We start from the raw sequence: 57671 nt of genomic DNA on the forward strand, positions 1-57671 counted from the left end.
AATCACGCCGTTTGGCTCAATCGGCTGGACTGCGAGGATCCCGAGCGTTCCCCGTGAGCTCTGGAGAGGGATGTACCGGAGTTTTGACCCGTGCAGGGTGTCCGTGTCGTACCCCGCAATGGTGCCGTGCTGGAATGCCCAGGTGGCAACGGCGATGTCATCCCCGTCCACGGTAAGCCCCGGGCTCCTGGCATGAGCTGCAAGATGACCGTTTTCCTGGAGGAAAAAGACGCTCTCCCACTGGAAGATCTCTTTGATGTGCTGGCCCACGGCTTTCATGATTGCGTCGGCATCCATGGCTACCGCGAGGTCCTGCGAGAGTGCATAGAGCGTGCCCGTTTCCTTCTCCCGGCTCTGCGCGGCATCGGCATGCCGGCGGGCACGGGTCACGAGCATACTGATGACGGTTCCCACGGTGATCATGCCAAGGAAGGTAACCAGGTACTGGGTATCGGAGATACGGAACGTCAGGTACGGGGGCACAAAGAAGAAGTCAAACGCGATGACACCGACCACAGAGGTAAAGATGGCCGGGCGCAGGCCCCACTTGAATGCGATCACCACGACAGCAAGAAGGTAGAACATCAGCTGGTTGACCGGGGAAATGAGGGGATGGAACAGCCAGCCGATGATAGTGACCGCTACCACGAGCGTCAGGCTGTCCACGTAGGCACGCGGGGGCGACGCCGGCAACAGGGGCTCTGCGTCCACCGGCTTTTCCGGCAGGCCCTTACCGCTGCTGATCACGTACACATCGATCGGCCCGCTGTTATGGATGAGCTGGTCTACCACCGAACCAAAGACAAACTCCTGCCACCGCGGGCGCAGGGTCTTTCCTATAATGATCCGGGTCACGTTGTGCTGGCGTGCGTACTCGATAACTGTATTTGCGACATTGAGCCCGAAGAGGCTTGCCGTGGTTGCCCCCAGTTTCTCCGCGAGCTGGAGTGACCGGTCAACCTGCTCTTTTGCTTCCCGCGAGAGCCGGTGGTGGGCCGGCGTCTCGACATAGACCGCACACCAGTGGGCATTGATCCGGTCAGCCTGGCGGCGGGTAGTCCGGATCAGCCGTTCCGCAAGGGGGCCAGGCCCGATGCAGACCAGCAGGAATTCACCCACCGGCCAGGGGCCGGGGATCGAGCGGGTCTGCATGTACGCAAGCATCTGGGTATCAACACGCTCTGCGGCCCGGCGCAGCACCAGTTCGCGAAGGGCATAGAGGTTTCCCTCGTTGAAGAACTGCTCGATTGCCCGGGCTGCCATCTCGGGAACATACACCTTTCCCTCGCGAAGGCGCTGGAGGAGCTCGGGCGGGGCAAGATCAACAACCTCGATCTCGGAGGCTTCGTCAATCACCCGGTCGGGGATCTTCTCCTTGATGATAACGCCGGTGATCCGCGCCACCACATCATTCAGGCTCTCGATGTGCTGGACGTTGAGCGTGGAATAGACATCGATCCCGGCCGCGAGCAGCTCCTCGACATCCTGGTAGCGTTTCAGGTGCCGGGAACCGGGGACATTGGTGTGAGCCAGTTCGTCCACGAGGACCAGCCTGGGGTGGGCTGCGAGGATGGCATCAAGGTCCATCTCGGGGAGTCTGACCCCATGGTACTCGATCGTGCGGACCGGGATAACGGGCAACCCCTCCATGAGTATCTCGGTTTCCTTCCGCCCGTGTGGTTCGATGTACCCGATCCTGACATCGATGCCCTCGTCCTTGCGCAGGTGGGCGGCCTTGAGCATCTCGTAGGTCTTTCCCACACCGGCAATATACCCAAGGAAGATCTTGAGTTTTCCCCGCTTCTTCTGCATCTCTTCTCTCTGGACGCAGGCAAGCAGGGCATCGGGGTCCGGCCGCTGGCCGGGGATGGTATCGGCAGAAACAGGCATCTGCATCTCACGCTCCTAAAAAGATAAGCAGCATATCGATGAGCTTTATCCCGATAAAGGGAGCGATGATCCCGCCGACACCGTAGATCAGGATATTGTTACGCAGGGCCTCTTCTGCCGACATTGCGTGGTACTTCACCCCGCGCAGTGCGAGCGGGATGAGGATAACGATGATAATGGCATTGAAGATCACCGCGGACAGGATACCGTCATGAAGGCCGAGGATGTTGAGCGCGGAGAGGGATGGGTAGGTGGAGGCAAACGCGACCGGGATGATGGCGAAATATTTGGCGATATCGTTTGCAATGGAAAACGTCGTGAGTGCTCCCCTGGTCATCAGAAGTTGTTTTCCGATCTCCACGATCTCGATGAGCTTGGTCGGGTTGGAATCGAGATCGATCATGTTTGCCGCCTCGCGGGCCGGCTGGGTGCCGGTGTTCATGGCCACTGCGACATCGGCTTGGGCCAGCGCCGGCGCATCATTGGTCCCGTCACCGGTCATGGCAACCATCCGCCCGCCGGCCTGATACTCACGGATCAGCTTCAGCTTGCTCTCGGGCGTTGCTTCGGCGAGGAAATCGTCCACCCCGGCCTCTGCCGCAATCGTGGCGGCTGTCAGCCGGTTGTCACCGGTGATCATAACGGTCTTGATGCCCATTTTCCGGAGCTGGACAAAACGCTCTTTGATCCCGCCTTTTACGATGTCCTTTAAGTGGATGACTCCCATGGCCTTCCCGTTCTGCGCCACGACAAGAGGGGTACCGCCGGCCCGGGAGATAGTATCGATAACCTCCCTGAGCTGGTCCGAGACCGCATTCCCGCTGGACTGGATGTACCGGAACATGGCATCGGCTGCCCCTTTCCGGATATGGAGGTCGCCCTGGTCAACCCCGCTCATCCGGGTCTGGCTGGAGAAGGGCACAAACTGCATGCCGGCATCCGGCCCCGATCCCCCCACTGTCCTGCCCCGCAGGCCGTATTTTTCCTTGGCAAGGACCACAATGCTCCGGCCCTCGGGGGTTTCGTCGGCAAGTGAGGCGAGCTGGGATACCCCGGCGAGGTCTTCGATGGTGGTGCCATCTACCGGGAGAAACTCCACCGCCTGACGGTTCCCGAGCGTGATGGTCCCGGTCTTGTCGAGCAGGAGGACATCCACGTCCCCTGCGGCCTCGATGGCCCGGCCCGAGGTCGTGATCACGTTTCTCTGGATCAGACGGTCCATACCCGCGATACCAATGGCCGACAGGAGACCACCGATCGTGGTGGGCGCAAGGCAGACAAAGAGTGCCACGAGTACGGTGACCGTTATGGTGGTCCCGGCCCCGGCGGCCTGGACGCTGTATGCCGAAAAGGCGTAGAGGGTTGCGGCGACGACGATAAAGACCGTGGTCAGGCCTAACAGCAGGATGTTAAGCGCGATCTCATTGGGTGTTTTCTGGCGCTTGGCCCCTTCGATGAGGCTGATCATGTGGTCAAGGAAACCCTCGCCGGGGTTTGCGCTCACCCTGACAATCAGCCAGTCGGAGAGGATGACCGTCCCGCCGGTGACCGCGCTCCTGTCGCCACCGGCCTCACGGATGACGGGGGCGCTCTCCCCGGTAATAGCGCTCTCGTTAATGGAGGCAATGCCTTCGAGGATCTCGCCATCCACCGGGATCGTGTCCCCGGCCTTTACATAGAAGAGGTCGGATTTCCTGAGTACTGAGGAGGAGACCTCGGTCACATCAGATTCCTGCGGCTCGCAGCCTTTTCTGATCGGGTATTTTTCCTTCAGCCGCTTTGCCGTGGTGTCCTGCCGCATCTTCCGCAGCGACTCGGCCTGTGCCTTTCCCCGCCCCTCGGCGAGCGCTTCGGCAAAGTTTGCAAAGAGTACCGTGAACCAGAGCCACGCGGAAATGGCGCCGATAAAGCCGGCCGGTGCCTCCCCGGCCCCCGTGAGTGCCTGGAAGTACAGGATGGTGGTGATCGCGCTGCCGACCTCGACCGTAAACATTACAGGGTTATTGATGAGTGTCCGGGGATCCAGCTTGAGGACGGCGTCCACAACCGCACGCTGGTACAGGCCCGGGACAGCCGACGGGCTCTTGGGTTTCCTGGTATCAGACATGGACCAGCCCTCCTGCAACCATTTTCATGTACTCTGCAACCGGGCCAAGCGAGAGTGCAGGCAGGAAACTGAGCGCACCGACAATCAGGATCACAAAGACCAGCCACAGGATAAAGAGCGGCCGGTGGTCCCGCAGCGTCCCTTCGCTGGGAGGCACGATCTTTTTCGCGACAAGTGATCCTGCGAGCGCGAGGGTCAGGATAATGATCACGTACCGCCCGATAAACATCGCAAAGCCAAGGGTTAGGTTATAGAAGAGACTGTTTGCATTCAGCCCGGCAAAGGCACTGCCGTTATTCTGGGATGCCGAGGTATAGGCGTACAGGATCTCGGTAAATCCATGGGGGCCGGGGTTTGCCACACCGGCCTGACCGGCAGTTGTGAGGACGGCAAGGGAGGTAAACGCGAGGATCATGACGATCGGGATGAGGATGATGATGGTAGCCATCTTCATCTCGTACTGCTCGATCTTCTTCCCGTAGAGTTCGGGGGTTCTCCCGACCATCAGCCCGGCAATAAACATCGCAATGATCACAAAGATGAGCATCCCATACAGGCCGGACCCGACACCGCCAAAGACCACCTCGCCCAGGTGCATATCAAAGAGCAATACACCGCCGGCGACCGGCATGAACGAGTCGTGCATCGAATTAACGGCGCCACAGGAAGTACTCGTGGTGATTACCGCAAAGAGGGCTGAGGAAACCACCCCGAACCGTACCTCCTTTCCTTCCATGTTCCCGCCGGGCTGGAGCACCGAGGGAGTCTGGTCAACGCCAAGAGGAGCAAGTGCCGGGTTTCCCCCCTGCTCTGACCAGATGACAAGACCCAGGAGCGGCAGGAAGATCAGGGTCATGGCAAGGATGAGGGCCACCCCTTTGCGCCGCGAGCCGATCATGGATCCGAAGGTGATGCAGAGCGAGACCGGGATGATGATCATGGCAAACATCTCGACAAAGTTGGAGAAGGGCGTGGGATTCTCCAGTGGATGGGCCGAGTTGGCATTGTAATAGCCGCCCCCGTTTGTCCCGAGCATCTTGATGGCGACCTGCGAGGCAACGGGTCCCAGCGGGATGGTCTGGGTGGTAACAAGTGCCCCCGCACTATCATTGACCGTATCGAGCAGCGGGACGGTAACCGGCCCGGCAAAAGTCTGGGGTGTGCCCTGCGAGACGAGTACCAGGGCGATGATAAAGGCAATGGGGACGAGGATCATCACGCTGCGGATAAGGAGCACCCAGAAGTTGCCGATGGTCGAGACCGATTTACGCGAGAATGCATAGATGAGTGCAATCAGGACCGCGAGCCCGACGGCTGCCGAGATAAAGTTCTGGACCACCAGGCCGGCCATCTGGGTAAAGTAGCTGACTGTTACCTCGGGGACATATGCCTGCCAGTTGGTGTTGGTGGCAAAGCTGATAGCGGTGTTGAGCGAGAGGTCCCAGGGCACAGCGCCAACTCCTGCCGGGTTGAGGGGGAGGAACTGCTGGATCTGCTGGAGGATGAAGACAGCGGCAATGCAGGGGACGGCAAAGACCATGACGGCCACGGCAAATTCTTTCCAGTCCATCTCCTCGCCTGGTGCTACCCCGCAGGCAGTAAGGGCTTTTGTCTCAACCCACGAGAGGACCGGGGAGAGGAAGTTTGGCTTGCCGGTAAAGATCTTTGCCATCCACCCGCCAAGGGGAATGGAGATCAGGGCAACGATAAGGATGAAGAGGAGCACCTGGATCCAGTCTGCGATCCGCATGCCAAGGACAAGATCCGGGGGATGACCTGCAGGGAGGAGGGGAGATGATGCCGGGGAAACGGAGATCCTGTTCCGGGAGAGATCGTCAAGGGCAAGGTTGAGGGAGAGGACGTTGACCCGGGGCTCACCGAAGATTCCGAATTCTCTGGGTTCGACCTGCGAGGTAACAAGTCCTGCTACCTCGCCCTGGGTGAGGTTGCGTTCGCGTGCAATCCGGGGCACCTGGTAGTATGCGGCTGCTACCGAGATGTCCGGGTCGAGACCGCTCCCCGAAGCGGTGACCAGATCGACAGGGATAGGATTGGTATTGCCGGGGTCGACCTGGTGCAGGGCATCGATGCGGGCCTGGACCTGTTGTTCCAGTGCGGGGTTGTTGGGGCCCAGGTTGGAGCCGGTGGATGACCCGGCGTTGTATGGCACCGGTGTTGTCGCCGAGAGGCGTCCCCAGAAATACAGGGGAGACGAGAACGGCTGGCCAATCTGCGCCGAGCCGGCGAGTTTTCCCTCATGGGTGATAAGGTCCCCGTTTGCCTGCACCGGGAAGATTACCTGTGCAATACCGGTGACTAAAAACGGATAGCAGATACCCACAACAAGGGTAAGTGCGAGAAATATCAGGAGTGCCGGTTTTGCCTGTTTTTTGATCAGTGCCACCAGAGGCATGGATGTCATGGGATGATCCCTCCTTTATGTCTCCCAGGACGCCGGGCGTACCGGCAGTCGTGCAATCAGTTGTTTTTTCCCTGATATAATATGCCATCGCTCCTGGTTTTTACCGGAATTGTCTGAGGCCCATGGATTCTCCGGCGTGAACAGCGCCTGAACAATAAAACCCCTCCAATGAATAAGATACCGGCGATAAAATGCGGGCGCGGAACAGGCAAAAAAGTTTTTTTTTATCAGGCAGATCTCATCACGATCTGGAGTGCGGTGCTCCGGTCCCAGGACACAGTCCCCAGGTTCAGGTCCAGGGAAACCGTACTGCCATCAGGCCGTGTCAGCCGGACGTTCTCCATGGTTATCCGGGCACCATGGATCGCCTGGCTGGTCCTCTCCCTGAAGAGATCCCGGTCTTTTGGATCGATCATGCCGGTGATATCCGCCTTTTCTGTGGCATCCCCTTCAGCAAGGCCCATCAACCGGCGCCCGGCAGGGTTGAGGTACAGGACCCGGTCTTCCCTGCACACCGCAATCCCCACCGTCAGCCATTCCACGAGGGATCGGTACCGCTCCTCGCTTGCGGCGATCTCCTCGACACTGGCGACGTAGTCCCTGATGAAGAATGAAGCGATAATGAGGATCAGTGCAAAGAACACCCGGTCGATGAGCGCATAGCCAAGGGGAAGATCACGGGGAGAGAGGAGGAGGCTTGCAGCCATCAGCAGGATAAACACTCCGGTCATCAGGAGGGGCGCATATTTCCAGCTGAGGTACATGGTCAGGAAGAGGGGTATGAGGTACAGGACCCAGATCACCACACCCAGCGGTGTGATAACGTCGATCACAAAGATGAGGGCCGTGGCAAGGACAATATAAGAAACGATACGGAAGAAATCGCCTCTTCTCCGGACCGGCCAGGTCAGCCTTTCCGTGTCTGTCATACAGGATCGTGCTGGATCCTATTATAAATATCTAACCAGTGAACCGGCCCGCGTCACGCGGGAGCCTGACGGTGAGTGCAGAATGGAAATAATGGTTCCTCCTTCATTATCCCGTGTTCAGGAGCTACCTGCAGTGGCAGACGGTGCAGATCTCCGGCATTTCGCCGGGGATACCTTCCCATTCCATCTTCCCGTTGCAGATCACGCAGGTACGGTCACCTATCTCCTCGCCGTCGGCCAGCCGGTGGGTCACGAGGATACAGGGGATCTGCATATCCCGTACGAACTGGAGCGTGAGGTCTTTTACCGTCCGGACACTGTCCGTGTCAAGGGCGGTAAAAGGTTCGTCCAGCATGAGGAGGCTGGGATCGATGGCCAGCGCCCGTGCAAGGGCCACCCTCTGTTTCTGTCCTCCCGAGAGACGCCCGGCCCTTACGCTGGCGAGATCCGAGATATGCATACGCCTGAGCCAGTCCGCAGTACGGGAGGCAATATCCGCCCGGGAGAAGTGGCGTGCACGGAGGCCGAATGCCACGTTATCGTACACTGTCATGTGGGGAAATACGGCCGGGTTCTGGAGGACGTACCCGATCCGGCGGTCTTCGGCCGGCACATCAGTGCCATCCTCTGTCCTGCAGAGGCATTCACCGTTCAGGGTGACGGTCGCCGCATCCGGCTCCAGGAGACCGGCGATGATATTGAGGGTAGTCGATTTCCCTGAGCCGTTGGTGCCCATAAGGACCGTGATCTTACCGGGCGCTGCCCGGATAGAGAGATCAAGCGTATAGTCCCGCAGCTTCTTTACCAGCACTGCCTCAAGCACGATCTGCCTCCCTCTTCTGGATCAGGCGTACTATGATCATAATGGTAAACGAGATGATTACGAGCAGGATCGAAATGGTCAGACCGATCCATAAATCACTTTCCATTCCCACGTACACCGCAAGGGGCATGGTCTGGGTCACCCCGGGCAGGTTCCCGGCAAACATGATGGTTGCCCCAAACTCCCCCAGTGCCCGGCCAAAGGTCATTACAGCCCCCGAAACCAGGCCTCCGGCGGTCATGGGGAGAGTCACCTGGGTCATTGTTCTCAGGGACGATGCCCCAAGGGTCCTAGCCGTTTGCTCGTAGGCCGGGTCCAGCTGTTCGAAGAGCGATTTTGCCTGCCGGAGGAAGAACGGAGATGCCACGAAGATCTGGGCCATGATCACCGCAAGCGTGGTAAAGGCAATCGAGATCCCGAACATGTCTGCGTATCTTCCCAGAAGACCGGCGCGGCCATAGAGCATGAGCAGCGCGACCCCTGCCACTGCCGGGGGAAGGACCAGGGGGAGGTCGATGAGGGTGTCCACGATCACCTTCCCCGGGTACGAAAACCGGGAGTGGAAATAGGCGAACGGGGTGCCGACCGCAATAACGATGATCAGGGTGATAATCGTGGTAACAAGACTCAGCCAGAGCGCGCTGGTAACGTCAGGATCCTGGAGTGCAGAGAAGAACTTCTCCGGGGTGATCCGGAGAAAGAGGGCGAGGATGGGCAGGGCAAGATAGAGGGTGACCGCTGCGATCAGGATCCCTGCGATAAGGTACGTCAGGCTTTGCCGGAAATTTTTTGGCCGGAAGCGTCGGGGGATCATGGATCGCGATGTGCTGCCGGCAGGGTACCGGCCGGCCCGGCTCACAGAAAAAAATGGTTGTGATCGTTGTTCTCATTTACGGGGCGGTAAACCCGTACTGTGCAAGGATATTCTGTCCTGCAGAGGAGAGCATGTACTGCTCAAACCATCCGGCCTGTGCCTGGTTTTTGCTCTCTTTTAGGATACCGATGGTATAGGTCTGCAGGTAGTTGTCCTTCCTGGGGATGGTAATGGACTGGTAGGTGCCGCTTGGCGCTGCGGTGGCCGTGGACTGGTACACGAACCCTGCATCCACTTCACCAAGGGAGACTTTGGTGGCAACGGCAGGTTCAGAGGTCTCGTAGGTGACCACGTTTGCGAGCGTCTGGTTCATCCAGCTCTGGCTGTAGGTGTCGTTTGCAAGGTTATTAAGGACCGCGAGCGTTGCGGTGCCGGCGGGGACATTCTTTGCCTCCATTGCAATCTTGACGCCGGGTTTTGCAAGGTCGGCAAGGGACTGGATATTTGCCGGGTTCGAGGCCGGGAGGATGACAATGATGTAGTTTGTCGTCAGGGTCTTTACGGTGCCGGGTACGAAATACCCTTCAGTGTTAAGGGTGTTCGTGTAGGCGTTGCTCGCCGAGATAAAGACATCTGCATAGGCCCCGTTCTCTACCTGTGCCTTGAGGTTCTGCGTGCCATCAAGATCAAAGGAGACCGTGGTACCCGGGTAGGCAGCGGTAAACGATGGCCCGATGGTCTTGGAAGCACCGGTGAGAGAAGCTGCGGTAAACGCAACTACGTTACTCTGGGACGGGGTGAACGTTGGTGCAGGGGTCGCCGTAGTCGCAACCGTGGTCGGGACAGCGGTAGCAGTCGTTGCTGCCGGTGTGGGGGCCGGGGTTGCCTCTGCAGCCGGTGTGGCAATAGCAGACGGGGTGGTGGTTGACGTAGTGCTCTGCGTGCACCCGGCAAAGAGTGCCGCGATCATCAGGAGTCCGATGACCATGCTGATAAGTGCAAGGCGTGCTGGGGTCAGGTTGTCTTTCATAAGCAAATAAACCTCCAAAATAACTCGGTTCAGGTATACTTTTGCAGGATACTAGTTAAAAATATTGATTTATTTTTCCAGAAGAGTAATCAATCATCATTACTTTTCGGACCCTGATATTGCATACATGATCAAGTATCCGGAAGAGATGAGAGTGCTCCGGTCATTGAAGAACCGGTGGTGGCCCAGCCGGATAAACGGGGCATGAACATGTATCGCTAGATGTATACCACCTCGCAGAGGTACCGGGAATTCTTCCGAGGATAACCGGGCACCGGGAGTAATTACTCCCTTTTACCCTGATTTCGCCGGTACGCAGCTCAGATCATGGGGATGATCACGTAATAATTATTACTGGTGGTTTCAAGCTCCCGCCCGGCCCGCGGTGCCAAATCCGGGTCTTGCTATCGGGTATGGCGTTCGTAAAGACAGACATTGGCAGTGATCGGTCGTGGGTAAACGGTTTTTCATTTATATTTTGTTGTAAACAAGTAAAATCCTAACAGATATATGGGACTGTCACAAGAGTATTTCGCGGGATAGTACCTTTCCGCCATCCTTATCACTGGCGGAAAAGAAAGGCGGCCCTCAGCCTGGACCGGAAAAACCGTGTCCTGATTGGCAGCTTTTGCGAAAACAAGGAACAACGGTCATGATTACCCGGCACCATATCGTACTTGCCCTGCTTTGTGCTCTTATTGCCAGCAGTTCCCTCCTTTTCTCTTCGCCCGTTTCTGTTATTATCATCAGCGCCGGTACGGGTATCGGGTCCTTTTTGCCGGATATCCACATGTCCCGTCCCAGGAGGTCTCTTTTCCTCGTGCCTGCCTGGCTTATTGTTCAGATCCCCCGCCAGTTCTGTATCTCCATCCTCTGCCGGATCTACGCTGCGCTCGGGTACCCTGTCGAAGACCCGGCAGACAAGCGCCTTACCCATTCCCTTCCCGGTATCCTTTTTATCGGACTCTGCGCAGCCATGGTTCTCTCACCCCTCGTTCTCCTTGCACCACCTGCCGCTGCCGGCGGGACCGTGCTTTTTCTTTGCGGTCTCTTCCTTGGCATGGGCCTGCACCTGTCCGAGGACCTCTGTACACGAAAAGGGATTTTTCCCCTGTTTCCTTTCAGCCCGGCGAAGGTCGCGGGCTCCATTCGTCCCTGTGATACAGCTGATCCCCGGATTACCTGGTACCATCTCCTGCATGTCCTGGTCCTTATCTTCGTCCTTGTGATGGATACAAGCAGTATCCTCCCCCCATTCCTTCTCGTCCCAGTAAGTATTGCCGGTGTCGTTCTCTGCGCAGGTACCATGATTGTGTCCTCTGATGTCACGTTCCGGGAGGACCCCGGCATGGCCGGCAGGGTTGTGCCCTCTCTTTCACAGAGCCCGGACCGACTCTAAGAAAATGTGTGTGACCGTGTCCGGGAGTCCGGAACGCAGAGGAGGACCGGTGCTGTCAGAAAAGTGATCCTTTCCGCAAAAGGAGGATCTATTGTTTCTCTAAAAAAGTGCTGACAGGATGTCCCGGGCAGTTTATTCCTGGGAACGGTACCCTTTGGCATGGGCAAGCAGCATCAGTTCGGCCAGCTGCGCTTCCTGCCTCCCGGTCAGTTTCCTGCCTTTCTGGATCAGCCGGCCAAGTTTTACAATCCGCAGGCGCTCCTCGTGACTGAGCGTCCCTGCATTGTGTGCCCATTTCACCAGGTCGAACCACTGCTGCCGGCTGAACGCCGGGATACCGGCTTCCTGCGGGATACTGCCTGCGGTCTCACCGGAAGGAATGTCGCTCTCCTCCTCACCGGCATCCTCCTCCGCGGGTGTCTCATCCCCTGCAGTATCCTGAATATCTCCTTCACCGCGAACCGGGGAGAAATCCTCTTCGTCATCCGGCACGTCATGTTTTTTGGCGGCGTCGGTTATGCTCCGGGCTGCATCCGCAAGTTCCTCGGCTCCGATCTCCCTGGGCTCTTCAAAAAGGTCCTCTACCGTCCGTATCCTTGCATGGGGGCTATCCTCTTCGGGGGTACCCCCGTGAACCGGGACCGGAAGATCGCTTCCTTTCCTGGCAAGTGCATGCGGGCCTTCCCAGATCGTGGCAGGAAGGTCCGGTGCCCTTGCTACGATTGCGTGTTCCCCTATGGGGACCTCTTCAATAGCGGATGAGGGAATCTGAGGTTTTTTCCGAAGAGCAACCAGGGCGTCCTTGGCTTCAGACCAGGCCTCTTCTGCCGCCCGGCGCCCCTCTTTTTCGGCGTCCAGGGCAGCCACCGCGCGTTCAACCTCCCGGGAAAGGGCCTGCATTGCTGCATCTTTTTCTGCACCTTCCCGTTCGGTTTCCCGGAGCTGCTCTTCGAGCGATCGCTGGCGGTCGAGTGCAGTCTTTACCAGTTCTTCAAGGTGAGCAAACCGGCCGTCACGCTGTTTGTCCTCTGCCGGGCGCTCTCCAGCCGCAGCCCGCGCTCCTGCTGCGGCTTTGATCTGCTTCTCCAGAACCTGCTGGCGCTCCAGCGCAGCCCGCAGGTCTGCTTCCAGGGTTGCAATCTGCTCGTTCTTGTGAGTGACTTCTGCGATCCGGTCCTCGGTTGCTGCCTGGAGCCTCTGGTCTGCCACTTCTTTCTGCCGGGCAAGGCCCGCAGCGTGGTCCTCTGCAAGCGCCCTGGCGTCGCGCTCGGCATCCAGGGTATCGGTAAGCCCCAGGATCTTTTCCTGCAGTTCGCGTTCACGCGCTGCGGCCTGCTCCCCGCTGACCCGGGCTGCCGTTTTCTCATCCGCAGCGTCGAGAAGTTTCGACTCAGCCACCGCCTTCTCTTCGGTCAGACGGGAGAGGCTGTTTTCTGTTCGCACCCGAGCATCGCGTTCTGCATCAAGTGCCTCACTCAGCCCCTCTATCCTTGCCTGCAGCTCCCTTTCCCGAACTGCCGCCTGTTCAAGAGAGGCCCCGATTCGTTGTCCGATCTCTTCTTTTTCCCTGCTTATTTCGGCGAGTTTCTCCTCGGCAGCACGGTGCAGGCGACGCTCAGTCTCCAGCTCTTCGCGGATCTGCTCTGTTTCGGATGCTGCAGAGCGGGCCAGCTTGTCGGCCTGTGCACCGGCAAGGGCCGCAGCCGCCAGCTCATCCTTGAGCCCCTTGTGCATGTCCATTGCCGCATCGAGCTGCTGACGGGTCTGGGTATAATCAGACCGGGCCCTCTCCAGTTCGTCACGGAGAGTAGCAATCTCGCTGTTGAGCACCTGGACCTCGCGGTCTTTTGCCGTGGTCGTCTCAGCAGCACTGCTCTCTGCAACCATGCGCTGGTGCCGTTCCTCCTCTCCGGCCGCTACCGCAGTACGAAGCTCATCCTGGAGGGACTGCAGTTTTCCCGCAGTCTCGTCCCGTTCCTCGGTAATACGGGCAAGCTCTGCTTCGAGCGATGCACATTTCTGGCGCTCGGCACCAAACGATTCTGTCAGCGCGTCATACTTCTGCTGGAGCGCCTCGTGGTGTTCCACGAGCGTGCTCTTCTCTGCAGCTGACGCAGCCTCCTTCTTTGCCGCTTCCTGGATGAGTGTACTGCACTGCTGATCAGCGGCTGCCCGCTGTGCCTTCTCTGCCTCAAGGACATCAGCGAGCCTCAGGCACTCCTGGGACTGCTGCTTTGCCCGCTCGGTGATGTCCTCAACCATCGACCTGAGTTCCTGCTCGGAGCGTGCCTTCTCCTGAAGGATGGTCTTGACCTCTACTTCGGCCGATTCTGCCCGGTTCTTCTCGGCAGCAAGTGTGCTTTTAAGCTGCCCGATCTCGATAGAACTGGCATTGAGGGTTTTCTGTGCATCCTGATGGTCATGGGTCAGTTCGGCAAGCTGCCCTTCCAGCGCAGCCCGTTGTGCGGTCTGATCGGAAAGTGCCTTTTTTGCTTCTTCAAGCTCTTTTCTCGTCTGGCCAAGGTCGCGGTTTAAGGACTCAGCATCGCCACGGAGGGCCTGCTCCAGTTCGTCTTTTTCCGTCCCGAGCGTGCGGACGGTGTCCTCTGCCTCCGCAAGCCGGGCACGGGTGGATTCGAGATCCTGGGTCAGCCGGGTATTTTCCTCGCGGTGCGTGGCAATGACCCTCTCGCGGTCGTCCAGCCGGGAGTTCAGGCCCTCGATCTCCTTTTTCAGCGCGGCCTGAGCTTTCGCGGCATCTTCGATCTCATGGATTTTGCCGTTTACGAGCATCTGGAGCCGGGCGGTCTCTGTCCCGAGTTCACTGGTGCGATCCGCAACCCGGCGTTCGAGAGTAGCCTTAAGGCTTTCCAGCGCAGTCTGAGCCTGCCCGAGCTCACCGGCACGGTCTACCGCAATCTCAAACGAGGAGAGCAGGAACTCCAGCAGTTTCCTGCGGTCCGCCATGATCACGTAATCGCGGTCGTCATGATGGATCTTGAACTGTGTCCTGATCTTCTCCGGGTCCGGCTTTTCAACCGGGGAGGACAACAGCATCTCGACAAGGGAGAAAAGGTACTGGGGATCGTACGGCCGGGCGATGAAGTTGTCCGCGTTGCTGTCCAGGACACCCAGGAGATCTCCCAGACCTGAAACGCCGGTGATAAGGAGGATCGGGATCCTCCAGAGATCGCTGTCGGATTTTATCTCGCGGCAGACTTCGTAGCCGTCATGCCCCGGACCGGTGGCATCACAGATGAGGAGATTGGGTTTTCCTGCACGAAGGGTGTCGATCAGCTCCGCGCTGTCGGAAAAAAGGGTGACACGGTATCCCTGCGGCGCGAGTTGCCCGCTGATCTCAAGGGAATCCCGTTCATCTCTGCAGAGAATATAGACATCGATGGCGTTCCCCCCGTCAGGGATGTCGGTATCTGTACCTGATGGTTCAGAATTCATCTCCATTGCTCTCTATCTGAATTTAAAGGCTTTATATTATATGTATGTTTATATCGCCTGCGGTTATGCCAATCCCGCAGCGCTGCTGTTTCCGCCTTCCTTTCCAGAAAGATTTTTGTCCGGGTTATTGCCCGGTCCCTTCTTTTTGTATCCACCGATCGATAAGCGCCCGGGAGATGCTGAGGGGTGCAGGGAGCGCCGGAAGATTATCCCGCCCGAACCAGCCCGCAGAGATGATCTCGTTGTTGTCAATGGTGATCTCGCCGGAATCGTATTCGGCCGTGAACGCGATCATGAGCGAATCAGGAAACGGCCAGGGCTCACTTGCAAAGTAACGGATATTCTTTACCGAGATACCTACCTCTTCTTTTACCTCACGGCAGACCGCGTGTTCGAGCGTCTCGCCCGGCTCCGCAAAGCCGGCGATCACCGAATGCATGCCGGCAGGGAAACGGGGGGAGCGGGCGAGCAGGATCTTCTCTTTTTGCGAGATAAGGACGATAACTGCGGGGGAGATCCGGGGATAGACAACCAGGCCGCAATCCGGGCACCGCCATGCCCGTTCAGCAGGGACCGGCTCCGTGGAATGGCCACACCGGCCACAGAACCGGCTGGCCGCGGCAGAATGGATCATCCGGACCGCATAGGAAGCTATGGCAAGATCCTCATCCGGAACCCTGCCATAGAGCTCGCGCACGGTGGTCTCAACCCGGCTCCCAGGTAATACAGCACTTTTTCCGATCTCCACCGCATATACAGGGACGCGATCCCGGTGACCGAGATATTCTGCAGGGCCAGCAGTACAGGAAGCCGGGAGATCGTCTGCCTGCCAGTAGATCTGCGGGGTATCCCCTGTGTGGACAACAATTCCCTGTCCGGCGGTTACCACAAAGAGAGCACCTTCAGGGATGTCTCCTGGCACCGGGAACCGTGAAGTGAGGGTAGAGATGGCAAAGACCGCGTGGTGTAATGTTCCCAGAGGAGGGCTGGACTGCTTCATGGTGGACTGTCCTGCTTTTCGTACCTTTCCTTTGTCCTTTGTCCACGATAAACACACGGGACAGGACTGAGACGATCCGGGCGATATTACCGCAAGTAAAAAAGAGGCTGATTTTTCAGCGGTCTCCAGTATTTGCCGTCACTGAATGCCCGCTGAAGATAATTATCTTCATGGATTAACGGGCCGGCGGGGACCAGCTCTCGCAGCGCCCTTCAATGGCCGCAACAAGAGTCCTGACATTACCGATAAAAGCTGAATCGCTTCCAAGGAGCGCAGTAACAGAGGGTTCGGTCCGGTGTACCTCGGGATCGAAAGGAAGGACGATGGTCTGCGAAAACTCCGCAACGCCTCCATCACTGCCACAGACATTATGGGCGGTGTTTGTACCCTCTGCCCGGTTGATGACAAGGATCACATTCCCAATCCCCAGCTGGTGCGCGAGTGCTGCGGATTTTCTGGCTACGGAGACCGCATTATAGGTATGATCCGTTACCACCACGGCACAGGTAAAGCCTTCTGCCACGGCCCGCCCGAAGTGTTCGAGGCCGGCGGCTGTATCAAGGATAATCACTTCATCGTCAAGGAGCCGCATATGCCGGAGGATGGCGGCAAGCAGGGTATATTCCGGGCAGAGACATCCCCCCCCGGCCTCTTTTACGCCACCCATGATCAGGACACGGATGTTCTTTCCTGCCGGGACGGAAAAGCGTTCGACTACATCACTGACGTCCGGGTTAAGGGTCAGCAGCCCGCCCGGGGAGAGATCCGGCCCGGCACCGGTCTTTTCGCGGAGATAGGCGGTACTCTCTGATACCGGGACAATCTTTTCTGCCTTCTCCTTGGGGATCCCAATCGTAGCCGCAAGGTTCTGCTGGGGATCCCCGTCAATTGCAAGGACCCGTTTCCCCTCCCCGGCAAAGAGCCGGGAAAGGAGTGCCACAAGGGTGGTCTTTCCCATACCCCCCTTTCCGGTGACAACGACCCGGATCCCCTTCTCCCTGGGCCGGCTGCCGGCAGGCATCTTCAGATCCCCAGGCCGGTGCGTTTCTTCTCGATGTGATCTGAGATGAGACCGGTTGCCTTAACCGGGTCCGGCTCTACGGCAAAGCTTGCGTTCACTGCACCCTTGAGGCCGTCAGTCAGGAGCGAAACCACCGGGGGGCTTCCCGAGATATGTGGCATCACGCCGAGCACGGTGTAAACACCCGAGGCAACGAAATATGCCCCAATCGAGACCGCTTTCTGTGAGTACCATTCCGGTGCAGCCCCGGCGATCGGCAGCTTGTGGATCGGGACATTGAGTGCATTGCCCAGTTCAGCGGCAAGCACAAGGATACGCGAGTTGTCCACGCAGGAGCCCATGTGGAGCACGGGCGGGATCTTCAGGGATTCGCAGACTGCCCGCAGGTCATCACCGGCAAGGGCAGCAGCAGAGGGCATGAGCAGCCCGGCTTTTCCGGATGCAATCGCTGCACAACCGGTCTCGACGCAGAGAATATTCTTTTTGATCAATGCTTTCGTAAGCTCCACGTGGCCGTAATCCTGTTTCACGTGCGGGTTGTTGCAACCGACAATCCCGACAGCACCACGGATCTTGCCGGCCGCGATCAGGTCGATGAGCGGCTTGAACGACCCGCCCAGCGCCTTTTTGATGGCTTCATTGGAAAAACCGGTCATGAGCGGGACCGGGCTGCCCGGGATGTTAACCCGTGCCGGGTTCCTGTTTTTGAAATTCTCGACAGCCATCCGGACAATTGCCTTTGCCGTGACAAACCCTTTGTCCGGGGAGAAATCAAAGAAGTACGACCCGGGAATTTTGGCTTTGGAACTGGTGGATATGATAAGCGTGTGGAAGCAGCTTGCGGTACGGGGCAGTGAGGGGAAGATACACTGGTAATCAACGATCATTGCTTCGAGCGCCCCTGTCATGATGATCAGTTCCTGGTTGAGATGGTTCCCGGAGATCGGGACTCCCTTTCTCATCAGGAGTTCACTGCCTGTACAGCAGAGTCCGACCAGGTTGATGCCCTTGGCACCGTTCTTCTTTGCCAGTGCCACCAGTTCGGGATCTGCTATCGCTTTTACCACCATCTCGGAGAGTACCGGGTTATGGCCATGTACCGCGATGTTGACATGGTCCGGCTTGAGAACTGCAAGGTTTACCTTCGACTCCTTGATGGTTGGTGTCCCAAACAGAACGTCAGAGACATCGGTCCCGAGCATTGATCCTCCCCAGCCGTCCGAGAGGCTGCAGCGCAGGCCCTGCAGGAGGATGTTGACATAATCGGCCCCTACGCCCATCTGGATCCGGTGCATGCAGTCCACCACCTCGCGGTCGATCCCCCGGGGGGAGATACCAGCGGCATCCCAGACATCCTGCGTGGCTTTCGGCGCCCGGTTAAGGCATTGGAGCGTGTTTTTGATCATGCCGTACTCTTCGAGCATGGCGCGGCCGAGTTCGGCAGCAAGTTTTTCATTGCTTTTGCCTTCCAGAGCGATGTTGTACTCTTTTGCGAGTACGCGCAGTTTGTCCGGGTCAGCTATGCCGTAATCCGTTGTCTTTCCCGTCCCGACAAGGTAGAGGGTCTCGACTATGTCGCGCCCATGGTCGGAATGGGCTGCTGAACCGGTCGCGATCATATCCAGCAGGTTCCGGGCAACGATTAGGTCTGCATCGGCCCCGCAGACACCACGGATGCGGTGGGGCGGGATAATCCGGCATGGCCCCATCGTACACCTTGAGCAGGAGATCCCCGCTTCGCAGTACTTGCAGGGTGGCTGCTGCATCTCGTACCGGTCCCAGACCGTTTCGAGGCCTTCCTTCATGGCCATCTCAAGAACAGGTTTGGCATTCTCGTCGATCGTGCGCTCCTGTTTCTTCTGCTCGATGAGCGCAGGGTTCATCAGGGACATCCGGGCCCGATCCAACTCACAGACATCGAGCCGTTCCCGGACCAGTACTGGTTTGGGTTCCTTTTCTGCCATCTCTCTCACTCCATCGCTGTTCGATAACTGGTAATTTTTCAAGGGGGTATATACTCTTTTGGTATGGGACAAGAGGCAGGTTACCGGGTGGATAAAAAACCGAAAAGATCACGGATGTGATCCTGTCATGGCCGGGTTTTCAGGATCGTCTCTTTTGACACTGGCAATGAGGTGTGGCTTTCTGCAGTCAGGTATCCGCCTGCGCTCCGGATATCAAAAGATATGGATTTATAAATAAATCAAATATATTTATTCCCGGTAAACAATGAAATTCGGGCAAATTCTCTCAGGATCCTTGCATTTTACCCGTGAAACACTGATCGGCCGGTGGACACGGTGGTTAATTCTTATCCTCCTCGGTCTGCCGTGGCTGATCCTGTACTATATCATCGACAGCCTTGGTATCATCGACGGTTCGGTCATCCACTGGGATCTGGTTCCCTGGCCTCTTGTCGCGGTGCTGGTGGTCATCGGTATTGTGGGTTCATTTTTTGTTTCCGGTTACGGAGTCAGGCTCCTTCGTGGCGGGAGCGAGCCTCCCGGGTTTGATAACTGGTCCCGGCTTCTCGTGGAGGGCATCAAGCTGGATATCCTCCTTGCGCTCTGGATCATCCCGGTTCTCCTGATCCTTCTTGTCCCTCTCCTCTTCCTGCTGGGCGGGATAACTACTGCTTTTTCTACCGGTGGGATGGGATTTCTTTTCCTGATCCCTGCATTTATGATCGTTGACGTCGGGGTGCTCATTTTTGCGATTGTATACAGTATCATCGGTTCAATACGGTATGCCCGGACCGGAAGCATCGGCGAGGGGTTTGCTTTTACTGAGATTAAGGCAGCCATCCGCAGGATCGGACGGTTTAACTACCTCATTGCCCTCATTATCCTCCTCATTGCCGGTATCGTCTTCTTTGTTATCACCAGTCTCCTGCATTTCATCCCTGCGGTCGGAAAATATATTGCGTTCTGCCTTTCCCCGGCCCTCTCGGTTTTCCAGTACCGTTTCCTGTCCGAGGTCTATGATGCACAGGGACCCGGCCCGGTACCGGAAACACCTGTTCCCTCCATCGGGGAACCCCGGGCGAAACGATCTCCTGCCTGGAATGTCCTCAAATGGATCGGTACGGCAGTAGTGGTCCTCGCCATCCTGTGCGTCCCGATCTACCTGACAACCGGCTTTAATCTGCCGGTAATCCCCGGGGTCCCCGCTCTTACCAATGCGGATCTGCAGCAGGCCCAGAACGATGATATCAGCATCTATGGCAACAACAGTTATTTTGCCGATCCCCAGTTCACCCACGATGGTGCATCCATTATTTTCATTGAGACAATGTTCCCTTCCGCGAAACCTCAGGGTGCTGCGTTCAACAGTTCATCTCTCCAAAGCAATATCTGGATTATGAACCGTAACGGTGACCACCAGACGCAGCTCACCGTGCAGAACGATATATCAGAAGTCTTTGTTGACCCGGCATCGGATAAGATGGCGTATGACCGGTACGCGAATGGGAATATGTCCATTTTCATCAAGAATGATACCGCATCCCACCCGTTGCATATCGCAGGGCCGTTCCCGTATCAGTACTTCTCCTCGTGGAGCCGGGATGGGAACCGTTTCGCCGCGACCGGCCTGAACCTGTCGGACACTCCGATGACCGAAGTCATGCCTGACGGGAAGAGCGCTCCTTCCCCGACAGGGACGGAATGGACATGGCTTTCGGTGATGAACGCAGACGGAAGTTCACCAAAAACCCTTGCAAAAGTCAGCACGGGCCTGCTCTCCCTCCGCACGGAGACCTCATGGAGCCCGGACGGGATCCATCTGGTGGCCCCGATCTATATGCCCAACAATTTCGGGCTTGCCGTGATCGATACCTCTACCGGGTCAATTCAGGCTATCACCTATGCCGTGGGCCAGAAAGGAGACAAGTTTACCCGGCAGGAGGATACCTATCCACGGTGGAGTCCTGCCGGAAACTGGATCGCATTCATCCGCAAGGGAGATGTTTATGTGGTAAAACCGGATAGTACCGGCCTTACCAACCTCACCGCTGACGGGACTATCAATGCTATCGCATGGAGCCCCGATGGTTCCCGATTGGCATTCTCCGCGGATCACTACCTTGGCGTCATCAATCCTGATGGTACCAACCTTATCCGGATCTCAAATATCCAGCCCGGCTTTATGTCATGGAGTCCCGACGGCCAGACGCTTGCCTATGCCCCGGGAATCGGGGTAAGGATCCGGGTCATGACACTCTCGCCCGGTGTCATCAAGATGGGGGAGTTCGAGACAGACCAGATGGAAGCCATGGCAAAATCCATGGCAACCCCGGCCACTTCCACTTCCACTTCCTGATTTTTTTCTGCAGCTAATTTCTGTTCCTTGACAAAATGCGGGCGCGAAAAACCCATTTATTGAATGACACTGATTAGATCCTGTATGGTTTATGCACTTTCTGACCTGCTCGTCCATCCTGCCAGGTTCTTTGGACAAATCAACCAGGACCCCCCGGATTTTCCCGTTCCCTTGTTTATCGTGGGGTCGGGCGGACTGATCTCCCTTTTTACCCCCTATTTTATCTATGCCCTCTTCCCGCAGCAGGGCGTAGTGAATATTATTTTCTCTCCCTACCGCGTGGCATGGGAACTGGCAGCCCCATTTATTGCATGGTTTCTTCTCTCTCTTGGATTATTTCTTCTCTGCCGCATCTTCTCGGGCACCGGGAAGTTTCCGGCCACCCTGCAAACGGCCGGTTATGGTATGCTGCCCCTCACGCTGATTGCTATTATGGCACTGGTCACCAGCCCCCTCTCCCTCACCGGTGTGGCCATGACGCTCTCCCCGGACCTGCAAATGTTTGTTCTGTACACCGAGATCGTGCTTTATCTTCTGCTGGTAGCCTGGAGCATATATCTCTGGACGTGTGCGATGGAAAAGACCCATGCACTTTCCCGGGGAAGATCGCTTGCCGCTTCTGCCATTGTCGGCATCCTGTATGTCTTCTGGGCACTGGCACTCTTTCGGATGGTTATGATCTTTGTCTTCAGTCACCTGCAGTGAATGAGGAGGGCCCATGAGATCGTAAAGAGTGAGAAAAGATCGTGATCCCGTTTTCGTCAGGGTACAGGATCACTGGAATCCTGCATCCCTGTCCACAATCTGTTTTTGCGGGAAAACCGATCAGCCTTTTTTTGCAGCCGTCCGCATCAGGGCAAGGAGGCCCGTAAGGATCTGGAGGGGTGTCGGTGGATTGCCCGGTATTTTTAGATCCACCGGCAGGAGTGCATCAGCTCCGCCCAGAACCGCATAAGTCCCACGGTAGATCCCGCCATCGCACGCATCATCGCCAACGGCTACAACGAACTTGGGTGAGGGCATGGCATCATACGTTTTCTGTGCTGCAATTGCCATGTTGTGGGTAATGGCGCCGGTTACCAGCAGGACATCAGCATGCCGTGGCGAGGCAACAAAGGAGATGCCGAACCGTTCCACGTCATAATACGCGTTGTTTAAGTTGTTTATCTCGATCTCTGCCGCGTTGTCGCTGCCTGCATCCAGCTCCCGAACCGCAAGGCTTCGCCCGAACCGCGCATCGATCTCTGCTTCGATCTCGCGGCCGATCTGCTCGATCTCATCATCCTTTAAGGGAAGATTTCCGGTCACTTTCTTTTTAATCAGGCAGGAAAATGCATTTACCATCGCGTCTCACCCTTAAAGATCCGTCCCCGCATACGAGAGGTTCAGGCTCTTGTTGATAACCGGGAAATCGGCAATGATGTTGCCCGGTGCAGCGTGTTCTATGGCAGGCCAGTTGCAGTACGATGCCGTCCGCACCTTGTATCTCCAGACGGTACCGTTCCGGATCTCCACCCAGCAGAGGTTTTCTCCCCGCGGCCCCTCCACGAGCGCCAGAGCGGCACCGTCACAGACCGGGTCTGTACTTCGAATAGGGCCGTCCGGCATGGTTGCCAGTGATTTCTCGATAAGGGAAATCGAATCAAGGATCTCCGCAGCCTTAACCGTGAACCGGGCGAGGACGTCACCATCATTTAAGGGACGGGGCATGGGCACAAGACGATCGTAGATCCCGTACGGGTGATCCACTCTCACATCCCGGCCGCTGCCGGAGGCTCGTGCGACCGGGCCGGTAATGTTGAGCGGAGAAAGAAGCGGTTTTCTGATGATCCCGGTCCGGGAGAACCGGTCGATTACGGAAGATGTGGAGAGGACAATGGCGAGACCGGTCCGGAATTGTTTTTTAAACCGCTCAAGGTACTCGCGGTACAGGGCGAGCGTAGCGACTGGAATATCCCTGCTGACCCCTCCGGGGCAGATCATGCCACGGAGGAAGCGGGAACCGGTCATCTTCTCGTGCTCACGGAAGATCTCTTCGCGCAGCACGGTAAACTGGCTGGCACCGAGGGCAAAGGCGACATCGGTCAGCATGCCGCCAAGATCGCCGAGATGAGAACAGATCCGTTCCGATTCGCAGAGGATCGTCCGGATATGCCAGGCCTGGTCGGGCACGAATATGCCTGAGAGCCGTTCCACCGCCATACAGTACCCGGTCGCATTTGCAGCAGATTCATCCCCGCTCACCGCTTCTGCAACCCGCACGCATTCTGCAGGGTCTTTTCCTTCTGCCAGCTTCTCGATGCCACGGTGGGTGTAAAAGAGGCGGACTTCGAGATTGAACACCGTTTCCCCGATGACGCTGAAACGGAAGTGGCCGGGCTCAATGATGCCGGCGTGGACGGGCCCGACAGGTACCTGGTACACCCCGTCCCCGTGCATGTTCTGGAATATGTACTCGTCCGCCGGATCGATCGTTTTAAGCGTCGAGACCGGCGCGTTGGCAAATGCCTTTTCCAGCGGGTGGAACCCGGCAGGATACACCTCGTGCAGGACAAGGCGCCGGGTATCGAAGGCTCCCTCAAATTCGATCCCGTACATATCCCGGCACTCCCGCTCCGGCCAAGAGGCCGAGGGATATATCGTAGCAACGGAGGCTGCCCGTTTTCCCGTAATTTCCGCCTGGAAGACAAGGATGCTTTTCCCGTGCGAGAAAACATACCGTAGCATGTATCCTTCCCCTTTGAAAACGGGGGTGGCAAACAGGCCGATCAGGACAAAATTCCATGTCGCAAGCGCGGGAACGAGCCGGAAAATCTCATCATCATCGAGATGAACAATACATTCGCCGCTGAACCCGGGCGTGATCCGGGCGGACACACCGGCAGCGCCAGCAATTTCTCGTACTGCTGCAATGGTGGCATCATCATTGGGCATATCCGTTACACTCATCAGAACCTCAGCTCCGTTACGACCTGCGTAATAAATGCATATCCTCCCGGCGGAAACATCAGGCCAAGGATAAGCACCAGTGCAAGGAGGACCACAATGGGTAACTTCATGGAGAGCGGGGTCCGGTAGGGAACAATATCACAGGTCTCTCCAGGCGGGATGACCTGCCCGAACATACTGATCACGAAATACCCGAGCGCTGTGGCCGCAATAAAGAGCAGTACCAGGACCAGCGCGAGCACCCACAACGAGAACGATCCGAGCGAGAGCAGGATAAAGAACTTGGAGAAGAACGCAAGGAACGGAGGTATACCAATAATTGCCAGTCCTCCCAGAACAAATCCCCACGCGGCAAGCGGTTGGAACCGGAAAACATCGCACATCTCATCGGGTGCATCCGCCGAGATGTGGCTCCGGTACTGCCGGTGCAGTATGCCCGCCGAGAAAAAGAGTGAGGCTTTGGTGAATGCATGAGCAATCACCTGGACAAGCACCCAGAAGATCGCGAGCGGTGTTGCGATTGCAATACCGACCAGCATAATACCCATGTTCTCGATGCTCGAGAACGCGACCAGTTTCTTGAGGTTCTTTTCAGGAAGCATCGAGATCGCCGCGATAGCAATTGACAGGATGCCGAAGAGAAGGATGACCGGTGTGACATCTGTTGCAGCGCCGGTTTCGTGGACAATAGCAAAAACCCGTAAGATCCCGTAGATCCCCACGTTGAGGAGTACTCCCGACAGGACAGCACTCACTGCTGATGGCGCCTTGGCATGGGCCTCGGGGAGCCATGTATGGAACGGGAAGATGCCGGATTTTGCAGCAAACCCGATGAAGATAAAGAGGAATGCCGCGATTGTCATCCCGTGCGGGAAAGCGGCGGCATGGGCCATGAGCGCTGTCCAGTTGAGCGTGCCGGTGCCAAGGACTGACCGTGAGATTTCAAAGAGGAAGATGAGGCCGATAAAGGCAAAGATCATCGCCACCGAGGCAACGAAGATGTATTTGAGCGCCGCGTCAATGTTCTCCCGTGCCGAGAGGATGGCGACAAGCATGGCGGAGATGATGGTTGTCATCTCGGCAAAGATCCAGAAAAGTGCGAGGTTATCCGAGAAGAAGGCAAGGATGATGACCAGTTCAAGCAGGCACCATGCGGCATAGAAGAGCTTCAGGCTCCCTGCTTCGAGTTCGTGGCTTGTCAGCAGGTTGCCCACGTATCCCCGGGCATATACGGCCGCGAGCACGAAGATCACGGTTGCAATAAGGACCTCCAGGAGTCCTAGGTGATCGATGAAGAAGTAGCCGCTGCCTACGATGAATGTATTGACCGGCACCTGCACGAAGAGGAGGACGTACAGGGCGATTGCTGCAAAGACGATGGCCTGGCCGACGGCGGCTGCATTCATCTGCCCATGGGTACGACTGATGGCAACCAGCACGATCCCCACCAGCGCAGTAAGTACAAAAGCCACGAGGATCATGAGGATTCCTCCTGTTCTTCCCAGAGGTAAAACCGGTGGAGCCGGTTATGGTACTCCTCGAGCGTGGAATCGATTCCGACCGTGAGGATGGTGGTAAGGAGGATGAGGATTACCAGATCGATCACAATTAAAAATTCGATGATGAAGGGAAGTTCCGTGGCAAAGAGCCCGAAGAGCAGAACACCGTTTTCCATTGAGAGGTATCCGAGCACCTTGGAGATCGCTTTCTTTCGTGAGAACATCACCATCATGCCCATCATGACCAGCGAGATCCCGATCACGGCCCCGAAGAAAAAGAGGCTGCCCTGCGGTGGTGTTTGGGAAAGGATACGGGAGAGCGTGATGTATACGACAATCATGAGGGCAAGCGAGATTAATAGGGAACTGGTCGGGCTGAGGAAATGGAACTCGATGTCCTGCGTTATCCGGATCTTTTCCTGGACGGTTGCGATGAAATACGGGATAACGATCACTTTGAAAACCAGCGTGAGGAGCGCTATGGCAAGGAGGATCGCAGCATTCTCGTACCAGGCCAGGGAGAGGGCGATGGCAACAAGGGCCAGTGACTGGAGTGCGTAGACCTTAACCAGTGAAATAAGGTTTTTCGTCGTGATGATGTACGCGGACGTGATGATCACGCAGACAAAGAGGATCTTGATGATACCGTCAAAGAATGCGGGTTCACTCATGCGAACACCTCGATAATAATGATGAGGGTCGAGAAGAAGAACGCCATTGCAAAAAGGCTGGGCAGCCGGAAGAACCGCATCTTTGCCATGGAGGACTCAAAGAGGCCAATCACCAGTGCAAGGATAACACCTTTTACCACAAAGAAAGCAAGTGCTGTTCCGATGGCTGCCGGTGTAAGGACGGTTGCTATCCCCCACGGGACGATCAGGTTGATGACCAGCGCCATCAGGACCAGCTGCTTGACCGCTGCTGAGAGCTCCATCATTGCGAGGTTCCTGCCTGATTGCTCGAGGATCATACCCTCGTGAATCATGGTCAGCTCCAGATGGGTCTCCGGGTTATCAACCGGAATGCGTGCAGTCTCTACGATCAGGATGATGAAAAGCGAGATCCCCAGGAGTATGAGCGTCGGGGTCACCGGTGTGCCGGTGGATGCAGCAACACCGACCATATCGATAATGTTGAGGGATTTGAAAACAAAGACAAGTGCGGCAAAGACGATGATGGTCGTAGGCTCGATGACCGCGGCGATGCTCATCTCACGCGAGCTTCCCATGCCGCCAAATGTGCTTCCGGCATCAAGACCGGCAAGTGCCATAAAGAACCTGCCAAGCACGAGCAGATACAGGAAGAGGATAATGTTCCCGATTCCTCCGGACGGGACTGTTACATAGACAAGGGGTACAAAGAGCGAGGCAACAAGGATCGCGGCTATGCAGACCCACGGGGTGAACCGGGTGATCCCTGATGCGTCCGGCGAATAGAGCACCTCCTTTTTGAGCAGCTTGGCAAGGGTGTAATATGTCTGAAAGACTGACGGCCCCTGCCTCCCTTGGGTCCAGGCCTTCACTTTTTTTACCAGGCTCACAAAGAGCGGGGCAATGAGCACCCCACAGAACGTATTGATGATGCCATAGAGAATGAACTCGTAACTCATGCGGTCACTCCCAAAAAGATGATGACTGCGACCACCGCGAGGAAGACATAGAGGAGATACGTGTCAAGGCAGCCGTTCTGCATACGTGCGATCACTCCTGCGACACGGGTTGCATTGCGGGCAACAGGGAGATACAGGTATTCCTCGAAGAACTTCAGGAGCCGGATTTCTGCAGTTCCTTCGGCGAAGATACAGTCATGCTGATCGTAATATTTCTTGGTGGCCGTCTTTTTTGTCCGGTACAGCGAAGCAAAAATCGTGACAATTGGCTCTGAGAAGCCATGGCCGGTGTACTCTGCTGAGGAAGAGAGCGAAAGCGAGCCGCAGCCCCAGGTCTCGCTGATCCTGATCCTGTGTGACGCGGTGAAATACAGGACAATATAAGTCAGTGCACCCATGAGCAGGAGGAGGACGCTCACGACCAGAAGGTCCGGAATGGGGAGTATATAGCCAAAACCGGTGAGGATCTGGTATGAGAAAACACCGAGCACCACACAGGCTGCAGCAAGAAGCGCCGGGCCGGCAAGCATCGTCCATCCGGTTTCGTGCGCCTGTTCACTTGCCTGTGAACGTGGGCGGGCAAGGAAGATAGAGCCGAAGGCCTTGACAAAGCAGGCCGCGGAGAGGGCACTGGTCAGCGCAAAGAGGGCAAGACAGATAAAAAGGAGGATCTTGATAAGCGGGTCGACGAGAGTGACCGATTGAAAAAATGCGGTGTAAAGCAGGAGTTCGCTTGCAAACCCGTTGAGGGGGGGAAGGGCAGCAATCGCGGCCGCTCCTGTAAAAAAAAGAGCAGAGGTTACCGGCATACGGGAGGCAAGGCCTCCCATCTGTTCAATATCCCGGGTTCCGGTGGCATGCACCACAGAACCTGCAGTAAGGAACAGGAGGCTCTTGAAGAGAGCGTGGTTAAGCGAATGAAAGAGGGCCGCTAGCAGGCTGATGGTTGCAAGGAACGTAAGGCCGGAGCAGGAGAAGATTACAAAGAGTCCGATGCCCACAAAGATAATGCCGATGTTCTCGATGCTCGAGTAGGCCAGGAGGCCCTTGATATCATCTTCCTTGATTGCATATATTATGCCGAGAACTGCGGATGCGATACCGGCGCAGAGGATCAGAACACCCCACCAGAGATCCGGGGTGAAGACTGCGATCAGGAACCGGAGGAGACCGTAGACCGCGATCTTGAGCATCACGCCGCTCATCAGTGCCGAGACCGGGGTGGGGCTTGCCGGGTGGGCATGGGGAAGCCACTTGTGGAACGGGATGATTCCTGCCTTGATGGAGAATCCTACAAAGAGTGCAAGGAACGCAGCGGTAACGAGGGGTGTGGCGCTGGCTGCAACATGCGCCGGGGAGATGGCAAAGGAACCGGTGGCGAGGAAGAGCGCAACAAATCCCAGCATTATAAAAAGAGTGGAGAGCTGCGTCATCACAAAGTAGAAAATACCGGCCCGGGTGGTCTCGTGACGGGTATATTCATACGTGACCAGCAGGAAGGAGACCGCGGCCATCAGTTCCCAGAAGAGCAAAAAGGCAATTGTGGTGGCCGAGACGACCACAAGCACCATTGCAAGAACGAAGAGCGCAATGCACGCACAGAAAAAGTTTCGCCGGCTGCCACCCTCCAGGTGCTCAACATAGCCGATCGTGTAAAGGGAGACACAGGTTGCGACGGCACCGATCAGGACAAGGAAAAATGCCGCCAGGCGATCTACGAAAAATGAGACAGATATACCGGGGAACGGCTGCCATGCAGGGAGCAAAAGGGGGATACCTGTGACCAGAATAAACATCGCAAGGGCAACGAGGAATATTGAGGCCATACCAGTACATGCAAGCGAGAGTGTACGTGCGATCCGGTTATCCCGTGCCGCGCCGGCTAGAGCAATAAACGTACTAATAATGAAAAGGAGGATCGCGATCCAGAAGAACAGTTCTACCATCGGCAAGTCTCCCTGTCCAGCCGGCTGCAGGTTCTCGTCCCTTCGGCACCGCTACTCATGCCCGCCTCCAGGAACCCGTGCAGGATCACGCTTCATCGGCACGGTCCCGCTTCCGGGACGAGTGGTCGCAGACCGGATGGAGGCCGGAAGGTCAGGCAGCTGAACTATCACAAACCCCATCTTCCGATAGAAATCTACAAGATCAGGTCTTGCATGCAGATACAGCGTTTCATTACGACCGCATTCTTCGATCAGCTGCTGCATGACCCTCTTTGCAAATCCCCGGTGCCGGTACTCTTCGAGCACGTACACACCATCCACCTCGCACCCGTCGGGATGGCGGGAGCAGCGGGCAACCCCGATCAACTGCGTACCGGAGAATGCTGCAAAGAGCCGGTCGGTGGCCATGTCTGTTTTCTGATGCTGGTCATGGATCCAGAGTTCCTCCTCGGCCCGGCGCATTTCATGCACGGGCAGCTCCCTGACTGCCACATCTCCGAAAGATGGCCGGGCTGCTACAACCTGGCTGATAGCGAGAATGTGCCGGCGGATCCTTGTAAGGATCCGGGGATGGAGCGTGACAAATCGTCCGCATTCCTCTCCGGCAAGTGCATAGAGCGTGAGCAGGGTGGCATCCTCCCCTGCAGATTCCGTTTGTGTTTCTGGTGACAGTACGGACGTATTCGCATTCTCCCCGCGTGATATCCACCGGAGCCGGAGGAACTTCACTCATCTGGCAAGGTGGTAAGAGTTTTCATAAGTTTTCCCTGATCCCGCTTATAGGTTTGCCCGTAAAAGTGATGGATAAGCAGGGTAGTGCTGTATCAGTCTCTGATGCTGGAACTATCTTTACTACTCTTTCAAACGGAAACGAGGCTGCAAAGATTATCCTGTCATGTGACTCATTGAACCCTTACTCGTAGTCTGTTATTTTCCGGGGCACAGAACGGTCTTTCATTGAACCGCATGGTTCAACCATGATACATTCCCCATACAAAAACAAACCCCGGCGATTTTTCCAATATATAATCTCCCCCGCTGATATTTGGATCAGCAGAACCTGCACCTGGAAGAATGAATGCCATGACCCGAATTGATGAAGTGATCCACCAGATTGAAACCGTGATCAATGATGAAGAATGCCCGGCAACACTCGGAGAATTAATGGTGATGAAGAGGATCCTTGCCGATATCACCCGGCAATATACCCGCCGGCAGGACAACGCCACAACCCGGCCTATGCACCTTTCGCACCGGATATTTCCCGGTGGTGTGTATGACTGCCTTCGTGACTACGAACGGCGCCGGTATATTCCGTACACCGCCCGGCCTGCCCATGGTTTTCGCTATGCCTTTCATGTGAATTACGGTACCGCCACCTGATCATATCTCCTGTGGCTCCTGATTTATTACTAAAAGAAGCCAATTTTGGGCTATGACCAGCGAATCGGATGCAGTAAAAACTGTTGCCGGGCTGATGGCTCTCGCCGCCCGGACCGCACCAAAAGCCTGTGGACTCGACTCGATAAAGATCGAGATCCTGATCGGTAAAGAACAGAAGGCGCTCGGAGATAACATTATCGCAGCAGCAAAGGAGACTGGTATGGATTTCCTCCGGATTAACGGGGAACAGGTAAAGGCAAGCGATGCGACAGTCCTTATTGGCGTCGAAGGGACCAAGACACTTGGTATCAATTGCGGCGGGTGTGGTTATGCAAGCTGCGCGGAAATGATACAGGCGCAGAAGGCCGGAAAGGGCAGGGACTCGGCTTATACCGGTCCCAATTGTGTACTCAAGATATCCGATCTCGGAATTGCTGTCGGCTCTGCAGCAAAGACCGCCCAAATTAACAATGTGGACAACAGGATCATGTACACCGCAGGATTCGTTGCCATGAAAGCCGGGCATCTTAAAGGGTGCAGTGTTGCTTACGGTATCCCCCTCAGGGCATCGGGCAAGAGCATTTACTTCGATGTCCAGTTCGGGCATTAATTATCTTTTTTATCGGCCGGGAGTCTGGAATTCATGCCTGTTCCAGCCGGATGAGTGGGTCCCTGAGGGAAAAAGTGAAATATCCGGGTCCATGACGAGGCCGGAATACCGGGTGTCAACCCGGGGTATCTGTTCCTCACGTACTCCCGTCTGTACCTGGATCACTCTCTAATCCGGCAGGCTGCAATGGCGGCAATCGCCAACCCGAGGACGCTGAGTACTGCAGACGGCAGGGATGATTGAGGGGTTGTGGTCGTGGCTGACGGAACCCCCGATACAGGTTCTGCCGGAGAGGCCATTGCTGCCGTGTTCATCCCAACCGGTGGTACAACACGCACGATATAATCGGAGACAGGCTGAACTCCGCCGATAAGTCCGGCGTTTCCGGGACAGGCGTCCGCGAGGGCCTGACCGTTTACAAAGGTCACGTTCACACTCGAGTCATCGTTCCTGCCCTTGAAAAAGAGCGATTCCCCGGGGCGGAGTACCTTCTGTGCAACCGTCATCTGCCCGCTCGAGATCGTTACATTCGAAGAGACCGCAGTGCAGGAGGTCCCGGTGCATGCAGAACAGTCCGGTACGGTGACGGCGCTGACTGTATAGTCACCAATGAGCGGAGTGGGGAGACTGCCTATGTTGCCCACCTCATCGGTAGCGTAATCTGTGGCAGTACCGGTGCTGTAAGTCTTTGCAAGAGCAATCCATGTTCCCCCGGTGCCTCCCAGGCTCACTGCTACAACTGTATCGTTTCTGGCAAAGACCTGAAACGCGGCTGCATCAGGGACTGTTCCGGTAAGTGTGGTTATGTTCATCGGCGTCCACGAACAAACCGGTTCGGAAGTACCGGAACCAAAGTCACAGCCGTACTGCGAGGGACCGGCAATCGTCAGGGTATTATCGGCCGGTGAGAGATCCGCTATTGTTCCCCGGACCGTTACTTCGAGTATTACCGCGCCGGCAGGAATCATGCAGAATGTAAGGATCAGCAGGGCGGAACACACAATAACGAGTGTTTTTGGTTTCATAACATCACCGTTGCGTGAGGATCGATTCCCGGTTTTTGGCTGGATATAAGCAACAGTCATAACCGTCATCGATTCTGGATGCGATCATGTAGGGCGGAGGTCGCTATAACTCTGGCGATAAGTGAAAAAATGGTCGTAGTTATTCAGAAATGATTGCGGCTGTTTATCTGGGAACTGCCGGTATCCCCTCATCCTTCCAGGGACTCTGGCATTACGAACCGCCCCGATGGCTCCTTGTGCCTCCAATCTTTCTGAAATGGCTGCTCGATGAAGGCGTGTATATCTGCCGGATTTTGAAAAAACAGAGGATCCTGTATCATGTACGGAAGAAGCGGGGCTGAGGTGATACCCCGCAATAAAAGACTGGAGATCAGATCCAACACAGAGGATATGTTTTCCGGAACAGTTTCCGCGCAGGGTGGACTGGACCAAAACCCATGAAGCCCAATCGAGAAGGTCCAATCCGCCCAAGGTGGATTTTCCAAAAAACCATCCTAATTACCTCACGTGAGTATGAACACCCCGTGCCCTATAACATTGTGATAACTGAAATTTTTTCTGCGGTTATCGCTGGCTATTTCATTGTCTGTACCGATGTCCTGAAAGCAGGTACAGGTGGAGATCGGTTGTGGATATTGCGGCGTTTTTACAGAGAAACGTAATACCCGTTACCGGGTGTTCCGAGCCGGCTGCCATTGCCTATGCAGCAGCCGTCGCATACCATGCCATATCGGGATGTATTCCCCCGGATTTTTCCGGATCCACCGGCCCGGCATATTCTACGCGTGATATTCTCAGTGTAGAGATCACCCTTGACCGGAATGTCTCTAAAAACAGCGCATGCGCACTCATCCCGGGTATGGAAGGCAGGAAGGGTCCGGCCGCAGCTGCAGCCGCGGGCATCTTTCTCGATCCACGTGATGGTATCGATCTTTTTTCCGGTATGACTCCGGAAAAACGAGCAAAAGCCGTGGTCATTGCACTCAGTGACCGGATCTCCTGCTCTACCGTGTCCGGGACGGGATCGGGAATAACCCCGGATATAACCGTTGGGATTATTGCTGGGACTAAAAATGGCATCAAAAAAGCCCAGGCACACATTACCGGTCAGCACAACCATGTCGCTTCAATCAGCGCTGAGGGAAGGGAGATCTATTCAAACCCGGGTATTCCTCCGGACTCCGCAGATGAACGTGTTCCCGGGGAAGTCATCTGGTTGATCCGGATCGCCGAATCGATGGATGGAGAGGAGATCGATACGGTATTCCGTGGCGTTGAGATGAACATGACCCTGTCCGAGTGTTGCCGGGACCAGGCGTACGGCCTGGGCCTTGGTCATACACTCAAGGCCCTTCTCTCCAGCCAGAAAGGGACCACCAGTCTCATCGACAACGTGCGGATCGCAGCCGCGGTCGCAGCCGACGCCCGCATGGGTGGAGCACCGTATCCCGTAATGAGCACCGCGGGATCTGGAAACCAGGGAATAACTGCCCTTATCCCTGTCGGTGTTGTCGGACGGGAATGCAGGTTCTCAAAAGCGGATATCGCCCGTGCGGCGCTTATCAGCCACATGATGACCAAGCAGGCAGACCGGTACGCGGGGCACCTCTCTGCGCTCTGCGGCTGCTCGATCAAGGCCGGTATCGGTGCCGCTGCCGGAGTTGCCTACCTTATTGGCGGGGGAGAGGAAGAGATTACGACCGCGATCAACCTGATGGTGGCAAATATCACCGGTACGATCTGCGATGGCGCAAAGCCGGCCTGTTCCTTAAAGATTGCCACGGCTGCAGGTCTTGCAACGGAATGTGCCTTTCTCGCCGCCGGGGGCATGAGGATCCCGACAGAGAACGGGATCATCCAGCGGACTGCTGAAGGAACGATCCGTACGCTGGAAAAGATCTCCCGTGCTATGGCACCAGTGGATGCGGCAGTGTTGCAGATCCTTGAGAGAAAAGCGACCTGCTTCCGGTAACCGGCTGCACTTTTCAAAATGTGCCTCTCCGGACAGACAAAGAAATTTGTTAATTGAGCCAAAAGGTATCCAAAGACACCGGTAACTTCCGTGATGATGGTGAAAAGTATCGGAAAAACCGGATTTTTTACTGTTTCCCTTTCATCGCCGTTATCCCGGTCCCTGGTTTTCTTATGGGATGAATCTCTTCACATGGATCGGGATAAGGAAGATAAACCATGTCCCGTTTGTCCTGTCAAAGATAATCTCTCCCTTCAGCTTTTCGGTAAGGATGTGAACACGTTTCAGCCCCGGCGTAAAGAAATTCAGCCAGTTACGACCTGCAGGTATCCCGATACAGCTGTCACATATGGCCATACTCAAAGTCGTACCCTGCCGGTCAACTGAGATTGTACATTTGCCCCGCCTTCCTTCAGGGAACACGTACTTGAGCATGTTGGAGATCGGTTCGTTGAAGATAAGGCAGGATAATCTTCGATTCTCTGTGCCCGGCTGCATGTATGCCTGCCGCCAAAAAACGTTTTGTCTCTCTCAATTATCCGGGTATGGGAGATGACAACCGAAAACATCCTATCCCGGTATGCCGGAATATCAACCATGATGTGTATTATTTACGGGGTCATGGAATGACCTACACCGTCGACCTGATCCCGACAGAGGAAAAGGAACGCCTTACTGCATGCTGCACACCACGGGTACGGTACGAGATAAAATCTGAGATCTTTGGATGCTGTATCAAACTGATCACAGATGAGAAAAGTCTCATTGAAACCTGGCAGGAAAACTTCTCTCCTATGTCCCAGAATATCCGGTCTCATGGCAGGCTCTATGTCTTTAAAGACCCGTCCGTCAGTGAAAACAGTGTCAGATTTGACCCGTACTCCAAGACGGTCTTCCTTACAAATTTTACCTATTATGGATGGATCAAGTCCATCGCACTCGGCCTGTGCGGGGATATTCTCGAAGATGAACACGGGATATCATCGATCCATGGAGCTTGTGTCGATATCGGAGGAAAAGGTATTGGCATCGTGGGAGTCTCTGGTGCAGGAAAAACCACACAAACCTACGGACTCCTTCGCGATCCTCAGGCCCGGATCATCTCCGATGACTGGTTCTTTACCCGCATCTTCGGCCCGGAGATCCTTGCCTATGGATCGGAACGGAATTTTTACATCCGTCAGGATCTCTCTGCAATCTGGAAAGAGTTTGACGGGCTGGTTCCAGCAAACGAATACGATGCCGAAGGTCGTGCGGTTGCTGATATACGGTGGGTGGTGGGAAAAGGCCGCCTTCTCCCTCTGACAACACTGGGGACGCTTATTATCCTGCATCGTGATCCTTCCGATCTCCGGATTGCTTCTCCGCTCGAAAAGGATGAGGCGTATGCCCTTTTTTCCGCCAACGGCTATTTCAACCCGCACCTGCTGGTGAAGGATGCCCGCAAAACTGCGCTGCGTAATGAATATATCAAAAACATCCTCGACCGGACGAATTGTTACCTGATCAACACTACCGGAACGCCAAAGGAAACGCAGGGTCAGATCAGGAAAGTAACCGGGCTGGCGAGAGCAGAATAACTTTTTTAATCTTCCTACATGGGGGCTCTCCCTCATTCCGGTTCGATCCTCCTGAATCTCCTTTAATGGGACCTGCGGATTTCCTGAACCGGAAAGGAAACTTCAAATATCGCTTTGGCAGAATTGACGTATAAAATTTGAGGTATAGTATTATGGCTGAAACAACTGCTTCTCCCCAGTCGTGCTGGTGCTGTAATCCCGGACTCTTTCCCTGGTGGGTCATTCTCCTGTGGGGAATTCTCTCCCTTGTTATCGGGATTATGTTCCTCTCCTCGCCGGGGATTACAACGATCGTTTTTGTGACATTCCTTGGAGCCTACTGGCTGGTCGGCGGAATCTTTTCCCTAGCCGGACTTGCTGTTGACAGGACGGATATGGGATGGAAGATTCTCCTTGCAGTTCTTAACCTGCTCGCCGGTATTATTATTCTTGCCTATCCGCTTTACAGTACCGTCCTTCTTCTCACGTTCCTTGTTATTATTATCGGTGTATGGGCATGCATCACCGGTTGTGTCCACCTGTACCAGGCTTTCTCCACCAAGGATGCAGGGAACGGTGTCCTTGGGGTATTGAGTCTTCTCTTTGGGATCCTGTTGTTGATCTTCCCCCTGATTTCAGCAGCTCTTGTGCCGTTTATTGCCGGGATCTTTGCGGTTGTTATTGGAATCATTGCTATCGTGACATCGTTTGCCGCAAAGAAAGCCGCCCCGAAAGTACCGGTTGCGTAATCTTAGAAATATTTTCTTTTTCTTTCAAACGGTCCGGTAGTAAAATTTTCCCGGACCTACCGGATCCTTGGAATAGGGTGGGCCTGGTCAGTACCCTGTCGCATAATACCAGCCATTCTCTTTGCGTATACGGACCGGGACTGAGAAGAGTTGTCCAATCCGCTCATCTGTCAGCATGGCTGCTTTCTCCCCATCCCCGATGATCCTCCCTTCCTTTATCATAACTACGCGCGTGATCTCGGGGATAATATCATGAAGATTGTGTGTTACCAGGATGATGCCTGTTCCGGACTGGGCAATTGTACGCAGGGTCTGGCGAAATATGTGTAATGCTGAGAGATCGAGACTGCTTGCCGGTTCATCGAGAAGGAGTGTGGCTGGATCAAAAACGAGGGCCCTGCCGATAAGAAAACGCCTGGCTTCTCCTGTGGAAAGCGAAATCATAGGCCTTTCTCTCAGGTGCCTGATCCCAAGGATCTGCTCGATCTCTTCTGATTTTTTCTCCATCGCCGGTGTTATCTCCCGGTTGAAGAGACCGATGCTTGAGAAGAAGCCCGAGAGGATTACTTCATGGCCGGTAATGGTGCGGGCAAAGGCATACTGGAGATCAGTGGAGACAATGCCGATAGTGGATCGGAGATCAAAGATATCCCAGACCTCCTCCCCGCGAAACCGAAATGTCCCGGGCTCCCCGGTAATCAGCGGATAGTATTCGCGGATAACGGCCTTGATGAGCGATGATTTTCCCGCCCCATTGGGTCCAAGAATGGCAACGTTTTCACCCTCATAGAGAGAAAGTGTTACCCGGTCAAGCACACGTGAATTTTCTTTCATTACGGTGACATTTTTGAACTCTATAAGGGGGAGTTCCTGCGAGGCCTGTTTTCCTGATAAATGCTCTTTCATCGATCCTGCCTGTACTGGAACAATATTTCGTTTTTTGGCAGATATCCGTATTCCTGAATACAATCAATCCTTGTGGTGAGGACTGATATTTTCCGTTTTCCACAAGGACTATCTGTAGCGGTCCTGAAAGGGTATCTATGCCAGATCATATTCAGATCCATGAGGAGATCGGCCGGCAGTTCATGGAGCATACCAAGTACCGCTCCCTTGGTCGTTCCGATCAGGAAAAGGGCATTCCGCAGCCCCCGCTTGAACTCCCCATGACGGCGGGTAAACCGGTGTTCAAGCTCAAAAGACCTGTCGATCTCGACATTCCGTCCATGGATCTTCGTACTGCAATTGAACGTCGGCGAAGTATTCGGTCGTATGAGAAGATTCCGCTCCGGTGCGATGAACTCTCATTTCTTCTCTGGTGTACACAGGGTGTCAGGCAGATCTCTGGTTCTGTAGCTACGTTTCGCACAGTCCCGTCAGCCGGCGCTCGCCATGCATTCGAGACCTACCTGCTGGTAAACGATGTCGAAGGTCTCCTTCCGGGACTGTACCGATACCTAGCACTTTCCCATTGTCTGCAACTGGTTGCCTCTGATCCTGCCCTGCATATCGATATTGCCCATGCAGCTCTGGATCAGGATTTTATTATGCGGAGTGGTGTTGTTTTTCTCTGGACAGCTGTCCCGTACCGGATGACATGGCGATATGGCGAGCGTGGATACCGGGATCTTCATCTCGATGCCGGGCATGTCTGCCAGAACCTGTATCTTGCCGCATTGGCGGTCGGTTGTGGAGTCTGTGCGATTGCGGCCTTTGATGATGATCTGATGGCATCGATCCTTGGGATTGATGGAGTAACTCAGTTCCTGATCTATATGGCAACCGTGGGAAAAACCGGAAGAGACCGATGAACTGCCCTGCTTACAGGTTGAGTACGGGGTAGAAAAGAGTAAATTCAGGTCTGGCGGGAGATTTTTGTCTCTTTTTCCGCAGCCAGCGCATCAGACGCCGTGGTGTAGATGGAGAAGATCGCGGTGAACCCGGCGAGGTTCATAATTTTCTGCACTTCTACAGAAAGACCGCAGAGCGCAAATCTATCTCCCTCGTTATGCAGTTTCTTTGCAGTCGCAAGCAGCACCCGGAGGCCTCCGCTGGAGATATACGCAAGCCCGGTAAAATCAAGGATAATTTTGCGGTCCCCCCGTTCTATGCGGCCGTTAATGGCGCCCTCAAGCTCGCCGGCAGTCATGGCATCCACGCGGCCCGTTATGGAAAGAACTGCGGTCGCATCGTGAATCGTGGTATCTATATCCATCGGTATGTCTCCGTTAAGACCTGCTCGTTGCGGGGTGTCTTTTTACAAATATCCTTTTTGTACAGAGATAATCCTTCTCCTGTCCCGACGGTTATTTCAGATTTGAGAGAGTCAGTAATTAGTCCTCCCCGGTGTCGCAGAATTTTCGGGGTAGCCTCCCGTTTATTGGCCGTCTTTTTATGGTGGATCTATTAAATATCATTACAGGAAAACTCTCATGCCCGATAAGGGGTGTTTGCAGAACGGTTTCCGTTATGCCGGACTGATACCGGCATGCCGGATCTGGTCTTTGGAGTGGAGGTATGACTCTGGTGGCGACAAATGAGATCCTCATCCCGGCCCGGTTAGACGCGGTGCCCGGCCTCTCCCTCGAGATCGAACGGTTCATGCATGAAGCCGGTTTCTCTGACTCACAGGTCCTTGACATGCAGCTTGCGATCGAGGAATCCGTGACCAACTCAATCCGTCATGGGTACCGCGGGCATTCAGGGCAGATCACCATTCACTGTGAAATTGTTCCAGAAAATATGACGGTGATAATCACTGATGATGCTCCCGCATTTGATCCGCTTGTGATGCCCGACCCCGATGTTACGTCCTCTTTAGAAGAGCGCAAAGCGGGTGGACTGGGCATTTATCTTATCCGGCGGGTAACCGATGCAGTCACGTACCGGTACGACCAGGGAAAAAATATCCTTACGCTGATAAAAAAAAGAGAGACCGGTTGACCTTAACTCTGCAGTTCAGGATTCCCGGACAATTTCCTGGATATATGCAACCCCGATCTTGGCGCGCCTGAGGCGGGTGCTGTCCAGAAGATGGCGCATATCGACGAATGTTGCATCGTTTACTATCTTTTTTACCTGTGAATTCAGATCAAGTGAGGCGTCGTAGGGCACACCCCGGAAGACCACACCGTGGTTGTGGAGTGCCATGACCTTGGAAGTACCGCGGCTTGCCGGGTTTGTGGAGTAGAGTGCATCCAGATCCTCTTTGGGGAAACCGGAAAGATCGCCGGTGAGATCGATCCCAAAACCGAAACTCACGAGCGTATCTCCTTTGTATGACATCCCGGTATCGGATGCCATCCACTGTGACTGGTTGGCCGGATCCATAATCGAGGATCCCGCAGGGAGTCCTGAACCGGCAACCGGTGCTTTTTTGATCCCGGAACTTGAAAGACCCTCGAGTACACCCCAGATAGCAACGGCAACTATCCCTTTGTAGCTCTTTACCCTGCTTTTCGCCCCGGAAAAGATCATCCGGTAGATATCCGCGATACTGACGCTTTTTGCGTCCCCGGTCGAGAGAGTCAGGTATTCGTTGAACGGCCCGTCTAAAGTCACATTATATCCGGTGTAAACGGGAACGTCAGATTCTGTATCGAGCGGGGTAAGGAAATCCGGAGTATTGTTGCCGTCCGTGGGTAACCAGACCATGGAACCGTACAGCGTGATCATCTCGCCCAGCAGGGGCATCGCTTCTTTTTTGTCAGCGCCGAGCGCTCCAAGGCCCAGCGAGTAGGTAATCTCAGAAAATTTTTTGGTCTTGATATCTGCCTCAGTGAGCCGCGCGTTCAGGACCTTTGCCATATCTCCGGTTACCCGAAGGGCCGGGGGGGATGTCATCCAGCCCGGTTCGATGGTTAGCGAAATTCCCTCCTCCTCAATTTTCTTATAAAAGATCTCGTTGAAGAGCGTGGGGTTCTTACGCTTCTTCTTCATATCCTCAACCGCGGCATCTACCGTTGGAAACATTTCAATAATTGTTGAGAACCCGGCCATGTCCAGTACTTTTTTCGGGTATTCCCCCACTGCGGCCAGAGCAAAACGGCCGTTCCTGCGTTTCATCTCTTTTTTTAGTATGTTGAAGGTGCGCAGTCCGCCGCTTGAAAGGTACGTGGAACCGGAAAGGTCCAGTATCAGTTCCTTGTCATCATCATGCAGCGCTCCTTTGATCCACTCGTCAAGCTGCTGGGCACCAAACGCGTCCAGCCTTCCATTGATAAAAAAGATGAGCACGCCTTCTTTCCGTTCGCTCTTTGCGTCCATGATTTCTGTTCAGACTCCCGGTTAATAGTTCTTACACCTGCCATTTTTAATGTTCGTATATCGCAATGGATGGCCATGCGCTTACCATGCAGATCGACCGGAAGATCAGGACTCGCCGCCAGTCTCCCTGAATATAAGGAGGGGTTTGCCAGAGTCATCGAAAAAGGTGAGTTGCCCGCTCCGGAACCTCACGATAGAACTATTATCAAGATCTGCCAGGTAAGATGTCTCTTCCTGCATCACCCCGGGAGTATCACAAACCTGCAGGGTTGTTGTCCTGTTGGTGGGATGAAGTGCAGTAGCATTGTTCCAGATGTAGGTATAGGAATACCAGTTGCATCCGGTATATCCGATGAGACCCTCGTTTCCGGCAGGACCAAATGATAGATTTGCTTCAGCCCCGGCTGGGGCAGGGATCATCGACCCTTCCCTATCTGCATAAGATATAACCGTCCAACGGGAACCTGTCAGATTGACGACAATCGGGTGCATAACACCCTGAACCTGTGCATAGATAATAAGAAGAATCAGTACGCCGATCAGCGCCATCACTGCCCAGAATCCCCGGCTCATGGGGGGAGCAGGGATTGGCACGATATCCGGGGCAGGAGAAGGAGATATATTGTCAGGGGAACCGGGATTATCCTGATCCATGTACATACACAATGCCTTCAATGGCATATGTATTCGAGTCCATGTGGCAGTACGCAAGGGAAATTCCTGTGAGAAGATCGGATTTGCAGGGCCGGCGCACTTTATCATCACAGGCTGGGTAACCAGCAGGATCTGGTGGAATCTTACCGAAGAGGACAATGATAACCCTATGACGAAGGTTTTGAGTGTTTTAATAGGTATGAAGGCCAATACTGTGTATGGAATTTGCCGATGTCAAGAAATGGGTGATCTTTTTCCTTGGGATCCTCGTTGCAATCGTAATCGCGGATGCGCTCTCCAATCTCCTTATGAATTATTCCGGCCTGACCGGCTGGGTTAATTTTATCGTAAGCTTTGTTCTGTACGCGGTTTTTTTCTTTGCCATACTCTATGTGCTGGAGAAGGTAGCAGGAATAGAATTTTTCGGGTTTGAGCGCAAATAAAATTCCTCTCCCTCCATTTTGTAATATTTTCAGCACATGTAATCCTGTCACAAGGAGTTGTGTGGAATATAATAGCGTAACAATCCCCGGATCAGGAAAAATTTCGGGAAGATCGATCGTATCTAAACTTTTTTTATGGGGAATTATTGCGGGGAAATGACATTAAATTTCAATATACATACGAAACTATTAACGCGATCACAGAGACGTAAATTTATGGATGCGAAAACATCCTGCCAGCTGAAAGGTCTGGTGGGAGTAATCTTCGGGGGCCTCGCGCTGGTTATGCCGGGTCCCGTCCTTGCCTTCTTTACCGGGATATTCTGGATCCTTCTCATCGCCGGGATGATTCTCTGCATACTCATTGCCATTACCGCTCATTCTGATGAATCGATCTTCTGGTTCCTGTGTGCTGCAGCACTGCTGGTTATCGGGATTGCGGAAATGATCTTTCCCTCTGTTCTCTCGTTTATATTTGTTCTCGCAGTCGCCGTGCTCGCATTCTATGCCGGTTATACAGGAATATCATGTGCACTGACCCGGAGTGAAACAAAGTATTATCTGGTTGGTGCCGTTATCGCAAGCAGCATTATCCTTCTCTTTGTCTTTCTGACTTTTGTCCCTTCGATGCGCTCTTTTCTTGTCATGACAGTGGTGGGGACCATTTCGTTTATCCTGGGGCTCTTTGCGGTCTTCATTGGCCTTACCTTGAAAGAAGGTGATGCAGTGCCCGTTTCGCCACATACATTCATCATCAACAGCTGCAAAATCCAGATCAATCCGGCAATCCGGCCGGAAGATAAAGATCCCAAGTAATTTTTTCGGTACTGCTGCTATGTCGCCGGCTTATGATGTTGTTGTTGCCGGAGCCGGGCCGGCAGGATGTGCAGCCGCCCGTTCCTGCGCTGAGGCAGGACTTTCGGTACTCTGCATTGAGGAGCAGGGGAGCATTGGTTACCCGGTGCAATGTGCCGGGCTACTCTCCCTCTCCGCATTTAACGAATGTAACGTTTCCCGCCGCCCAATACAGAATACTGTTACCGGGGCACGGGTTAATCCCTCTGAAGGGCCGGCTCTGGTCATTAACGCACATTCCCCGAAGGCATATGTGGTTGATCGGGGTATGCTTGACCGGGAGATGGCCGCGGCAGCGGCGGAAGCGGGTGCAGAATTCCGGCTCAAGACATCGGTCTGCGGTGTAAAGGATACCTCTGTGATCACCCGGGGGATAAACGGGCATGAAGAGATCTTATTCCAGATCCTGATCGCTGCAGATGGACCGCGGGGCACGATAGCGCGATCGCTGGGGATGGCACGATCCCCGGTTTTTCTTGCCGGTATTCAGGCCGAGGGACTTCTGCAGGGAAATACCGATCTCGTGGACCTGTACCCGGATGCTTCGCCGGAGTTCTTCGGATGGGTTATCCCCACCGGGAACGGGCGGGCCCGGGTCGGGCTTTGCGGGACACTGCAGGTAAAGGAACGCTTCGTTGCTTTTATGAAAAGGATTGGCCTTCGCTCCGATTTGCACTTGGTCACCGGTACGATCCCACTTGGCATAATGCCCCGGACCTATGGTTGCCGGACGCTCTTTGTGGGGGATGCGGCCGGGTTTGCCAAGCCTACTTCAGGAGGCGGTGTTTACACCGGGATCCGATCGGCCCGTCATGCCGCAGCGGTGGCGGCTTCCTGCTGCGAACAGAATTGCTTCTCTGATAGCGCGCTCGCGGAGTACGAGCAGCGCTGGAAGGCGGATATAGGGAAGGAACTTGCCCTTGGCTATCGCCTTTTTCTCATGCGGCAGCACCTGCCTGAGAAGACGGTCGATCGTATCATCCACGCAATGAGCACTCCTGAAATTGTAAACGAGATACACCAGTACGGGGATATGGACCGGCCGGCAAAGATTGCGGGGATCCTGATACGCCATCCCTCACTGATCCGGTTCTTCTCACCGCTCCTTCTCTCCGGCATCCGCTCCTTTCTCTAGATTACGAGTGATAACCGTTGACCCTTTTTTGGGATGTATCCATGTAGTCAATCTTTTCCGGGCGTGCCCGGTTCGACCGCCTGCCTGCAGTCCGCTGTACACTGATGCACCCATGGTTCAACCGGCAGTTCCCGTTTTACCCTTGGCCAGAGGCGGGCAATGAGGACCGTGATGATGAAAAACCCTATGGTGACAAGGACAATTGCACCCCCGGATGCAAGGTTATAAGAGAACGAGAGCTGGAGTCCGATGATAACTGAAGCGATGGCAATACTGATGGCGGCAAGGACTGTACGCCGGAAAGGGAGACGGAGCTGGATGGCCGCAATCGCCGGGATCACCATCAGGCTAGAGACCAGGAGCACTCCCACAAGGCGGGTAGCTACAACTACGGTGAGGCCGACAAGGATCGTAAAGAGAATCTCAAGGGCGGTTACCGGCGACGCGGGCAAAGTCCGGATCGAGAGTGATCCCGATCCACTCCTTCCAGAGCAGGGCTAGAATAACAAGCACGATGACGCCCAGCACTGCTGCAAGGTAGACATCGTTGTCATTGATCCCAAGGATGGTACCAAAGAGGTAGGAAAGAAGATCGGCCGGTGCGGACTGGGCCAGACTGATAAGGACAACACCGATCGCAAGGCCGGCAGAGAACATGATGGCAATTGCCGCATCGGAGGCAACGCGGAGTCTTCCAAGAGCGTGAATGCCAAGTGACCCCGCGATAACCGAAGCGACTGCGGTGTAGAGGGGATAGATCCCGGTCCAGAATCCAAGTGCAATTCCTCCGAAAGCTACGTGGCCGAGGCCATCTGAGATAAGCGAGAGCCGGCGCAACACGATAAAGACCCCAAGGCCTGCGCAGGTAACCGCTACAATGAGACCTCCGATGAGTGCCCGTATGCCGAACTTGAACATCAAAAACTCGAGAACCATCCATCTCCCTCCTTATCCTTTACCTGCCTGTACCATCAGGTTCCAGAGCCCATCCGCCCCAAGCTCAGCGGCGGGTCCGTCAAAGAGGATCCGATGATGCAAAAAGATGATCCGTTCCATTGTCCGTGAAAGTTCTGTGAGATCATGGAGGATGAGGAGAACGGTGAGCTTGTGTGTGGAATGAAGATGGGAAAGGAGTGCATAGAATTCCTCCTTGCTTTTTGCATCGATGCCGCTCGTGGGTTCATCAAGTGCAAGGATGTGAGGGTTTCCTGCCAGGGCCCTGGCGATTAGTACCCGCTGCTGCTGACCGCCGGAGAGATCGGAAAAGAGCTCCCCGGATATACGGGAAAGCCCGGCCTCTGCTATCGTAGCATCAATGGCTTTAAGATCGTTTTTTGTCGGCCGGGAAAAGAGACCGGACTGCCCGTAGGTTCCCATCGCAACGACCTCGCGAACGGTTACCGGGAACTGTTGCTGGCGCAGCGCTGCCTGCTGGGGAACATACCCGATACAGGGACGGCAGGGGGACCTGCCTTTGCAGTCTCCCTGATGGCAGGAAAATGTGACGGTACCGGTATCCGGCCGGAGCAGACCGACAAGGACCTTTAAGAGTGTGGTCTTTCCCGCCCCGTTCAGGCCGGCGATCCCGACGAACTCTTCCTGGCGAATGGCAAGCGAGATATTTTCAAGGACACGGTCGCCGCTATAGGAAAAACTGATGTTTTCTGCCCAGAGGCAGACCGGCCGATCATGCGCTACAATTACCGGCATTGAAGTGCCTGCCTCATCTGCCCAAGGTTATGTTCCATAACGTTCACGTAGTCATTGTTACTCTGGTCTTCTTGGCCGGCCGGCAGGATTTCCATGGTATCGTAGGAATATACCGGAAGATCAAGCTCGGTTGCTACGGATTGGCTGAGTGCCTGAACCTCGTCGGTTTCGGCAAGTACTCCTTGGACATTATCCGTCTTTGATTCATTGAGGATCTCTGCCATCTGCCGCACCGAAGGTTCAGCATCCGGGCTTAAGCCGGTAATGGACAGTGCTGTCAGGTTGTACGCCGCTGCCTGATAATCAAGGAATGCATGGGAGGTCAAAAATGTCCTTGTTGTGCAATTTGAGAGACCCGTTGCATAATCATAGTTGAGGTTTTTGAGCCGGGCAATGAAAGCATCAGCGTTCCGATGGTACCCTGTTGCGTTGGCGGGATCAGCTGCTGCAAGGTGATCTGCCACGGAGCTGACGAAATATTCTGCGAGCGGAGGTGAGAGCCAGAGATGAGGATCCTGCGCCATATCGGGAAACTCCGGGTTGGTACCATTCATCTGCGCGAGGACCGTCGGGGGTATTGCAGAAATAAAAGATACCCGGGTAATGTCCGGGTTGGCTGCTGTGGCCAGGTTCTCGGCCCAGGGTTCCATTGTGGGGCCGTCATAAAAAAGGATCTTTCCGCGAGCCAGCGTTATCGCGTCAGCGGGTGTGGGTTCATATTCATGGGGTTCTGCACCGGGAGGGAGAATCTGGGTAACCTGCGCATAATCGCCGGCAACAGGAACAACGAGCAGGGTGATAGGCCTAAATGAAGTGATCACCTGGAGTTTACCCGATGGCCCTATGGCCGGGGCAGATGTTGACGGTAAGCCTGAGAAAAAGAGCAGGTATATGACAAGGGCAAAAAAGAGGACTGCCAGTATCAGTGCACCTGCCAGCATTGTTTTCTTCGATAAGGGAGTCATGCAAATCCTTTATTCCCCGACGGGAGTGTGGAGGGAAGTTCGCATGGCGATCATATAACAGTTATGAAAAATGTGGTCTCTCCCCAAAATTCTCTCCATGTTTTATCAAATAAAAAAGGGGGCGGGGCCATGAGATCAGTGTATCGACTCTTTTCCAAGGCAGCCCTCATCATGGGTGATCGCCCCACAGACCCCCAGGCGCGGATGACCCATCGCAGTACAGATCCTGTCGATGGCTTCTTTTGTTACCAGTGCTTCAAAGCGCGAGGCTTCTTTACAGGCCTGTTCGTGGGTGAAACCATAGTGGGTGAGCATCAGGCTTAGTATCCGGTGGCGTTTGACAAGATAGTCCGCATACTTTTTACCTTCGCCAGAGAGGCCGATCCCATGGTAAGGCTCATGAGTCACCAGTCCATCGGCGCAGAGCTCTGCGATCATTTTGGTAATCGTTGAAGGATCAACTGCGAACTCGCGGGCAATATCTGTAGTCCGCACCCGCCTGCCTTTCCCGTGAAGAAACTTAAGGTATTCGACCTTGCGGGGTGATAACCCGCAACCATCGCCAACATCCATAGGAGTGTTCCGGAACAGCCTGTACATAAAGTTTGGTGGGATACCACACTTTAAGGATCGGATTCTCCCGAAAAACGAATGTACTGCTTAGGAATGTTGGTCGAGCCCTGTTGCCATCAGGTTTTTGCTGAGATGTGAAAGTTAAAAAGAGGATTATGCTTTTTTCTCTGCAAGTTCGATCTCGATTCCACCGATGTTGCTTGCAAATATGTTGTACAGGAAAGCCAGAATCGCACCACAGATAAATGCCATGATCCCAAAGATGATCGGGAAGACAATAATAGAGAGCAGACCCAGGGTTGTTGCACCCGGCAGACTGTATTTGGCCCCGATTGCGGCACCCATAATAGCAAACAGGATCCCATAGATCAGGCCGAACACGATACCGAATAACGCATGGATCTTTGCCCATGAGATGATATCAATACTCTTTATGATGGTCATACAACGTACCTGTGAAACGGTGCGCAGCTCAGGGTAAAAAGTCTTTTGAAGTGTTCTCCGGGGAAAAAGTGTTCTGCAAAATATCTTTTTAAAATTTTCCGTCATCTTCTGGGTTTATTACTTTATTCGTGCAATAATATTGACAGAAATTGCGAGAAGGGACCGCATTTCATGCAAAAAAAAGAAGTATCCATGCATAATTTCGAAGATGGATCCTCTGCCGGGATCTGTCAGTTTGCCCACAGGATGCAGAGAACCCCGAAATCATTTATCCGGGAGATCCTGAAAGTTACAGAAAATCCTGAGATTATATCCTTTGCAGGCGGTCTTCCCAACCCCGCTCTGATCGATGTCAACGGGCTGGCTCGTGCTGCTGCAGATGTTTTTAAGAACGACGGCAGAACTGCTCTTCAGTACTCTACTACTGAAGGCTATTACCCGCTTCGGCAGTTTATCGCAGACAGGTACAAAAAGCGTCTGGATCTTACGATTTCTCCTGATGAGATCCTTATCACCAACGGTTCGCAGCAATGCCTGGATCTCATAGGGAAGATTTTGATCGATCCCGGGAACCAGGTTGCAATCGAACGACCGGGATACCTGGGTGCGATTCAGGTTTTTTCGCTTTATGAACCTTCCTTTATCCCGTTAGACCTTACCTCTGAAGGGCCCGATCTGGATGCCTTTGAATCAGCTATCACCGGGAATGACATCAGACTTTTTTATGGTATCCCCAATTCACAAAATCCATCCGGAATAACGTACTCAGCCGGGTATCGTAAGGCATGTACTGACATCCTTCAGGGAACTCGCACTATCGTTGTCGAGGATGACGCATATGGCGAACTCCAGTTTTCAGGAAATGCCCTTCCTCCTCTCAAACATTACCTGCCGGACCAGACCATACTTACCGGCTCGTTTTCAAAAATTCTGTCTCCCGGTATGCGTCTTGGCTGGGTCTGCGCCCCAAGGCAGATTATGGAACAGCTGATTGTTGCGAAGCAGGCTTCTGATCTCCACTCTAATTATCTTTCACAGAGAATTGTGTCACGCTATCTCGAAGAGAACGATCTCGACGCTCATATAGCGAGAATTCGCTCCGCGTACTGCAGCCAGGCTGAGTGCATGATCGCGTCGATTCAGGAAGAAATGCCTTCAGATGTGCGCTGGACCGAGCCCAGGGGAGGTATGTTTGTCTGGATTACCCTGCCCGAAGGCAGCTCCTCCATGGATGTTTTCAGCCATGCACTCAAAAAAGGAGTGGCAGTACTTCCGGGAATTCCATTTTATGTGGACGGTGGAGGAACAGATACTATCAGGTTGAATTTCTCCAACAGCAACCCGGATCAGATTTGTGAAGGGATCAGGAGGCTGGGAGAGGTTATGCAAACCCTTCGCAAGTAGATACAGACAACCTGCGGATAATGCCATATAAGGGGGGCTTAAAAATAGTATTCATAAATAGTGATGTACATATAAATACCGGAAAGGGTATAAGCCGCGTTTTCCCACGCGTATATACGTCATGCGGCGCAAAAAAATGTTTGTGAGTGACGAGAGGGGCGACAATAATCCATGAGCAGAAGTGATGCTGAAGCACTGATGCGGCAGGGTATCGAACTTTATGATCTCGGCAGGCACCAGGAAGCTGTGGTAATGTTTGATCGGGCTCTTACGCTCTACCCCAGACTACCCAAAGCCCATTATTTCAAGGGAATTGCCCTCTACGATCTGGGCAGATACGATGCAGCTATCGATTCTTATGACAACGCCCTTGCCCTTGATCCCTCCGATATCAATGCATGGTACAACAAAGCCGCAACTCTCGCCCAGATTGGCAGGAACAAGGAGGCGCTGGATGCCTGCGACCGCCTTATTGCCCTGAAGTTTGATAATGCGGAGGCATGGATCCTCAAAGGGATTTCACTCTATGAACTGGGCCGTTATCAGGATGCAATTTCTGCATATGACCATGCTCTTACTATCGATCCAACCCATGCCAAAGTCTATTACAATAAGGGGATCGCTCTTGCCGATCTCGGCAGGCACGAGGATGCGATTGTCGCGTACGGAAAGGCAATCGAGATTGTACCAGAATACGCAAAGGCGTTCTATAACATGGGTATCTCCCTGTACGAGATTGGGAGGTACAACGAGGCACTTGGTGCCTTTGAACAGGCTCAGGCAATTGACCCATCTGACCCCTGGGTCTGGTATTACCGCTCGTTCATCCTCGCAAAACAGGAGGACTATCCCGGAGCTGTAGAGGCAGCCACGACCTTCCTTGCATCTGAACCGGATCATGCAGATATATGGGTGATCCGGGGGATCGCCCAGTTCCGGATAAAGAAGTTTGCCGACGCAGTCACATCACTTGATCATGCAATCGAGCAGAATCCCCTTGCACCGGATGCCTGGATTTACAAGGGTTTTGCGCTCTTCGAACTGGAACGCTACGATGATGCGAAATATGCACTGGACAAGGCAGCAGAGCTCGCACCACAGAATAGCGGAGTCAATTTTTTACGGGGCAAGGCAAACCAGCATCTTGGCAGATTCCGCGAGGCTGTAGCAGATTTCGACAGGGTGCTTGCAAAGGAACCGGAAAATACTGATGCCATATACAGCCGGGGTGTCGCTTGCATCCATCTGAGCAGGTACGAAGACGCACTCGGATCATTTGACCGGATCATCGCTGCGCAGGGGGATCACGCGGGCGCTTCCTATTTCCGGGGTATCGTGCTTTCCCGTCTCGGCCGGCTGGATGAGGCAATTAGTGCTTTTGAACATACTCTTGGAATTGATCCTGGTTGCGCATCGGCGGCATACCAGATAGGGCTTGCCGAAACCAGTCTCGGCCGCTTCGATGATGCTGTTACCGCGTATGACCGGGCACTGAAGATCCGGCCGGATTATTCAGATGCCATCTATCACAAGGGATTTGCTCTTGCAAAACTCGGAAAAAGTGAAGATGCCCTTCAGGAATTCGAACGGACCCTGAACGAAAATCCGGGAAATGCGCAGGCATATCACCAGAAAGGGCAGCTCCTGGTCAGGACCGGCAGGATCGAAGATGCACTTGAAGCATTCAACAAGAGCATTGCCTTAAAACCAGATAATGCGCAGGTTTACTACGATAAGGGCTGTGCCCTTTTAAAGGCTGATCAGCTCGAACCTGCCATTGAAGCGTTCAATCAGGCTACCGAAATATATCCCAATTACGTCAATGCATACTATAACAAGGGAGTTACCCTTGCAAAACAAGGAATGCTTGACGACGCACTCCTCGCATTTGATCATGCAATAGCAATTGATCCGACTCACACCCTTGCCCTGTACCACCGGGGGGAAATACTCTTTAAACAGGGCTGCTATTCTGATGCTGTTGCAGCCTACGATGCCGTGCTCTCTTTCTCACCGCAGAACACCTCGGCTCTCTATGAAAAGGGAGTGGCCCTCATGCAGCTGTCGCGCTGGAAGGAGGCGGTCGTCTCCTTTGAATCTGCGGTGGAACAGGATCCCACCCTTATCGATGCATGGCTCTCTGCAGGACTTTGCTATGCCCGGCTCGGTTCAGCACATGAGGCGCTCGAGGCCTATGACCGGGTTATTGAACTCTCTCCCAAAAACAGCCCGGCGCTTATTCGGAAAGGAATTGCGCTTGTTGCTCTTGGCAGGTATGAGGATGCGATTACCACTCTTAATCGCGCCCTGGAAGCGGTACCACGCGATGATCAGGCATGGTATTACAAGGGTGTTTCGCTTGCCGAACTTTCACGTTTCGAGGAAGCAGTCCGGGCATTCGAACGGGTTCTTGAGCTCAACCGCAGGTGTGCCAAAGCGTTCTTTGAGAAAGGTAATGCTCTCGCCAGACTCGGCAAGCAGCTGGAAGCAGTCATATCCTACGATCAGGCATTGGAAATTGAACCTGATAATTCCCGGATCCTGTATCAGAAGGGGATTGCTCTTGCCCAGCGCGAACGATATGAAGATGCCATAAAAACGTTCGAACGGCTGGTTATCCTTGAACCGGAGAACTCCCAGGCATTCTATTACCTCGGTATTGCATATGCGGGAAGGGAGCGGTACGATGAGGCCATCGTAGCATTTGAGCATTCTCTTGAATTCAATCCGGCAAATGCACTTGCACATCATTACCGGGGAATATCGCTGGTTGAATGTGACCGTTACGATGATGCCATACAGGCATTTTCCGATGCATTAGCTCTTGATACGACAAATGCCGCAACGTACTATTATCAGGGCATCGCATATCTGCAGTCCCACCGGTACGAAGAATCAATTGCAGCACTCAATACCGCCATAATGATGAATCCCTCGCAGACCGATGCGTTCATGTATCTGGGGATTGCTCAGGCCCGGCTCGGGCGCCACGATGAGGCCGTTGCTGCTCTCAACCGTAGTCTCGCTGCAAATCCGTCACAGATGGAGGCACTTCTCTGCCGCGGGGAATCACTTATGGTACTCCAGCGGTATGCCGAGGCTTTTGAGACGTTCGATCGCGTCCTGTCGTTAAACCCGAATATTATCGGCATCTGGATGCAAAAAGGGGCTGCACTTGAACATCTGGTAAAAAAACAGGAAGCACTTGCAGTTTATACGAAGGTTCTCGAAATAAGCCCGGCCAATGCGGACGCATGGGCCCGGAAGGGAAACTTGCTCTTTGATCTCGGCCGGATTCCTGATGCAGTCACTGCATTTAACAGATCCCTTGAGATCAATCCGGGACTTGGTGATATCTGGATGCGGAAGGGAGATGCCCTTGGACTGCTGGGACGGACCGGGGAGGCAGCGGATGCATTTGGAGAGGCATTGAGGATTGATCCGGATCATGAAGAAGGCTGGATCAAAAACGGCCGGGCTCTCTTTGAACTGGGAAGATATCAGGATGCCATTGATGCATTCGATAATGCTGTTGCCCTGAACCAGCGGAGCACGGTCGCCTTCCTGTACAAGGGATTAGCATTTGAGAAAATTAACCGGGTTGAAGAAGCACTCCATGTTTTTGAAGTACTTCTTGAAATTGATCCCAATAACAGCGAAGCCCATTACCATATGGGTCTTTCCCTGGCAAGCTTAGGTCGGTCAAAAGATGCACTGACTGCATTCGATGCGACCTTAAAAATACAAGAATCCTATGCACCAGCATGGTACAACAAGGGAAAAATGCTCCTGGACCTTGGGAAGTACCAGGATGCAATTGCCGCATTTGATCGAGCCCTTGAGAAGGAGCCGGCTTATACCGAAGTCTATTATTCCAAAGGCGTCGCGCTCTCCAAACTCGGAAGGTTTGCGGAAGCTATCGAAGCGTTTGAGAAGAATCTTGAAAAAGACACCAGTAATTCTCCCGGGTATTATTTCAAAGGCGTCGCGCTCTCCAAACTCGGACGATATCAGGATGCTCTTGAAGCATTTGACCGCGCATTGGTCTATGACCCTGAGAATGCGCTGGTCTATTTCCAGAAAGGACGGGCACTGGATGGTCTTGGGAGGCATCAGGAAGCAGTCGCCGCTTTTGAAAAGACTCTTATCCTTAAGCCCCGGTATTCCGAGGCGCGGATGCGAAAGGGCATCTCTCTTTATAATCTTGGCAGGTTTGCCGATGCCATTCGTGATTTTGATCGGACTATTGGTGAGAATCCCCATAACTTCCACGCATGGTACCAGAAGGGTCGGGCACTTTTTGACTCGGCCCAGTATCTTGATGCAATCGATGCATACGACCATGCACTCGAAATCGAGTCAACCTATCCGGATGCGCTGTATCACAAAGGCCTTGCATTGTATGAACTGGGGCGATATGAGGAATCCCTCCTCTCTTTTGATCAGGCCCTTGAGAATGACCCTCATCTCGATCTTGCCCGCTTCCACCGTGGAGCTTCGCTTCTGAAGCTGGAACGTTATCGTGAAGCGGTACAGGCATTCGATGCAGCTCTTGCTCTCATGCCCCGCTATGCTCCGGCGCATCACCTCAGGGGTGTTGCGCTTACAGCCCAGGGTTTATACCAGGATTCTATCTATGCGTATGATCGCGCCATTGAATGTGATCCGGGAAGCGCTGAATCGGCACTCAACAAGGCAATGTCCCTGCATAACCTTGGGCAGGATGAGGATGCCCTTACCGCTACCGTAAGGGCAACAGAGATTCGTCAGGATTTCCCTGATGCATGGAGATATCAGGGACTGCTCCTTCTTCATCTGGGACGGCACCTGGCGGCAATTGATGCGTTGGACCGGGCGCTTGCGGGAGATCCGGAAAATGCGCAGATTCATTATCTGAAAGGCCGTGCACTCGAGGGAATGAATCAGTCTGAAAACTCGATTCTCTCCTATGACAGGGCGCTAACCCTGCAGCCGGACTGTATTCAGGCACGTATACATAAGGGCGAAATCCTCACATCTCAGGGCCGGTTCCGCGATGCGGTAAAAGAATTCAAAAAAATTCTTCTTGATCACCCTGATAATACCGAGGCATGGCTCCTGAAAGGCAGGGCACAGTTCGACCTTGGCGATTACGATGAAGTGATTGATGCCTGTGATCATGCATTGAAGCTAAACCCGTCTTCTGCTGATGCTCTCCAGTACAAAGGTTTAGCCCAGTATGAACTCGGCAGGTACGATGATGCTATTGAATCTTTGACTTTTGCGGAACGGATCGATTCACATCTCGAACAAGTCGTTTATCATCGCGGGGCGTCGCTGTTAAAACTCGAACGATATGGAGAGGCGATACAGGCTTTTGACCGGGCATTAACTCTTGCACCAGACCATGGTGCTGCCTGGCATCTGCGGGGTGTCGCCCTTGCTGCACAGGGAATGTATCAGGAATCCATCACTTCATTCGAGCAGGCACTCCGGTACGATCCAAAAAGTGCAGAGTCGGCTCTCAATAAGGCAATAGCGTTGCACAATCTGCGACAGGACGACGAGTCAGTTCAGGCATCAGATATGGCTATTGTCATTCAGCCTGAATTTGCTGAGGCCTGGTATTATAAGGGGGTGGCTCTCTCATCGCTGAAAAAATATATGAATGCTGTACCGGCCTTCTCCCGCTCCCTTGAACTTGATCCCGTCAACACGCATGCGTGGTTTGACCTGGGCATAGGCCTGATTGAGCTCCAGCGGTATGAAGAAGCAGTCACAGCATTTGACCATGTCCTTGGGCAGGTATCGGATTATCCCCCGGCATACTTCCATAAAGGGCGGGCTCTTGCTGCTGGAGGGAAAAATGAAGAGGCCATTATCGCTTTTGATAATGCTCTGGCGATCACCCCGGGTGACGCGACGATACTATCCGCAAAAGGTCATTCCCTTGAATCTCTGAAACGCTTCAAAGAAGCAGCAGCGGCATTCGAAGATGCGTGTGCGGCAGATCCTGGAGATGCTGATAATTTCTATCATCTCGGTCGTGCGTATGTTGAACTCCACCGCGAGGACAAGGCTATCGGTGCTTTCGCAAAAACCCTCAAGATTAATCCCGAAAATGCTGATGCACTGGAACAGGCAGGACTTGTTCTTTCCCGCCTTGGAAAATATGAGGATGCCGTAGAAGTTTTCGACCGGTATCTGAACCTGGGGATAAAGAGCCCGGTTATTCTTTACGAGAAAGGATGTGCATACTTTGCTCTTGAAAAGTACGAGGATGCTATTGTCTCCTTTGATGGAGCACTGGAGCTGGACAGCAACCACATCGGTGCATTGGTTAAAAAAGGACAGTCCCTTGTCATGCTCCGGCGCTATGAAGAGTCCGTCACCCAGTTTGAGCGCGTTATTGCCCTCGATCCTGAGAACGTCATAGCCCATTTTGTCATGGGTACGGCGCTTGTCTGTCTCGCCCGGTACGAGGATGCCGTGATATCCCTCGATCGGGCCATAGAAGTAGACGCCGCAAATGCGAAAAGCTATTCCTGTAAGGGATATGCCCTCTACCGGCTTAACCGGTTCAAAGAAGCAGCAGAATCTTTTGCAAAGGCGCAAAAACGAAAAGCAAACGATCCTTTTACCCTGATGTACCGGGGCAAATCCCTCCTGCATAACGGGAAGTGGGAAGAAGGAATTGCGATCTTTGACAAGCTGCTGGCACTTGACGGGAAAAACACCGCTGCATGCTACTATAAAGGCATTGCTTATTCGCACCTGGGTCTGCACAACGAAGCGCAGGAATCATTCGAACAAGCTCTTAACTTGGATGGAGAGTGTGCAGCCGCATGGTATCAGAAGGGGCTTGTTCTTTTTGAAAAGGAGCAATTTGATGAGGCATTGCCGGCATTTGAACGGGCACTGGATCTTGCTCCCACCATACAGGATTATGCGTTCCGGAAGGCTCTTGCCCTCTTTATGCTGGAACGATATCAGGATGCAGTAAACGCGTTTGATCTGGCCCTGACTCTTGGCTCCGAGACCGCGGTTCTCCTGTATTACCGTGGTCGCGCCCTTAAGGAGATCAATGATTTTTCACCGGCGCTCGACTCGTTTAACCGGGCACTTGCACTGGAACCGGAAAACATATTCATCTGGATTGCCAAGGGAAGCGTGCTGCTTACCCAGAAGGATGGTACAGGAGCGGTTCTGGCATTCGATCAGGCATTACAGATTGATCCAAAATCCGTGGATGCAGCCTTCTTTAAAGGAGAGGCACTCTCCTTGCTTGGAAACGATGACGAGGCTGTTCAGGCATATGACACGGTTCTCGGGCTTGACCCCACCTACCCTGAGGCAGCGTTTAAAAAAGGGCTCGCTCTCTCCAGACTGAAGAATTATTCCGGAGCCATAGATGCGTTCGACCAGGCCATTCAGTTTGTTCCTGCCCACGCTCAGGCGCATTACCGGAAGGGAATGGCACTTTTTGATCAGGGCAAGTATGAAAAAGCAATCCGCTCGTTTGCCCATGCACTCGAACACGATTCAACGATTACCGATGCACTGTTCCATACCGGCCTTGCTTATGCCGGGTTGAGCCGTTACTCACCAGCACTGTCTGCGTTTGATTCGATTCTTAAAACAGAGCCACAGAATGCAGGAGTGCTCTATCAGAAGGCGAGGATGCTTGCAAAAATGGCCCGGCCGGATGAAGCTCTTGCGGCGCTTGATGAATCTCTTGCAATTGAAAACAACCTTTCTGATGTCTGGCTCCTTAAAGGGACCGTTCTTCTCGAACAGGAACAGCTTGACGGTGCTCTGGAAGCATTCGACCGCACACTTGCCCTGATACCGGAGAACAGTACGGCATGGTACCGCAAAGGCAAGACCTTTGCCGGTCTGCACCGCTATCCGGATGCAATCGGATGCTTTGACCGGGTCATTACGGCTGATCCCGGGTGCTCTGCGGCCTGGTTCAGGAAGGGCAGTGCACTTCTCTCCGAAGGGGATCTGAAGGCTGCTATTGATGCTCTCACCAAGGCCCTTGAACTCCGCCCTGACAATGCTAATGGCTGGTATGACCGGGCAGTATCTCTCGCTGGACTCGGGCGGTACGAAGAGGCTATCCCCTCCTTTGACCGGGCTCTTTCTCTCAACCGGAAATATACCGGTGCCTATTATGACAAGGGATGTGCACTTGCCCGTCTTGGACGTGATCGACAGGCAATAGAGACATTCGAGATGGCATCCTCGATTGACCCGACCTTTTCCCTTGCCTATTTCGAAAAAGGCCTTGCCCTTACCAGACTCTCTAAAAACAAGGATGCGGTCGCTGCATTTGATGCTGCATTAGCAATTGACAGCAACAGTGTCCCGGCGTTCCTGAACAAGGGGTTGGCCTTGGCTAATCTGAAAAAGTATGCCGATGCGATCACTGCATTCAGTGCAGCTCTTAGGCTTGATCCTGAAAATTATGAGGCATGGTTTGCCAAAGGATATGCACATTCACGGCTCCGCCAGTATGACGCTGCCATTGAGGCGTTTGATCATGCGCTTGCACGGGATCAAAGCCGGTACCTGGCCTGGTACGAAAAGGGAGTGGCACTTGTCCATACCAAAAATTACGAAGAGGCAGTTGCTGCTTTTACGGAGGCCCTTGCACGGGATGACAAGAAAACGGAAGGGTATTACGAGAAAGGACGGGCACTTCTGGAACTTGGACGCTATGAGGAGG

At 54.2% G+C, this 57671-nt stretch carries 43 protein-coding genes and 1 pseudogene (1 of these 44 running past the window's edge); 15 read left to right on the plus strand and 29 right to left on the minus strand.

All coding sequences use genetic code 11. The features are described from left to right. The 7 genes from VMS83_RS02180 to modA all read right to left on the minus strand — a co-directional run. Nucleotides 1–1896 (minus strand): sensor histidine kinase KdpD (locus VMS83_RS02180; protein ID WP_325409428.1); only part of this gene is annotated, 1896 nt, incomplete at its 3' end. 1 nt (nt 1897) lies between these two features. Then, entirely contained in the window at nt 1898–3997 is a 2100-nt protein-coding gene (gene kdpB / locus VMS83_RS02185) for a potassium-transporting ATPase subunit KdpB (protein WP_325409430.1), read from the minus strand. Next, nucleotides 3990–6419, minus strand: a complete 2430-nt coding sequence (kdpA, locus tag VMS83_RS02190) for a potassium-transporting ATPase subunit KdpA (protein ID WP_325409432.1) — start codon at nt 6417–6419, stop codon at nt 3990–3992. Before kdpA ends, kdpB begins: the two co-directional genes overlap by 8 nt. A 227-nt stretch (nt 6420–6646) precedes the next feature. Then, nucleotides 6647–7348: a PAS domain-containing protein gene (locus tag VMS83_RS02195; RefSeq protein ID WP_325409435.1), complete on the minus strand. Its 702-nt coding sequence runs from the start codon at nt 7346–7348 to the stop codon at nt 6647–6649. A 124-nt stretch (nt 7349–7472) separates the two neighbouring features. Beyond that, a complete protein-coding gene (locus VMS83_RS02200) occupies nt 7473–8171 on the minus strand; it encodes a sulfate/molybdate ABC transporter ATP-binding protein (RefSeq protein ID WP_325409437.1) in 699 nt (232 codons plus the stop codon). Beyond that, complete coding sequence (locus tag VMS83_RS02205; protein WP_325409439.1) at nt 8164–8985, minus strand: ABC transporter permease; 822 nt, start codon at nt 8983–8985, stop codon at nt 8164–8166. The genes VMS83_RS02200 and VMS83_RS02205 overlap by 8 nt, the downstream gene beginning before the upstream one ends. Before the next feature lie 76 nt (nt 8986–9061). Continuing rightward, complete coding sequence (gene modA, locus VMS83_RS02210) at nt 9062–10015, minus strand: molybdate ABC transporter substrate-binding protein (RefSeq protein ID WP_325409441.1); 954 nt, start codon at nt 10013–10015, stop codon at nt 9062–9064. Between the two features lie 652 nt (nt 10016–10667). Here modA and VMS83_RS02215 point away from each other — a divergent pair. Further along, complete coding sequence (locus VMS83_RS02215) at nt 10668–11414, plus strand: metal-dependent hydrolase (RefSeq protein ID WP_325409442.1); 747 nt, start codon at nt 10668–10670, stop codon at nt 11412–11414. Nucleotides 11415–11546: 132 nt separating this feature from the next. Here the strand turns inward: VMS83_RS02215 and VMS83_RS02220 are convergent, their stop codons facing one another. From VMS83_RS02220 to cooS, 4 genes are all read right to left on the minus strand, one after another. Continuing rightward, nucleotides 11547–14876: a response regulator gene (locus tag VMS83_RS02220; RefSeq protein ID WP_325409444.1), complete on the minus strand. Its 3330-nt coding sequence runs from the start codon at nt 14874–14876 to the stop codon at nt 11547–11549. Between the two features lie 118 nt (nt 14877–14994). After that, the gene (gene nudC, locus VMS83_RS02225) at nt 14995–15870 is read right to left on the minus strand and encodes an NAD(+) diphosphatase (protein WP_325409446.1); all 876 of its coding nucleotides are present in this window, start codon (nt 15868–15870) and stop codon (nt 14995–14997) included. Nucleotides 15871–16045: 175 nt separating this feature from the next. Continuing rightward, entirely contained in the window at nt 16046–16891 is an 846-nt protein-coding gene (locus VMS83_RS02230; RefSeq protein WP_325409448.1) for an AAA family ATPase, read from the minus strand. Between the two features lie 2 nt (nt 16892–16893). Further along, nucleotides 16894–18855: an anaerobic carbon-monoxide dehydrogenase catalytic subunit gene (gene cooS, locus VMS83_RS02235; protein WP_325409450.1), complete on the minus strand. Its 1962-nt coding sequence runs from the start codon at nt 18853–18855 to the stop codon at nt 16894–16896. 265 nt (nt 18856–19120) lie between these two features. On the opposite strand from cooS, the gene VMS83_RS02240 reads away from it, so the two are divergent. Then, complete coding sequence (locus VMS83_RS02240; RefSeq protein ID WP_325409452.1) at nt 19121–21211, plus strand: DUF4013 domain-containing protein; 2091 nt, start codon at nt 19121–19123, stop codon at nt 21209–21211. 84 nt (nt 21212–21295) lie between these two features. After that, nucleotides 21296–21916, plus strand: a complete 621-nt coding sequence (locus VMS83_RS02245; RefSeq protein WP_325409454.1) for a Yip1 family protein — start codon at nt 21296–21298, stop codon at nt 21914–21916. Between the two features lie 120 nt (nt 21917–22036). Here VMS83_RS02245 and VMS83_RS02250 read toward each other — a convergent pair whose 3' ends face one another. From VMS83_RS02250 to VMS83_RS02280, 7 genes are read right to left on the minus strand one after another with little or no spacing between them, the layout of a single operon-like run. Next, nucleotides 22037–22555 (minus strand): NADH-quinone oxidoreductase subunit NuoB, encoded by a 519-nt coding sequence (locus VMS83_RS02250; protein WP_325409456.1) that lies wholly within the window; start codon nt 22553–22555, stop codon nt 22037–22039. Nucleotides 22556–22567: 12 nt separating this feature from the next. Then, on the minus strand, nt 22568–24160 hold the full coding sequence (locus tag VMS83_RS02255; protein ID WP_325409457.1) for an NADH-quinone oxidoreductase subunit C: 1593 nt from the start codon (nt 24158–24160) through the stop codon (nt 22568–22570). Further along, nucleotides 24160–25641 carry a proton-conducting transporter membrane subunit gene (locus VMS83_RS02260; protein ID WP_325409459.1) on the minus strand — a complete coding sequence of 494 codons (1482 nt, stop codon included), beginning with the start codon at nt 25639–25641 and terminating at the stop codon, nt 24160–24162. Before VMS83_RS02260 ends, VMS83_RS02255 begins: the two co-directional genes overlap by 1 nt. Next, nucleotides 25638–26330, minus strand: a complete 693-nt coding sequence (locus VMS83_RS02265; RefSeq protein WP_325409461.1) for a hydrogenase subunit — start codon at nt 26328–26330, stop codon at nt 25638–25640. Before VMS83_RS02265 ends, VMS83_RS02260 begins: the two co-directional genes overlap by 4 nt. After that, nucleotides 26327–27268: a respiratory chain complex I subunit 1 family protein gene (locus tag VMS83_RS02270; protein WP_325409463.1), complete on the minus strand. Its 942-nt coding sequence runs from the start codon at nt 27266–27268 to the stop codon at nt 26327–26329. The genes VMS83_RS02265 and VMS83_RS02270 overlap by 4 nt, the downstream gene beginning before the upstream one ends. Beyond that, on the minus strand, nt 27265–29214 hold the full coding sequence (locus VMS83_RS02275) for a proton-conducting transporter membrane subunit (RefSeq protein WP_325409465.1): 1950 nt from the start codon (nt 29212–29214) through the stop codon (nt 27265–27267). Before VMS83_RS02275 ends, VMS83_RS02270 begins: the two co-directional genes overlap by 4 nt. A 51-nt stretch (nt 29215–29265) precedes the next feature. Beyond that, nucleotides 29266–29943: a GNAT family N-acetyltransferase gene (locus VMS83_RS02280; RefSeq protein WP_325409467.1), complete on the minus strand. Its 678-nt coding sequence runs from the start codon at nt 29941–29943 to the stop codon at nt 29266–29268. Nucleotides 29944–30297: 354 nt separating this feature from the next. Here VMS83_RS02280 and VMS83_RS02285 point away from each other — a divergent pair, with 354 nt between their 5' ends. Continuing rightward, complete coding sequence (locus VMS83_RS02285) at nt 30298–30597, plus strand: hypothetical protein (RefSeq protein ID WP_325409469.1); 300 nt, start codon at nt 30298–30300, stop codon at nt 30595–30597. A gap of 52 nt (nt 30598–30649) precedes the next feature. Then, nucleotides 30650–31207, plus strand: a complete 558-nt coding sequence (locus VMS83_RS02290) for a ferredoxin domain-containing protein (RefSeq protein WP_325409471.1) — start codon at nt 30650–30652, stop codon at nt 31205–31207. Nucleotides 31208–31368: 161 nt separating this feature from the next. On the opposite strand, the gene VMS83_RS02295 is transcribed toward VMS83_RS02290, so the two are convergent. Then, the gene (locus VMS83_RS02295; protein WP_325409473.1) at nt 31369–32232 is read right to left on the minus strand and encodes a hypothetical protein; all 864 of its coding nucleotides are present in this window, start codon (nt 32230–32232) and stop codon (nt 31369–31371) included. Nucleotides 32233–32860: 628 nt separating this feature from the next. On the opposite strand from VMS83_RS02295, the gene VMS83_RS02300 reads away from it, so the two are divergent. Next, nucleotides 32861–34204 (plus strand): L-serine ammonia-lyase, iron-sulfur-dependent, subunit alpha, encoded by a 1344-nt coding sequence (locus VMS83_RS02300; RefSeq protein WP_325409475.1) that lies wholly within the window; start codon nt 32861–32863, stop codon nt 34202–34204. Between the two features lie 171 nt (nt 34205–34375). On the opposite strand, the gene VMS83_RS02305 is transcribed toward VMS83_RS02300, so the two are convergent. Continuing rightward, nucleotides 34376–34702 carry a hypothetical protein gene (locus VMS83_RS02305; protein WP_325409477.1) on the minus strand — a complete coding sequence of 109 codons (327 nt, stop codon included), beginning with the start codon at nt 34700–34702 and terminating at the stop codon, nt 34376–34378. 128 nt (nt 34703–34830) lie between these two features. On the opposite strand from VMS83_RS02305, the gene VMS83_RS02310 reads away from it, so the two are divergent. Both VMS83_RS02310 and VMS83_RS02315 read left to right on the plus strand, forming a co-directional pair. Further along, complete coding sequence (locus VMS83_RS02310; protein ID WP_325409480.1) at nt 34831–35784, plus strand: aldolase; 954 nt, start codon at nt 34831–34833, stop codon at nt 35782–35784. 152 nt (nt 35785–35936) lie between these two features. Continuing rightward, entirely contained in the window at nt 35937–36512 is a 576-nt protein-coding gene (locus VMS83_RS02315) for an HdeD family acid-resistance protein (RefSeq protein ID WP_325409482.1), read from the plus strand. 87 nt (nt 36513–36599) lie between these two features. Here VMS83_RS02315 and VMS83_RS02320 read toward each other — a convergent pair whose 3' ends face one another. Then, nucleotides 36600–37418: an ABC transporter ATP-binding protein gene (locus tag VMS83_RS02320; RefSeq protein ID WP_325409484.1), complete on the minus strand. Its 819-nt coding sequence runs from the start codon at nt 37416–37418 to the stop codon at nt 36600–36602. A gap of 137 nt (nt 37419–37555) precedes the next feature. Between VMS83_RS02320 and VMS83_RS02325 the strand changes: the two genes are divergently transcribed. Beyond that, nucleotides 37556–38323, plus strand: a complete 768-nt coding sequence (locus VMS83_RS02325; protein ID WP_325409486.1) for a SagB/ThcOx family dehydrogenase — start codon at nt 37556–37558, stop codon at nt 38321–38323. Nucleotides 38324–38367: 44 nt separating this feature from the next. Here VMS83_RS02325 and VMS83_RS02330 read toward each other — a convergent pair whose 3' ends face one another. After that, the gene (locus VMS83_RS02330) at nt 38368–38727 is read right to left on the minus strand and encodes an STAS domain-containing protein (RefSeq protein ID WP_325409488.1); all 360 of its coding nucleotides are present in this window, start codon (nt 38725–38727) and stop codon (nt 38368–38370) included. A 302-nt stretch (nt 38728–39029) separates the two neighbouring features. On the opposite strand from VMS83_RS02330, the gene VMS83_RS02335 reads away from it, so the two are divergent. Continuing rightward, nucleotides 39030–39455: an ATP-binding protein gene (locus tag VMS83_RS02335; RefSeq protein WP_325409490.1), complete on the plus strand. Its 426-nt coding sequence runs from the start codon at nt 39030–39032 to the stop codon at nt 39453–39455. Nucleotides 39456–39470: 15 nt separating this feature from the next. Here the strand turns inward: VMS83_RS02335 and VMS83_RS02340 are convergent, their stop codons facing one another. Both VMS83_RS02340 and VMS83_RS02345 read right to left on the minus strand, forming a co-directional pair. After that, on the minus strand, nt 39471–40778 hold the full coding sequence (locus tag VMS83_RS02340) for an STAS domain-containing protein (RefSeq protein ID WP_325409492.1): 1308 nt from the start codon (nt 40776–40778) through the stop codon (nt 39471–39473). A gap of 105 nt (nt 40779–40883) precedes the next feature. Next, entirely contained in the window at nt 40884–41432 is a 549-nt protein-coding gene (locus VMS83_RS02345; RefSeq protein WP_325409494.1) for an META domain-containing protein, read from the minus strand. A gap of 218 nt (nt 41433–41650) precedes the next feature. On the opposite strand from VMS83_RS02345, the gene VMS83_RS02350 reads away from it, so the two are divergent. The 3 genes from VMS83_RS02350 (at nt 41651) to VMS83_RS02360 (ending at nt 43865) form a co-directional block, all read left to right on the plus strand. Then, nucleotides 41651–41875: a hypothetical protein gene (locus VMS83_RS02350; RefSeq protein WP_325409496.1), complete on the plus strand. Its 225-nt coding sequence runs from the start codon at nt 41651–41653 to the stop codon at nt 41873–41875. 216 nt (nt 41876–42091) lie between these two features. After that, nucleotides 42092–42691 (plus strand): hypothetical protein, encoded by a 600-nt coding sequence (locus VMS83_RS02355; RefSeq protein ID WP_325409498.1) that lies wholly within the window; start codon nt 42092–42094, stop codon nt 42689–42691. A gap of 19 nt (nt 42692–42710) precedes the next feature. Then, complete coding sequence (locus VMS83_RS02360) at nt 42711–43865, plus strand: NAD(P)/FAD-dependent oxidoreductase (protein WP_325409500.1); 1155 nt, start codon at nt 42711–42713, stop codon at nt 43863–43865. Between the two features lie 47 nt (nt 43866–43912). On the opposite strand, the pseudogene VMS83_RS02370 reads toward VMS83_RS02360, so the two are convergent. The 5 genes and pseudogenes from VMS83_RS02370 to VMS83_RS02390 form a co-directional block, all read right to left on the minus strand. Continuing rightward, a pseudogene (locus tag VMS83_RS02370) lies at nt 43913–44801 on the minus strand (metal ABC transporter permease). Nucleotides 44802–44813: 12 nt separating this feature from the next. Next, nucleotides 44814–45575, minus strand: a complete 762-nt coding sequence (locus VMS83_RS02375) for a metal ABC transporter ATP-binding protein (protein WP_325409506.1) — start codon at nt 45573–45575, stop codon at nt 44814–44816. Beyond that, nucleotides 45566–46540 carry a metal ABC transporter solute-binding protein, Zn/Mn family gene (locus VMS83_RS02380; protein WP_325409509.1) on the minus strand — a complete coding sequence of 325 codons (975 nt, stop codon included), beginning with the start codon at nt 46538–46540 and terminating at the stop codon, nt 45566–45568. The genes VMS83_RS02375 and VMS83_RS02380 overlap by 10 nt, the downstream gene beginning before the upstream one ends. Before the next feature lie 135 nt (nt 46541–46675). Further along, a complete protein-coding gene (locus tag VMS83_RS02385; RefSeq protein WP_325409511.1) occupies nt 46676–47113 on the minus strand; it encodes a metal-dependent transcriptional regulator in 438 nt (145 codons plus the stop codon). Between the two features lie 153 nt (nt 47114–47266). Further along, the gene (locus tag VMS83_RS02390; protein ID WP_325409513.1) at nt 47267–47557 is read right to left on the minus strand and encodes a hypothetical protein; all 291 of its coding nucleotides are present in this window, start codon (nt 47555–47557) and stop codon (nt 47267–47269) included. A 45-nt stretch (nt 47558–47602) separates the two neighbouring features. Here VMS83_RS02390 and VMS83_RS02395 point away from each other — a divergent pair, with 45 nt between their 5' ends. Both VMS83_RS02395 and VMS83_RS02400 read left to right on the plus strand, forming a co-directional pair. Continuing rightward, complete coding sequence (locus VMS83_RS02395; RefSeq protein ID WP_325409515.1) at nt 47603–48961, plus strand: PLP-dependent aminotransferase family protein; 1359 nt, start codon at nt 47603–47605, stop codon at nt 48959–48961. A gap of 171 nt (nt 48962–49132) precedes the next feature. Beyond that, nucleotides 49133–57671 carry the 5' portion of a tetratricopeptide repeat protein gene (locus tag VMS83_RS02400; protein WP_325409517.1) on the plus strand. The gene runs 3701 nt beyond the window's last position, so only the first 8539 of its 12240 coding nucleotides appear in the window; its start codon is at nt 49133–49135; its stop codon lies beyond the right edge, outside the window.

The sequence above is a fragment of the Methanoregula sp. genome, from assembly GCF_035543475.1.
Lineage (GTDB): Archaea > Halobacteriota > Methanomicrobia > Methanomicrobiales > Methanospirillaceae > Methanoregula.

Bases quoted from the DNA above. Each gene is read 5' to 3' on its own strand.
- kdpB (WP_325409430.1), bottom strand. From the start codon at position 3,997: ATGTCTGATACCAGGAAACCCAAGAGCCCGTCGGCTGTCCCGGGCCTG.
- kdpA (WP_325409432.1), bottom strand. From the start codon at position 6,419: ATGACATCCATGCCTCTGGTGGCACTGATCAAAAAACAGGCAAAACCG.
- VMS83_RS02195 (WP_325409435.1), bottom strand. From the start codon at position 7,348: ATGACAGACACGGAAAGGCTGACCTGGCCGGTCCGGAGAAGAGGCGAT.
- VMS83_RS02205 (WP_325409439.1), bottom strand. From the start codon at position 8,985: ATGATCCCCCGACGCTTCCGGCCAAAAAATTTCCGGCAAAGCCTGACG.
- modA (WP_325409441.1), bottom strand. From the start codon at position 10,015: ATGAAAGACAACCTGACCCCAGCACGCCTTGCACTTATCAGCATGGTC.
- VMS83_RS02215 (WP_325409442.1), top strand. From the start codon at position 10,668: ATGATTACCCGGCACCATATCGTACTTGCCCTGCTTTGTGCTCTTATT.
- VMS83_RS02220 (WP_325409444.1), bottom strand. From the start codon at position 14,876: ATGGAGATGAATTCTGAACCATCAGGTACAGATACCGACATCCCTGAC.
- nudC (WP_325409446.1), bottom strand. From the start codon at position 15,870: ATGAAGCAGTCCAGCCCTCCTCTGGGAACATTACACCACGCGGTCTTT.
- VMS83_RS02230 (WP_325409448.1), bottom strand. From the start codon at position 16,891: ATGCCTGCCGGCAGCCGGCCCAGGGAGAAGGGGATCCGGGTCGTTGTC.
- cooS (WP_325409450.1), bottom strand. From the start codon at position 18,855: ATGGCAGAAAAGGAACCCAAACCAGTACTGGTCCGGGAACGGCTCGAT.
- VMS83_RS02240 (WP_325409452.1), top strand. From the start codon at position 19,121: ATGAAATTCGGGCAAATTCTCTCAGGATCCTTGCATTTTACCCGTGAA.
- VMS83_RS02245 (WP_325409454.1), top strand. From the start codon at position 21,296: ATGGTTTATGCACTTTCTGACCTGCTCGTCCATCCTGCCAGGTTCTTT.
- VMS83_RS02250 (WP_325409456.1), bottom strand. From the start codon at position 22,555: ATGGTAAATGCATTTTCCTGCCTGATTAAAAAGAAAGTGACCGGAAAT.
- VMS83_RS02255 (WP_325409457.1), bottom strand. From the start codon at position 24,160: ATGAGTGTAACGGATATGCCCAATGATGATGCCACCATTGCAGCAGTA.
- VMS83_RS02260 (WP_325409459.1), bottom strand. From the start codon at position 25,641: ATGATCCTCGTGGCTTTTGTACTTACTGCGCTGGTGGGGATCGTGCTG.
- VMS83_RS02265 (WP_325409461.1), bottom strand. From the start codon at position 26,330: ATGAGTGAACCCGCATTCTTTGACGGTATCATCAAGATCCTCTTTGTC.
- VMS83_RS02270 (WP_325409463.1), bottom strand. From the start codon at position 27,268: ATGAGTTACGAGTTCATTCTCTATGGCATCATCAATACGTTCTGTGGG.
- VMS83_RS02275 (WP_325409465.1), bottom strand. From the start codon at position 29,214: ATGGTAGAACTGTTCTTCTGGATCGCGATCCTCCTTTTCATTATTAGT.
- VMS83_RS02285 (WP_325409469.1), top strand. From the start codon at position 30,298: ATGACCCGAATTGATGAAGTGATCCACCAGATTGAAACCGTGATCAAT.
- VMS83_RS02290 (WP_325409471.1), top strand. From the start codon at position 30,650: ATGACCAGCGAATCGGATGCAGTAAAAACTGTTGCCGGGCTGATGGCT.
- VMS83_RS02295 (WP_325409473.1), bottom strand. From the start codon at position 32,232: ATGAAACCAAAAACACTCGTTATTGTGTGTTCCGCCCTGCTGATCCTT.
- VMS83_RS02305 (WP_325409477.1), bottom strand. From the start codon at position 34,702: ATGCAGCCGGGCACAGAGAATCGAAGATTATCCTGCCTTATCTTCAAC.
- VMS83_RS02310 (WP_325409480.1), top strand. From the start codon at position 34,831: ATGACCTACACCGTCGACCTGATCCCGACAGAGGAAAAGGAACGCCTT.
- VMS83_RS02315 (WP_325409482.1), top strand. From the start codon at position 35,937: ATGGCTGAAACAACTGCTTCTCCCCAGTCGTGCTGGTGCTGTAATCCC.
- VMS83_RS02320 (WP_325409484.1), bottom strand. From the start codon at position 37,418: ATGAAAGAGCATTTATCAGGAAAACAGGCCTCGCAGGAACTCCCCCTT.
- VMS83_RS02325 (WP_325409486.1), top strand. From the start codon at position 37,556: ATGCCAGATCATATTCAGATCCATGAGGAGATCGGCCGGCAGTTCATG.
- VMS83_RS02330 (WP_325409488.1), bottom strand. From the start codon at position 38,727: ATGGATATAGATACCACGATTCACGATGCGACCGCAGTTCTTTCCATA.
- VMS83_RS02335 (WP_325409490.1), top strand. From the start codon at position 39,030: ATGACTCTGGTGGCGACAAATGAGATCCTCATCCCGGCCCGGTTAGAC.
- VMS83_RS02340 (WP_325409492.1), bottom strand. From the start codon at position 40,778: ATGGACGCAAAGAGCGAACGGAAAGAAGGCGTGCTCATCTTTTTTATC.
- VMS83_RS02345 (WP_325409494.1), bottom strand. From the start codon at position 41,432: ATGGATCAGGATAATCCCGGTTCCCCTGACAATATATCTCCTTCTCCT.
- VMS83_RS02350 (WP_325409496.1), top strand. From the start codon at position 41,651: ATGGAATTTGCCGATGTCAAGAAATGGGTGATCTTTTTCCTTGGGATC.
- VMS83_RS02355 (WP_325409498.1), top strand. From the start codon at position 42,092: ATGGATGCGAAAACATCCTGCCAGCTGAAAGGTCTGGTGGGAGTAATC.
- VMS83_RS02360 (WP_325409500.1), top strand. From the start codon at position 42,711: ATGTCGCCGGCTTATGATGTTGTTGTTGCCGGAGCCGGGCCGGCAGGA.
- VMS83_RS02375 (WP_325409506.1), bottom strand. From the start codon at position 45,575: ATGCCGGTAATTGTAGCGCATGATCGGCCGGTCTGCCTCTGGGCAGAA.
- VMS83_RS02380 (WP_325409509.1), bottom strand. From the start codon at position 46,540: ATGACTCCCTTATCGAAGAAAACAATGCTGGCAGGTGCACTGATACTG.
- VMS83_RS02385 (WP_325409511.1), bottom strand. From the start codon at position 47,113: ATGGATGTTGGCGATGGTTGCGGGTTATCACCCCGCAAGGTCGAATAC.
- VMS83_RS02390 (WP_325409513.1), bottom strand. From the start codon at position 47,557: ATGACCATCATAAAGAGTATTGATATCATCTCATGGGCAAAGATCCAT.